General features: G+C 54.6%; 55 protein-coding genes and 2 tRNA genes (1 of these 57 cut by a window edge). 41 read left to right on the top strand and 16 right to left on the bottom strand.

All coding sequences use genetic code 11. The annotated features are described in order from the left end of the window. The first annotated feature begins 226 nt into the window (after positions 1 to 226). The 3 genes from HZU72_RS11760 (at position 227) to HZU72_RS11770 (ending at position 1,989) form a co-directional block, all read left to right on the top strand. Positions 227 to 1,216, top strand: a complete 990-nt coding sequence (locus HZU72_RS11760) for a lipid A deacylase LpxR family protein (RefSeq protein ID WP_180092073.1) — start codon at positions 227 to 229, stop codon at positions 1,214 to 1,216. A 47-nt stretch (positions 1,217 to 1,263) separates the two neighbouring features. Then, entirely contained in the window at positions 1,264 to 1,593 is a 330-nt protein-coding gene (locus HZU72_RS11765; protein WP_180092074.1) for a hypothetical protein, read from the top strand. A gap of 78 nt (positions 1,594 to 1,671) precedes the next feature. Next, complete coding sequence (locus HZU72_RS11770; RefSeq protein ID WP_180092080.1) at positions 1,672 to 1,989, top strand: DUF6693 family protein; 318 nt, start codon at positions 1,672 to 1,674, stop codon at positions 1,987 to 1,989. Between the two features lie 75 nt (positions 1,990 to 2,064). On the opposite strand, the gene yghU is transcribed toward HZU72_RS11770, so the two are convergent. Next, entirely contained in the window at positions 2,065 to 2,937 is an 873-nt protein-coding gene (gene yghU / locus HZU72_RS11775; RefSeq protein WP_180092081.1) for a glutathione-dependent disulfide-bond oxidoreductase, read from the bottom strand. Between the two features lie 104 nt (positions 2,938 to 3,041). On the opposite strand from yghU, the gene HZU72_RS11780 reads away from it, so the two are divergent. Further along, positions 3,042 to 3,737 (top strand): aspartate/glutamate racemase family protein, encoded by a 696-nt coding sequence (locus HZU72_RS11780; protein ID WP_180092082.1) that lies wholly within the window; start codon positions 3,042 to 3,044, stop codon positions 3,735 to 3,737. A gap of 15 nt (positions 3,738 to 3,752) precedes the next feature. On the opposite strand, the gene HZU72_RS11785 is transcribed toward HZU72_RS11780, so the two are convergent. Continuing rightward, positions 3,753 to 4,184: an organic hydroperoxide resistance protein gene (locus HZU72_RS11785; protein WP_180092083.1), complete on the bottom strand. Its 432-nt coding sequence runs from the start codon at positions 4,182 to 4,184 to the stop codon at positions 3,753 to 3,755. A 118-nt stretch (positions 4,185 to 4,302) separates the two neighbouring features. Then, positions 4,303 to 4,746 (bottom strand): MarR family winged helix-turn-helix transcriptional regulator, encoded by a 444-nt coding sequence (locus HZU72_RS11790; RefSeq protein WP_180092084.1) that lies wholly within the window; start codon positions 4,744 to 4,746, stop codon positions 4,303 to 4,305. 250 nt (positions 4,747 to 4,996) lie between these two features. Here HZU72_RS11790 and HZU72_RS11795 point away from each other — a divergent pair, with 250 nt between their 5' ends. From HZU72_RS11795 to HZU72_RS11820, 6 genes are all read left to right on the top strand, one after another. After that, complete coding sequence (locus HZU72_RS11795) at positions 4,997 to 6,070, top strand: TRAP transporter substrate-binding protein (RefSeq protein WP_180092085.1); 1,074 nt, start codon at positions 4,997 to 4,999, stop codon at positions 6,068 to 6,070. Positions 6,071 to 6,140: 70 nt separating this feature from the next. Further along, positions 6,141 to 6,734 carry a TRAP transporter small permease gene (locus HZU72_RS11800; RefSeq protein ID WP_180092086.1) on the top strand — a complete coding sequence of 198 codons (594 nt, stop codon included), beginning with the start codon at positions 6,141 to 6,143 and terminating at the stop codon, positions 6,732 to 6,734. Between the two features lie 2 nt (positions 6,735 to 6,736). Further along, a complete protein-coding gene (locus HZU72_RS11805; protein ID WP_180092088.1) occupies positions 6,737 to 8,017 on the top strand; it encodes a TRAP transporter large permease in 1,281 nt (426 codons plus the stop codon). Between the two features lie 29 nt (positions 8,018 to 8,046). Next, on the top strand, positions 8,047 to 8,574 hold the full coding sequence (locus HZU72_RS11810; protein ID WP_180092090.1) for a gluconokinase: 528 nt from the start codon (positions 8,047 to 8,049) through the stop codon (positions 8,572 to 8,574). Positions 8,575 to 8,660: 86 nt separating this feature from the next. Then, positions 8,661 to 9,656 carry a gluconate operon transcriptional repressor GntR gene (gene gntR, locus HZU72_RS11815; RefSeq protein WP_180092092.1) on the top strand — a complete coding sequence of 332 codons (996 nt, stop codon included), beginning with the start codon at positions 8,661 to 8,663 and terminating at the stop codon, positions 9,654 to 9,656. A gap of 71 nt (positions 9,657 to 9,727) precedes the next feature. Continuing rightward, entirely contained in the window at positions 9,728 to 10,576 is an 849-nt protein-coding gene (locus HZU72_RS11820) for an MOSC domain-containing protein (protein WP_180092286.1), read from the top strand. On the opposite strand, the gene HZU72_RS11825 is transcribed toward HZU72_RS11820, so the two are convergent. Next, positions 10,530 to 11,435 (bottom strand): DMT family transporter, encoded by a 906-nt coding sequence (locus HZU72_RS11825; protein ID WP_180092094.1) that lies wholly within the window; start codon positions 11,433 to 11,435, stop codon positions 10,530 to 10,532. The genes HZU72_RS11820 and HZU72_RS11825 overlap by 47 nt on opposite strands. A 204-nt stretch (positions 11,436 to 11,639) precedes the next feature. Between HZU72_RS11825 and HZU72_RS11830 the strand changes: the two genes are divergently transcribed. Further along, the gene (locus HZU72_RS11830) at positions 11,640 to 12,062 is read left to right on the top strand and encodes an OsmC family protein (RefSeq protein ID WP_278369073.1); all 423 of its coding nucleotides are present in this window, start codon (positions 11,640 to 11,642) and stop codon (positions 12,060 to 12,062) included. A gap of 190 nt (positions 12,063 to 12,252) precedes the next feature. Here HZU72_RS11830 and HZU72_RS11835 read toward each other — a convergent pair whose 3' ends face one another. After that, positions 12,253 to 12,678, bottom strand: coding sequence for a PRC-barrel domain-containing protein (locus HZU72_RS11835; protein WP_180092096.1), 426 nt, complete (start codon positions 12,676 to 12,678; stop codon positions 12,253 to 12,255). A gap of 419 nt (positions 12,679 to 13,097) precedes the next feature. On the opposite strand from HZU72_RS11835, the gene HZU72_RS11840 reads away from it, so the two are divergent. After that, entirely contained in the window at positions 13,098 to 14,054 is a 957-nt protein-coding gene (locus HZU72_RS11840) for a L,D-transpeptidase family protein (RefSeq protein WP_180092098.1), read from the top strand. 14 nt (positions 14,055 to 14,068) lie between these two features. Here HZU72_RS11840 and HZU72_RS11845 read toward each other — a convergent pair whose 3' ends face one another. Together HZU72_RS11845 and HZU72_RS11850 are read right to left on the bottom strand one after the other, a co-directional pair. Continuing rightward, on the bottom strand, positions 14,069 to 14,737 hold the full coding sequence (locus tag HZU72_RS11845) for a 2OG-Fe(II) oxygenase (RefSeq protein ID WP_180092100.1): 669 nt from the start codon (positions 14,735 to 14,737) through the stop codon (positions 14,069 to 14,071). Continuing rightward, positions 14,734 to 15,405 carry a CoA pyrophosphatase gene (locus HZU72_RS11850; protein ID WP_180092102.1) on the bottom strand — a complete coding sequence of 224 codons (672 nt, stop codon included), beginning with the start codon at positions 15,403 to 15,405 and terminating at the stop codon, positions 14,734 to 14,736. Before HZU72_RS11850 ends, HZU72_RS11845 begins: the two co-directional genes overlap by 4 nt. A gap of 94 nt (positions 15,406 to 15,499) precedes the next feature. Between HZU72_RS11850 and HZU72_RS11855 the strand changes: the two genes are divergently transcribed. Beyond that, positions 15,500 to 16,057: an NUDIX hydrolase gene (locus HZU72_RS11855; RefSeq protein ID WP_022520502.1), complete on the top strand. Its 558-nt coding sequence runs from the start codon at positions 15,500 to 15,502 to the stop codon at positions 16,055 to 16,057. 16 nt (positions 16,058 to 16,073) lie between these two features. Here HZU72_RS11855 and HZU72_RS11860 read toward each other — a convergent pair whose 3' ends face one another. Then, complete coding sequence (locus tag HZU72_RS11860) at positions 16,074 to 16,385, bottom strand: YqfO family protein (RefSeq protein WP_180092104.1); 312 nt, start codon at positions 16,383 to 16,385, stop codon at positions 16,074 to 16,076. 133 nt (positions 16,386 to 16,518) lie between these two features. On the opposite strand from HZU72_RS11860, the gene HZU72_RS11865 reads away from it, so the two are divergent. From HZU72_RS11865 to HZU72_RS11920, 12 genes are all read left to right on the top strand, one after another. Then, a complete protein-coding gene (locus HZU72_RS11865) occupies positions 16,519 to 17,469 on the top strand; it encodes a sugar-binding transcriptional regulator (protein ID WP_180092106.1) in 951 nt (316 codons plus the stop codon). Between the two features lie 173 nt (positions 17,470 to 17,642). Continuing rightward, positions 17,643 to 18,962 (top strand): ABC transporter substrate-binding protein, encoded by a 1,320-nt coding sequence (locus HZU72_RS11870; RefSeq protein WP_180092108.1) that lies wholly within the window; start codon positions 17,643 to 17,645, stop codon positions 18,960 to 18,962. Between the two features lie 68 nt (positions 18,963 to 19,030). After that, complete coding sequence (locus tag HZU72_RS11875) at positions 19,031 to 19,921, top strand: carbohydrate ABC transporter permease (RefSeq protein ID WP_009287276.1); 891 nt, start codon at positions 19,031 to 19,033, stop codon at positions 19,919 to 19,921. A gap of 29 nt (positions 19,922 to 19,950) precedes the next feature. Further along, positions 19,951 to 20,817 carry a carbohydrate ABC transporter permease gene (locus tag HZU72_RS11880; RefSeq protein WP_180092110.1) on the top strand — a complete coding sequence of 289 codons (867 nt, stop codon included), beginning with the start codon at positions 19,951 to 19,953 and terminating at the stop codon, positions 20,815 to 20,817. A gap of 12 nt (positions 20,818 to 20,829) precedes the next feature. Further along, positions 20,830 to 21,981, top strand: a complete 1,152-nt coding sequence (locus HZU72_RS11885) for an ABC transporter ATP-binding protein (RefSeq protein ID WP_180092112.1) — start codon at positions 20,830 to 20,832, stop codon at positions 21,979 to 21,981. Further along, complete coding sequence (locus HZU72_RS11890; protein WP_180092113.1) at positions 21,978 to 22,661, top strand: HAD family hydrolase; 684 nt, start codon at positions 21,978 to 21,980, stop codon at positions 22,659 to 22,661. The genes HZU72_RS11885 and HZU72_RS11890 overlap by 4 nt, the downstream gene beginning before the upstream one ends. A gap of 13 nt (positions 22,662 to 22,674) precedes the next feature. After that, entirely contained in the window at positions 22,675 to 23,460 is a 786-nt protein-coding gene (locus tag HZU72_RS11895) for an L-iditol 2-dehydrogenase (protein WP_180092292.1), read from the top strand. A gap of 7 nt (positions 23,461 to 23,467) precedes the next feature. Continuing rightward, positions 23,468 to 24,088: a nucleoside/nucleotide kinase family protein gene (locus tag HZU72_RS11900; RefSeq protein ID WP_180092115.1), complete on the top strand. Its 621-nt coding sequence runs from the start codon at positions 23,468 to 23,470 to the stop codon at positions 24,086 to 24,088. A 102-nt stretch (positions 24,089 to 24,190) separates the two neighbouring features. Beyond that, a complete protein-coding gene (locus tag HZU72_RS11905) occupies positions 24,191 to 25,696 on the top strand; it encodes a mannitol dehydrogenase family protein (protein ID WP_180092117.1) in 1,506 nt (501 codons plus the stop codon). Then, a complete protein-coding gene (gene xylB, locus HZU72_RS11910) occupies positions 25,696 to 27,183 on the top strand; it encodes a xylulokinase (RefSeq protein ID WP_180092119.1) in 1,488 nt (495 codons plus the stop codon). Before HZU72_RS11905 ends, xylB begins: the two co-directional genes overlap by 1 nt. 20 nt (positions 27,184 to 27,203) lie before the next feature. Continuing rightward, positions 27,204 to 28,157: a transaldolase gene (gene tal, locus HZU72_RS11915; RefSeq protein ID WP_180092121.1), complete on the top strand. Its 954-nt coding sequence runs from the start codon at positions 27,204 to 27,206 to the stop codon at positions 28,155 to 28,157. A gap of 92 nt (positions 28,158 to 28,249) precedes the next feature. After that, entirely contained in the window at positions 28,250 to 29,092 is an 843-nt protein-coding gene (locus tag HZU72_RS11920) for a fructosamine kinase family protein (protein WP_180092123.1), read from the top strand. A 52-nt stretch (positions 29,093 to 29,144) separates the two neighbouring features. Here the strand turns inward: HZU72_RS11920 and cynS are convergent, their stop codons facing one another. Beyond that, positions 29,145 to 29,585 carry a cyanase gene (gene cynS / locus HZU72_RS11925; protein ID WP_180092124.1) on the bottom strand — a complete coding sequence of 147 codons (441 nt, stop codon included), beginning with the start codon at positions 29,583 to 29,585 and terminating at the stop codon, positions 29,145 to 29,147. A gap of 53 nt (positions 29,586 to 29,638) precedes the next feature. Continuing rightward, entirely contained in the window at positions 29,639 to 30,451 is an 813-nt protein-coding gene (locus tag HZU72_RS11930; protein ID WP_180092126.1) for a formate/nitrite transporter family protein, read from the bottom strand. Positions 30,452 to 30,816: 365 nt separating this feature from the next. On the opposite strand from HZU72_RS11930, the gene HZU72_RS11935 reads away from it, so the two are divergent. From HZU72_RS11935 to HZU72_RS11955, 5 genes are all read left to right on the top strand, one after another. Then, the gene (locus HZU72_RS11935) at positions 30,817 to 32,748 is read left to right on the top strand and encodes a sigma 54-interacting transcriptional regulator (RefSeq protein ID WP_180092128.1); all 1,932 of its coding nucleotides are present in this window, start codon (positions 30,817 to 30,819) and stop codon (positions 32,746 to 32,748) included. A 225-nt stretch (positions 32,749 to 32,973) separates the two neighbouring features. Beyond that, the gene (locus tag HZU72_RS11940; RefSeq protein WP_180092130.1) at positions 32,974 to 34,437 is read left to right on the top strand and encodes a TolC family outer membrane protein; all 1,464 of its coding nucleotides are present in this window, start codon (positions 32,974 to 32,976) and stop codon (positions 34,435 to 34,437) included. Between the two features lie 75 nt (positions 34,438 to 34,512). Next, the gene (locus HZU72_RS11945) at positions 34,513 to 35,784 is read left to right on the top strand and encodes an efflux RND transporter periplasmic adaptor subunit (RefSeq protein WP_180092132.1); all 1,272 of its coding nucleotides are present in this window, start codon (positions 34,513 to 34,515) and stop codon (positions 35,782 to 35,784) included. Then, positions 35,784 to 38,972: an efflux RND transporter permease subunit gene (locus HZU72_RS11950; RefSeq protein WP_180092133.1), complete on the top strand. Its 3,189-nt coding sequence runs from the start codon at positions 35,784 to 35,786 to the stop codon at positions 38,970 to 38,972. Before HZU72_RS11945 ends, HZU72_RS11950 begins: the two co-directional genes overlap by 1 nt. 186 nt (positions 38,973 to 39,158) lie before the next feature. Further along, entirely contained in the window at positions 39,159 to 39,845 is a 687-nt protein-coding gene (locus HZU72_RS11955; RefSeq protein WP_180092135.1) for a hypothetical protein, read from the top strand. Positions 39,846 to 39,900: 55 nt separating this feature from the next. Here HZU72_RS11955 and HZU72_RS11960 read toward each other — a convergent pair whose 3' ends face one another. Together HZU72_RS11960 and HZU72_RS11965 are read right to left on the bottom strand one after the other, a co-directional pair. Further along, on the bottom strand, positions 39,901 to 40,830 hold the full coding sequence (locus HZU72_RS11960; RefSeq protein ID WP_180092137.1) for an alpha/beta fold hydrolase: 930 nt from the start codon (positions 40,828 to 40,830) through the stop codon (positions 39,901 to 39,903). A 77-nt stretch (positions 40,831 to 40,907) separates the two neighbouring features. Beyond that, on the bottom strand, positions 40,908 to 41,519 hold the full coding sequence (locus HZU72_RS11965) for a TetR family transcriptional regulator (protein WP_039859306.1): 612 nt from the start codon (positions 41,517 to 41,519) through the stop codon (positions 40,908 to 40,910). Between the two features lie 215 nt (positions 41,520 to 41,734). Between HZU72_RS11965 and HZU72_RS11970 the strand changes: the two genes are divergently transcribed. Further along, the gene (locus HZU72_RS11970; protein ID WP_180092139.1) at positions 41,735 to 42,766 is read left to right on the top strand and encodes a succinylglutamate desuccinylase/aspartoacylase family protein; all 1,032 of its coding nucleotides are present in this window, start codon (positions 41,735 to 41,737) and stop codon (positions 42,764 to 42,766) included. 351 nt (positions 42,767 to 43,117) lie between these two features. Continuing rightward, positions 43,118 to 44,590 (top strand): catalase, encoded by a 1,473-nt coding sequence (locus HZU72_RS11975; protein WP_180092142.1) that lies wholly within the window; start codon positions 43,118 to 43,120, stop codon positions 44,588 to 44,590. 49 nt (positions 44,591 to 44,639) lie between these two features. On the opposite strand, the gene dusA is transcribed toward HZU72_RS11975, so the two are convergent. Both dusA and HZU72_RS11985 read right to left on the bottom strand, forming a co-directional pair. Continuing rightward, a complete protein-coding gene (gene dusA, locus HZU72_RS11980) occupies positions 44,640 to 45,677 on the bottom strand; it encodes a tRNA dihydrouridine(20/20a) synthase DusA (RefSeq protein ID WP_235976088.1) in 1,038 nt (345 codons plus the stop codon). Positions 45,678 to 45,874: 197 nt separating this feature from the next. Next, on the bottom strand, positions 45,875 to 46,681 hold the full coding sequence (locus HZU72_RS11985) for a sulfite exporter TauE/SafE family protein (protein ID WP_180092146.1): 807 nt from the start codon (positions 46,679 to 46,681) through the stop codon (positions 45,875 to 45,877). Between the two features lie 221 nt (positions 46,682 to 46,902). On the opposite strand from HZU72_RS11985, the gene HZU72_RS11990 reads away from it, so the two are divergent. Beyond that, on the top strand, positions 46,903 to 47,499 hold the full coding sequence (locus HZU72_RS11990; RefSeq protein WP_180092149.1) for a hypothetical protein: 597 nt from the start codon (positions 46,903 to 46,905) through the stop codon (positions 47,497 to 47,499). A 5-nt stretch (positions 47,500 to 47,504) separates the two neighbouring features. On the opposite strand, the gene HZU72_RS11995 is transcribed toward HZU72_RS11990, so the two are convergent. Next, positions 47,505 to 48,029, bottom strand: a complete 525-nt coding sequence (locus HZU72_RS11995) for a helix-turn-helix domain-containing protein (RefSeq protein ID WP_180092152.1) — start codon at positions 48,027 to 48,029, stop codon at positions 47,505 to 47,507. Between the two features lie 300 nt (positions 48,030 to 48,329). On the opposite strand from HZU72_RS11995, the gene gltX reads away from it, so the two are divergent. The 3 genes from gltX to HZU72_RS12010 all read left to right on the top strand — a co-directional run bounded on the left by gltX (position 48,330) and on the right by HZU72_RS12010 (position 50,161). Then, positions 48,330 to 49,814 (top strand): glutamate--tRNA ligase, encoded by a 1,485-nt coding sequence (gene gltX, locus HZU72_RS12000; protein WP_180092155.1) that lies wholly within the window; start codon positions 48,330 to 48,332, stop codon positions 49,812 to 49,814. 147 nt (positions 49,815 to 49,961) lie between these two features. Further along, a tRNA-Ala gene (locus tag HZU72_RS12005) sits at positions 49,962 to 50,037 on the top strand. A 48-nt stretch (positions 50,038 to 50,085) separates the two neighbouring features. Next, positions 50,086 to 50,161: transfer RNA gene (locus HZU72_RS12010), tRNA-Glu, on the top strand. A 696-nt stretch (positions 50,162 to 50,857) separates the two neighbouring features. Here HZU72_RS12010 and gltA read toward each other — a convergent pair. Continuing rightward, positions 50,858 to 52,144, bottom strand: a complete 1,287-nt coding sequence (gltA, locus tag HZU72_RS12015) for a citrate synthase (protein WP_180092158.1) — start codon at positions 52,142 to 52,144, stop codon at positions 50,858 to 50,860. Between the two features lie 501 nt (positions 52,145 to 52,645). Here gltA and sdhC point away from each other — a divergent pair. From sdhC to HZU72_RS12040, 5 genes are all read left to right on the top strand, one after another. After that, complete coding sequence (gene sdhC / locus HZU72_RS12020; RefSeq protein WP_196518187.1) at positions 52,646 to 53,023, top strand: succinate dehydrogenase, cytochrome b556 subunit; 378 nt, start codon at positions 52,646 to 52,648, stop codon at positions 53,021 to 53,023. Next, entirely contained in the window at positions 53,017 to 53,364 is a 348-nt protein-coding gene (gene sdhD, locus HZU72_RS12025) for a succinate dehydrogenase, hydrophobic membrane anchor protein (RefSeq protein WP_022520469.1), read from the top strand. The genes sdhC and sdhD overlap by 7 nt, the downstream gene beginning before the upstream one ends. Positions 53,365 to 53,368: 4 nt before the next feature. Further along, the gene (gene sdhA, locus HZU72_RS12030; protein WP_180092161.1) at positions 53,369 to 55,141 is read left to right on the top strand and encodes a succinate dehydrogenase flavoprotein subunit; all 1,773 of its coding nucleotides are present in this window, start codon (positions 53,369 to 53,371) and stop codon (positions 55,139 to 55,141) included. Positions 55,142 to 55,168: 27 nt separating this feature from the next. Next, a complete protein-coding gene (locus HZU72_RS12035) occupies positions 55,169 to 55,879 on the top strand; it encodes a succinate dehydrogenase iron-sulfur subunit (RefSeq protein ID WP_088701076.1) in 711 nt (236 codons plus the stop codon). A gap of 388 nt (positions 55,880 to 56,267) precedes the next feature. Continuing rightward, positions 56,268 to 56,842 carry the 5' end (the start) of a 2-oxoglutarate dehydrogenase E1 component gene (locus HZU72_RS12040; protein ID WP_180092297.1) on the top strand. 2,260 nt of this gene lie beyond the right edge of the window, so 575 of the gene's 2,835 nt are visible here — the first part of the coding sequence; the start codon lies at positions 56,268 to 56,270; its stop codon lies off the right edge, out of view.

Genomic DNA, 56,842 nt, shown 5'->3' on the forward strand with positions numbered 1-56,842 from the left:
GTCGACTACGCTATAAATCTAAGCAAATGACAGCAGAAGGGGTGGCCTACGAGCCACCCTTTGATTTTAGTGACTTAGCTTTTTTCTGTAGAAGACGGTAAAAGTATGCTTGCTATCTTTTTGCACAATTACATACAATCAACAATGTTTGTTGATGTTCTTCAAAAGCGGTCTCAAAAAACAGTCCCAAAAAAACACTTCCTAGGACAATCTCAAGGAACGAGCAATGAAAGGTACCTCCCCTCTACGATGGCAGTTGCTCCCGCTAGTGGCCGTAGTAACCCTGCTGTCAACGCTGGCACAAGCCGACGATAGTGTCCTGTCGATTAAGCATGAAAATGATGGCATGGCCAGCAGTGATGATGGCCACTTTACCAGTGGCTTTGAACTTAATTGGGCGTTTCAGCCTGAAGCACAAAGCTGGACGCAACGCTTGGCCACCGCTTTGCCCGATAGCCTTATTGGCAGCGCTGATATGGCAGCTTTTCGTTTGGTGCATCAGATTTATACGCCAAACAATATTGAGCAGCGTGGACTGATTGAAAATGATCGCCCCTACGCAGGGATTGTTTACGGCGGTATCTCACTTTACGAAGATGTACCCATGGGCAGCTGGCGCCAAGCGACTGACCTGCACCTGGATATTGGTTTAGTAGGGCCTTCGTCGCTTGCCGATAGTATTCAACGTGAAGTGCACCGCATCACCGACAGCGATCGCCCCAGCGGTTGGAATAACCAACTGGGCGATGAAGCCATCGTTAACGTCGCCATGCGTCGCCAGTGGTGGCATAGCTCCCCATTAATCGGTAAGCAGTTTGCCCATGGCCCCAGCGTCAGCGCCGCTTTGGGTAACCTCTATACCTATGCAAGCGCCGGGTATAGCGTGCGTTGGGGTGATGAGGCCCCTGGTATTCCTACGCTAACGCCTAACTCCGGTAGCCGCCAGCATATGACCGGTAAAGGGGGGTGGCAGTGGTACCTGTTTGCAAGCGTAGACGGTTACTATATGGCGCAAAACCTGACGCTTGACGGCAATACGTTTAGAAATAGCCACTCGGTTGATCGCAAAGAGTGGGTGGGCGACGTCTCAGCGGGGCTGGCGCTGGCCTGGGATGATTGGCAGGTCACTTACGCGGCAGTTCAGCGCTCACGTGAATTCGACGGCCAAGAAGAGCAGGATAAATTTGGCTCAATCACGCTATCTAAGCGCTTCTAAAACGGTTCGGTTAGTGAGTAGCGCCCATCGGGACAGGAGTATTGCTTATGGCTAACAAGTACCCCCGCACCCCAGATGGGCGCTACTTTGTCGCCAAAAATCGGCTTTGGCGCTGCACTGACCCGAGCTTAGATGAAGACGAAAAGCGAACCCATATCAAAGCATTGATGAAAGCCCGCCGGGCGGTCAGAACAGCCCAAGAGCAAGACGATGAAGATGCGATTCGCCAAGCCCGCAACGCGGTGCAAAGCGCTAAAGAAGCGCTAGGTGAGCGTGGCCCGGTATGGTGGGATGATGATGCCCCCGATGAAGGCGGTCTTGCGCCCCATAACAGTTCCTATGCCGAGTGGTGGGAGAGTGAACGGCAGTTTCCCTAATTTATATTAATTTCTAATTCACGGTTGGGGCTTGCGGTGTTACTCTCTGCCATTTTCCACGCATACTAAGGGCAAACTGTGAAGATCAAAGCAGACCTCTCCATTCTAGATATCATTGGCCATCTACTTGTTTGGGTGGTGCTGAGTATTATCACGTTTGGCATAGCATTATTTTTCTTTCCCTATTCGTTTGCGCGGTTTGTCATCAATCGCACATCGCTAGTTGATGCCAGCACTGGCGTCGAGCGGAAAATGGAGTGCGATATCAACCTGTTCAGCAATATTGGCCACATCATCCTATGGATGCTGATTTCGCTGGTCACCTTTGGGCTGGGGTATATTTTCTACTTCTACCGGGTATGGAATTACGCTTTGAATAACTCACGGGTTGAATAAACTTAGCCTTTGAGTTGAAAGCTACCAAGAGCCTACGCTGAGAGATCAAGCGTAGGCTCTTTTTTTAGCGGCTAGTTACTCGCTATCAGCCAGTTTATCTTGTGTGCGAAGGGCAAAGTCGCTGGCATCATGACGTTCATGCAACTGCTCGTGCGGCTCGCCAAAGGAGCGGTTGACCATACGGCCACGTTTAACGGCGGGACGTTCATCAATCTCTTCAGTCCAGCGCAGAACGTTCTTGTAGGTATGTGCTTCCAAGAATTCAGCCGCTTCGTAAACGCGATTTTTCACTAGTGCGCCATACCAAGGGTGAATCGCCATATCGGCAATGGTGTACTCATCACCCACCATAAAGCGGTTTTCCGCCAAGTGGCGGTCAAGCACATCAAGCTGGCGCTTTACTTCCATGGTGTAGCGGTCAATCGGGTACTGATACTTTTCCGGTGCGTAAGCGTAAAAGTGGCCAAAGCCGCCGCCTAACATCGGTGCGCTGCCCATTTGCCAGAACAGCCAGGAGAGGCACTCGGTGCGTTTCGCTGGGTCACTAGGTAAGAACTCGTCAAATTTTTCAGCCAAATAGAGCAGGATTGCGCCAGACTCAAACACCCGCTGGGGGGGATTGGTTGAGTGATCCATCAGTGCGGGAATTTTGGAGTTGGGGTTCACCTCGACAAAGCCGCTGCTGAACTGATCGCCTTCGCCAATTTGAATCAGGTAAGCGTCGTACTCGGCACTTGCGACACCTTTCTCCAGCAGCTCTTCCAGCATCACGGTGACTTTGACACCGTTGGGCGTGGCCAGGGAATAGAGCTGAAGAGGGTGTTTGCCTACCGGTAGCACCTTGTCATGGGTAGGGCCTGCGATTGGGCGATTGATATTGGCAAATTTACCGCCGTTGCCAGATTCCCATTTCCAAACGCTCGGGGGAGTATAAGTGTTGTCGCTCATTAGTTTCCTCACTATAAGTATTCTATCGGTGGCAAAGCGGCTACAAGGGTTAGCTAGTACTTAGCCTGATAATAAAGTAGTTCATTTTCCCAAAGAGGTGGCGGATGCGTGTTATTGGTGTGCTAGGCGGTATGAGCTGGGAATCTACCCAAGGCTACTACCGAGCCTTAAATGAGGGCGTAAAAGCAGCACTAGGTGGCTTCCATTCGGCTAAGATCGTGATGGTTAGCGTCGATTTTGCAGAAATTGAATCGCTCCAGCAGCAGGGCGATTGGCACGCTGCTGGTGAACTGCTGGCCAGCGCTGCCCAAAGCGTTGAACGCGCGGGTGCCGACTGCCTGCTGATTGCCACCAACACCATGCATAAAGTGGCGCCCGCTATTGAGCAGGCAGTGACTATTCCGCTGCTGCATATTGCTGATGCCACGGCTGAACAGCTCACCGCCGATGGAGTCACTCGCGTCGGCCTATTGGGTACGCGCTTTACCATGGAGCAGGACTTTTATATTGGCCGCTTAGAAAAGCAGTTCGGTATTGAAGTCGTGGTGCCTGATCAGTCTGAGCGCGACACTATTCATCGGGTGATCTTTGATGAACTCTGCCAGGGCCGTATAGAAGATGTATCGCGGCAGCGCTACTTGGCAATCATTGACTCCCTGCATGCTCATGGCGCCCAGGCGGTGATTTTAGGCTGTACCGAAATCGCCATGCTGGTGGGCCAGCGTGATACCACGGTACCCCTTTACGACACCACCGCTCTGCATGCCCAGCGAGCGGTGACGTGGGCACTAAATGATTAATCTAGGTAACGACGCTTAGACCAGTGTCAGGGTGACATTAATATTGCCACGGGTGGCGTTGGAGTAGGGGCAGACAACATGGGCTTTCTCGACCAACTGTTGGGCAGCGTCTTGCTCAAGGCCGGGCAGACTGATTTTTAGCTCGACTTCGATGCCAAAGCCGGTAGGAATGGCGCCGATACCTACGTGACCATCAATTTTCGTATCCTGAGAAAGCTTTACTTTCTCCTGGCCAGCGACATGCTTAAGCGCACCTAAAAAGCAGGCCGAGTAGCCAGCGGCAAATAGCTGCTCAGGATTGATTCCATCACCGCCTGCGCCGCCCAGTTCTTTGGGCGTGCTGAGTTTAACATCCAGCGCGCCATCGGACGATTTAGCCTGGCCTTCACGGCCGCCGGTAGCGGTGGCGTGGGCACGATAAACAACGTTTTCAATAGTGGTCGTCATTCTGTATCTCCTGTCAGTGTTTTCATTGTGAGCCTGCGCCATTAACTTAGCGCGGCTTTATTTTGCGCGCAACATAAATGGTAAATAAATCTCACCGCCCTGCGCCAGAAAGCGAAGGTTATTGGTTCTTTTGCAGGCTATCACGCAGCCGCACTAAGTCCTCTTTCAGCGTGGTCAGTGCCTCGATCGATTGCTCGCTGGCATGCACCACACAGCTGGGAACATGGCACGCCTGTTCGCGCAACGCTTTACCTTTTTCAGTGAGATAAAGCTGGACCACGCGCTCGTCTTCGTGGCTGCGTTTGCGATTCAACAACTGATCGGCCTCAAGGCGCTTGAGCAGCGGTGTCAGTGAGCCAGGATCGGTTAGTAGGCGCTTACTCATTGTGCCTACCGTGATGCCATCGTTTTGCCACAGCACTAGCATGGCTAGGTATTGCGGGTAAGTAAGCCCCAGTTTTTTGAGCAAGGGTTTATAAACTTTGGTCATCATCAACGAAGTTGAGTAGAGCGCAAAGCAAAGTTGGTGATCGAGCTCTAATTCGCTACAAGATGGTTGCACAAGTATGGGTTCCGATCCGAAATATGTAGGGTAATGTAGCGCGCGAAGCAGTAAGTGGCTATCCCTAGACGTTGGTCGTAAGTTGGCAGTTTTGTTTTGACACGCACAAGGCAGGTAGCTAGCCTTCGCATACTCAATGTTACCGGTAACAAATTGCCGTTCATTGAATCGGCCATTAACAACATCACTTTAACGACTCAGCTATTAACAACCCAGTCATTAACAACAATGAGTATTTGGAGACAACGCTATGACCCCTATTTGGCGCAACACGCTGACCTTCGTCGGCGCGACCACCCTGACATTTGGTATGGCCCATGCCCAAAGCCCGGAACTCTCTGATCCGCCTGAAATAGAAGGCGAGGTAGTCGGCGACCACGGCTCGCATACTTTGCGCATGGGTATCGGCCTGGCGGAAAGCTCTCCGCAGTACCTATCCAGCCAATACTTTGGTGAGATTCTGGAGCAGCGCACTGACGGCCGCATCACGGTTAACGTTTTCCCTAACAGTCAGTTAGGCGATGACGTTCAAATGATGGAAATGCTGCAAACCGGTACGCTGGATATGACCTATCCGTCGAGCTCAGCCACCACGGGTTACGTTGAAGAGCTGGCCGCTTTTGATCTGCCGTTCCTGTTGCCTAGTCGCGAAGCCGCTGTAGCGGTCATGCAGAGCGATGTGGCCCAAGACATGCTGGACGCCTTTGAAGGCACTGGTCTGAAAGCACTCGCGTTCTCTGAGAATGGCTATCGCCAGCTCTCTAACAGTGCTCGCCCGGTGGCAAGTCCTGACGACGTAGCAGGTCTAGATGTGCGCGGTTTAAGCGTTCGTACCATGGAAAACCCGGTGCATCTGGCGATTTGGGAAGCCTTAGGTGCTAACCCAACGCCGATGGCTTTTGGTGAGCTTTTCTCTGCAATGGAGCAGGGCGTTGTAGATGGCCAGGAAAACCCCTGGAGCACCATCCTGACCTCTAACTTCAACGAAGTGCAGGACTATGGCACTGAAACACGCCACGTCTATACTCCCTTTATCATGATGCTTTCCGAGCGTACTTGGGATCGCATGGCGCCTGAGTATCAAGAGTTGGTGTTGGAAGCCGCTCGCCAGTCCGCTGAATATGAAATTCAGCTGTCTGCTGAGTATGATGACTGGTCACGGGATCAGCTAGCAGAGCGCGGAATGGAAATTACCCGCCTGGACGACGAGCAGTTAGCCGCGTTCCAAGATGCTGTTCAACCGGTTTATGAAGAGTGGGCGCCGCGCATTGGCGAAGACCTGATCGCCGACATTCAAAAGATCGTTGAAGAGAGCAGCAACTAAACCTTACGTTTAGCGCACCGTTGGGCAGGCTATCGAGCCTGCCCAACGTGTCAGTGCCCCTGGAGCTCCTATGTCACTCTCCTCTACACCCCCTAATACCCCTACGCCGATTGAAGACCCCTCGGTGTATCTGGACGACCCCAACCGCAAGCTTCTGGAAATCGATACCGATGCCCGCCAAGGCCCGGCGCTGTTCCGCTGGCTTACCCTAGGTATGGAGTATCTTATCGGCGCTATTTTAGTGGCGTTGATTGTGTCCGTTTCTTGCAATGTGGTAGGGCGCGCGCTGTTTAATTACTCACTGCCCTGGGCAGATGAGCTGGCGCGCATGCTGTTTATATGGCTGGTGTTTATCGGGGCCGCCGCGGCGTTTTCCCGTTACGAGCACATTGCCGTTGATGCCTTAGTACGGCGCTTGCCGCTGCGCTTGGCACACATGCTCTATTTACTGCAGCACCTGATTATTACCGGCCTAATGGTGGTAATGATTTGGGGTGGCTACCAAGTGCTGTCGCGTTCAAGCGGGCGCTCAGCGATTATGGATGTACCATTGAGTTTTATCAGCCTTTCTCTGGTGCTGTGCGTCATCTTTATTGCGGTGGTAGCGGTGTGGCGGATGTGGGTCAGCCTTAACGTTATTCGCCACTCTGAGCGGGAGCGCTAATCATGCTATGGATTTTCCTGGCCATTTTATTGGTCTCTATCGTTATTGGGCTGCCCATTGCCTTTGGTTTAGGCGTGGCGGCGCTGGTGATGGCGGTACTCTCAGATATTCCACTGTCGATTATGATCGAGCAGTCGATTCGTGGGGTGAATAGCTTTCCGCTGCTCGCCATCCCGTTCTTTATTTTAGTCGGTGAGGTGATGAGTAATGGCGGTATTGCTCGTCGCTTGATGGAACTGGCTGGCGCGATGGTCGGCTTTATGCGCGGCGGGCTAGGGCAGGTTGCCATTACCGGTTCGATGTTCTTTGGCGGCATCAGTGGGTCAGCGGTGGCCGATACGGCCGCTACTGGGGCGATGATGATTCCCTCCATGAAAGAGCAGGGCTACACCGCGGCTAATGCTACCGCAATCAATACCGTGTCGTCGGTGATCGGAATTATTATTCCGCCCTCCATCCCGCTGATTCTGTACGGCATCGTCACTGAGACCTCGATTAGCCGCCTGTTTATAGCCGGTATCATTCCGGGGCTGTTGATTGGCTTTGCGCTGATGGTGACCACCTATATTCTTGCCAAAAAGGATGGCGGCGGCGTGCAGCAGTTCCGCTGGGATCGCCTCTGGAAAGCCTTCAAAGATGCCTGGCTTGCGCTTGTTCTGCCGGTCATCGTGATTGGCGGTATTATTGGCGGCGTATTTACCGCCACCGAAGCGGCCGTGGCGGCACTGCTTTATGCGCTGGCTATTTCGCTGGTGGTTTACCGTGAGTTCAAGATCAAAGAGCTCGGCGGTATGCTGATTCGGACTGCCCGTTTGACCGGCATGGTGATGATGCTGCTAGCATTTGCGACGGTTATTGCTTGGTTCCTTACTATCAATATGGTGCCACAAACCCTGGTCAGTCAGGTGCAGGCGATCACTCAAGATCCGTTTATGCTGCTGCTGATTGTGGCGACTTTGTTGCTGTTGGTGGGTTTCGTAATGGACTTGACGCCGGCCATGGTCATCATGGCGCCCATGCTGGCACCAATCGTGACTTCGGTAGGTGTTGATGCTGCTTACTTTGGCGTACTGATGGCGTTTGTATTGGGCATTGGGCTGCTAACCCCGCCGGTAGGTACCTGCCTTTATGTAGGTTGTGGTGTGGGTAAAGTCTCCATGGAGTCGTTGGTCAAAGCCATGCTGCCTTACTATGCGGCGCTCCTAGTCGTACTGGTAATTCTGATTGCCTTCCCGGGCATTGTAACCTGGCTGCCTGATCTTACCGCCGTGCGCGGCAATTAAGGTTCTTGGTAATGAATAGGAGAGCCGCAGTGAAGACCCACTCGCATCGTATTTTGGTGATGGGCGTGTCCGGCTCCGGAAAGTCGCACATTGGTCACCAGTTGGCGCTGATTCTGGGCGCCACGTTTATCGATGGCGATGACTATCACTCACCCGCCAACGTGGCCAAAATGGCCAGTGGCACGCCGCTCAACGACGATGATCGGAGTGAGTGGCTGGGCACCTTGGCGGCGCTGTTGGCCGAGTATCGGGCAAGAGGGGAGTCACTGGTGATTGCCTGCTCCGGATTAAAAAAGCGCTACCGCGATCGGCTGCGGCAAGGTGACCCAGCGCTGCAGATTCTCTATTTAGAGGGCAGCCGGGAGTTACTGCTTGAACGGCTCGAAACCCGGGCAGGGCACTTCTTTAAAGGCGATACCATGTTGGCCAGCCAACTGGCCGACTTGGAACCGCCCAGTGAAGAGGAGGCCTTCAATGCCTCGATCGCTTTATCGCCCCAAGCGATCGTAACGCAATTTGCTGCCACGCTGCCGACGCCCAGCCGCTCGCCCATTTAAAGGAATTAAGCTAAAGGAAAAATAAGCATTGGGGTCAGCTTTAGGGAAGACCTCAATGCTTACACCTTGAATAAGGCAGTTATTTTTTGAAGAAAAAACGCCCCACCCTGCAGGATATTGCCGACCACGTCGGGGCTACCAAAATGACGGTAAGCCGCTGCCTGCGTGACCCTGAAACGGTCTCGGAAGGCCTGCGCGAACGCATTTTCTCGATTGCTGAACAGATTGGTTATATTCCCAACCGTGCGCCGGATCTGCTTTCCAGATCGACCAGCCACTCCATCGGAGTGCTGGTACCATCGCTTACCAACCAAGTATTCGCCGATGTTATCCTCGGTATCGAAACGCTGACGGAGCCGGCGGGGTATCACCTGATGCTTTCTCACTATGGCTATAGCCCCGAGCTTGAAGAGCGCAGCCTGGCCTCGTTGCTCTCCTATAATGTCGACGGCATCATTCTGTCAGATCGTGACCATACTTCGCGCAGCCTGCGAATGCTGGAAACCGCCGGTATTCCAATTGTGGAAATCATGGACACCCACCGCCCTCCGCTACAGCAGGCGGTGGGCTACGACAACGTTCAAGCTGCCTACGACATGGTCAGCGAGATGATCTTACGGGGTCGTCGCCAGGTGATATATCTGGCGGTACGCTTGGATGAGCGTACTCGCCAGCGCGAACAGGGCTACCGCCGCGCCATGGAAGAGCACGGCTTGACGCCCGTCACCCTGCAGAGCACCCAGCGCTCCTCTTACAGTGTGGGGGCGGCTTTGCTGCAACAGGTGATCGTTGACTACCCCACGGCGGATGGTCTGTTCTGCACCAACGATGACGTCGCGGTAGGGGCCTATTTCGAGTGCCAGCGGCGGGGCATTGACGTGCCAGGGCAGGTGGCGCTGGCGGGCTTCCACGGCCACGATGTAGGCCATGTAATGACACCACGCCTAGCGAGTGTGGTCACCCCTCGTCAGGCCATCGGTGAAGCAGCTGCGGGGGAGCTATTAGCGCGGCTTCGCGGTGAGAAGCAGACCCAAAAAGTGGTTGATTTGGGCTATCGTATTGAAGTGGGGATGACCTTATAGAGCGCGTTATCGAGTAGCCGTTAGCGGCGTAAATGACTAAAGTAGCCTTTTACTTTTGTCGCGAGGCCGTCGTGCAGATTACTCAACTCAATATTTACCCCGTCAAATCGCTAAAAGGCATCAGCGTGACTCAAAGCGAGCTGCAAGAGCACGGGCTAGCCTGGGATCGTCGCTGGATGCTGGTGGATGCGCAGCAGCGTTTTGTGACCCAACGCCAACTCCCGGCGCTTGCCACCGTTGAGGTCGCGCTGACCGATGAGTATTTGGTGCTGTCGCATCCTAACGTCGAGCCGTTGAGCGTACCGCTGGCCGAGCCCGAGGGGAATTTGCGCCTGGTTAGCGTGTGGAATGACCACTGCAAAGCTCTGCCGGAGAGTGATGAAGTATCGCGCTGGCTGGTCGCCGCTCTAGGCGAGCAGGTTCAGGGGTTTAGCATGGTGCGCTTTGCTACCGAGTTTACCCGTGCCGTTGAAGAGGATTTTCTGGATGGCGGCGCTGCGCACACCTACTTTTCCGACGGTTACCCTTTTTTGGTTGCCACTACGGGGTCGTTAGACGCTCTAAACCAAGCGCTAGTGGCAGGCGGGCATGCTCCTGTGCCCATGAACCGCTTTCGGCCCAATATCGTCGTAGAGAGTGACGAGGCGTGGGCGGAAGATCGCTGGGCTACGTTGACTGAGCAAAACGGCGCCTTTCAGCTAGCGTTACGTAAACCCTGTAAGCGCTGCAAAATCACCACCATCGATCAGCATACGGCGGCAGTGCCTGCCCCTGCTGAACCGCTAAAAACCTTGATTGAACTCAATACGCAACCCAGCCTTAAAGGCGCGCATTTTGGCCAAAATGCCACGCTGCTCGAAGGCGCAGGCAGCGTTATTCGTGTGGGGGATAGACTGGCGGTGGCGACTCGCGACGCTTAATGCGAAGCAGTTTAGTGGCAATCGCCGTGCCGATCAGAGTTATCACCATACCGGCGATAATCTGAAGATTGAGCGTTTCGCCAAGCAGCAGATAGCCCCATATCAGCGCGCTCACCGGCACCAGAAAAGTGACCGTTGAGGTGGCAGTAGCGCCCGCGCTGGCGAGTAAGCCAAAGTAGAGCAGAAAAGCCAGCGTGGTGCTAAGCGCAGCCAAGGCCAAGGCATTGCCCCATGCCAGTGGGCTAATGGGTTCGCTCGGCCACAGCAATATGCCGGGAATCATCAGCACCAGCGCCGACATGGCGCTGCTGCCTGCGGCCAGCACCCGGGTTGGTAGATGGCCAAGGCGCATTTTTGAGTAGTTACCCGCAATACCGTAGCAAAACGTGGCGCCTAAAACGGCCAAAATGAACCAGCCGTCGCCGCCCAGGGCAAAATCGAGCCGATCAGCAGAGAGCACGTAAACACCCAGGAGTGCCAAGGCGAGCCCCACGTACTGCTGGCGCTGTATCGCGGTAGCGAAGAATAGCGCGCCAATTAGTGCAGTAAAAATCGGCGTGGTAGCATTAATCAGTGAGGTAAAGCCCGCTTCAAGGCGCGTGGTAGCAAGTGCCAGTAGTGAAAAAGGCAGTACGTGATTGACCACCCCTAAAAACAGCAGCGGCCCCTTGTGCTGCCATATGAGTCTCAGGTAGTGCAGGCTGATCAGCAGCGGCATCAATAGCAGCGCGCCAATGCCCATGCGCACCAGCACTAACGGCACTGCACCGAACTCGGGGGCGGCCACGCGCATAAAGATAAACGACAGGCCCCATAGCGAAGAGAGCAGTATCAAGCGCAGCGCATCAGCCGACGACATGGCGAGTCCTTAACGTTCAAGAGGTGATCCAGTTAGGTAGCTAACTAGCTTAAGGCCGAATAGAAGGGGATGGAAGCGATTGAAGCACGGGGTCGGCAGAACAGGAGAAAATCAGCTACGCTGGTTAGGTGGTCTAGCGGCAACTGCCGTTAGGCCTTGTCTGACAACATGTCTATGCATAATCGCACACACAAGGAGTTGTTCATGGATCGTAAAGCTAGCGCACGTTGGGAAGGTGGTCTCAAGGATGGTAAAGGCACCGTTTCAACCGAAAGTGGCGTTTTAGATGCCAAGTACTCCTTCAGCAAGCGCTTTGAAGATGAAAAAGGCACCAACCCCGAAGAGCTGATCGGCGCAGCGCACGCCAGCTGTTTCTCAATGGCGCTCTCGATGATTTTGGGCGAGAAGGGTTATACCGCTGATGCTATCGAAACCAGCGCCAAAGTGACCCTTTCCCAAAGCGATGCTGGGTTCGATATCTCGAAAATTCACCTGGACGTGGTGGCTGAGATCAGTGGCGCTGACGACGCCGCATTCCAGGAAGCAGCGGAAACGGCTAAAGCGAATTGCCCAGTTTCCAAAGTGCTTAATGCGGATATTAGCATGACGGCTAAACTGAAGGCCTAAATTTTGTTTAGGCTGTGATTTGCTTATAAGCAGATAGTTCTTTTAATATAGATGGCTCGCGTATAAACAGTGTGCGCGAGCCATTTTGTTGACTAAACTAATTTTAGCCTCTTAGGTGTTTTTGTTTTTTAAATAATAGGCATTAAAAAAGCCTTGGTAATTGCCAAGGCTTTTATTTACTGGCTGGTGCTTATTTGTCTTTGTCTTCGTTGCGATTGTACTCTTCAGCTGCTTCTAGAGCATCTTCTGAAGCATTAACGGTAATGACATAATCATCGCCATCTTCGTTTTTGGTCAGCTCAAGCGAGTCCCATTCGATAGCGACGTTTTTCTCGCCCATACCTAAGAAGCCTCCAACGCCAACAACAACAGCATTGATTTGGCCGTCTTCACCGATTACCAGATCAGTGATGGTGCCGATATCTTCGTCATCTTCGACACTGCTTTTGACTTGGTTGCCGGTTAAAGCGTCAGCATGGAAAGTGTTTTCTGGCGTTTCTGTCAGGTAAGTTGCTTCCATGGTGGTGGTACTCTCTTCAGCATTTACACTGCCAGCGGCAAACATAAAGGCCGGAACCATAAGGGTACCTAGAATAGCGGGTTTGATCGTTTTCATTTTGCTTGCTCCTTGCGATTTTATTGGGCTTAACGACTCCGCGTAACAACCCGAATAAATCAATAGTAGCGGTATTGGCTTCGTTTAAAACAAGCGATAGCAACGCCGATACTATTATTCCTAGGTGTGTCAATTACCCTAGCTATTTAATGCTTTGGGATAATTGACGCTATCTTGCGCTTCACTGCGCCAAGACAACTATCAGGTTAGTCGCTGTGTTCAAAAATACAACCATTCCATTGAAACTTTTAACTAAAACGATCGCTGCTGTGCCGCCCTCATGGGCCTACCCGCGCCGTCATGCGACAGTCTGTCGAGTTGACCTGCCTTCGCTCAGTGTTCATATTCGTCTCTAAATGGCTCGCTTTTTATCCTTGGTTTGATAAAAGTGAGGTCGCGTAAAAAGGAGAACCCTGACCATGACTTCCCACCCTTTGCAGATTATTAAACAGCTCTGCGTCAGCAGCGTTGCGCTAGGCGCTTGGCTATTAGCCTCAAGCGCTGTGGCCGATAGCAGCGAGCTGCCTAAAGGGCATTTTCTGCTGCCTAAAGAGGGCAATATGGTGGGCCAGGTGTATACCGTCACGGCGACCGAAGAGGATACGCTGCTGGATATTGCCCGGGCACACAACGTGGGCTATGAAGAAATTCGTATGGCCAACCCGGATACCAGCCTATGGGTACCGGGAGAAGGCACCGAGGTGACGATCCCCGGACAGTATATTCTTCCCGATGAAACGCGTAGTGGCATTGTGATTAACGTGGCAGAGCTACGCCTTTACTACTACCCCGAGGTAGGAGAGGGTGAGACGCCGCGGGTCGAAACATACCCTATTGGTATCGGGCGGGATGCTTATAACACCCCGCTGGGAATTACCGAAACCACCATGCGGCTTGAAAACCCGGCCTGGTATCCACCCGAGTCGATTCGTCGTGAAGCCGCCGAGCGGGGCGACCCTGCCCCTGCGGTGGTTCCCCCAGGCGCTGATAATCCCTTGGGTGAATACGCTATTTTGCTGGATATTCCCGGTTACCTGATCCATGGCACTAACCAGCCAGATGGCATTGGTATGCGTGCCAGCCGTGGCTGTATACGGATGCATCCGGAAGATATTGAGTCGGTCTTCTGGCGGGTACCGGTAGGCACTCAGGTCAATATTATCGATTCGCCAATCAAAGTAGGCTGGGGTGAAGGGGGAAAGCGTTACATACAAGCCTTCACAGCGACGGATGAGCAAGTATTTGGTATGGAAACGCTGTTAAACGTAGTTGGATTGATTGAGCAGCATGACGGTAGTGGTGCTTCCGGCGTCAACTACGAACAGGTAAGTGAAATATTAGAGCAAGCGAATGGCCAGATCGTGCCGATTAGCTAAACGATGGTGCAGCGCTAGCGTGCTGGATCCAACACCCCACCCAGCGATGCATTGCGCCGAAACCAGCCCGCGATGCTGGTACGCGGGCAGCGAGTAGGCAGCACTTCGTGGGGAATGGTCTCAGATAAGAAGCAGGCGAAGGTGCCCGCTTCGGGTACCACCCGGGCGACCTCTTGGTTGGGGGCGTCCGGGTGGTAGATCACCATCTCACCGCCACCGTCGCTGGGCCAGTCCGGCGTCAAATAGCTGACCGTGGATATCACGCGGTTGGCACGACCGCGAAAGCTATCCAGGTGACGTTGATAAAAAGCGCCAGGTGGATAGTGGGCAAAGTGGGCTTCGTACTCAAATAAGCCCAAAAACAGCGCGTGGTTAAGCGCCTGCTGTAGCTCGCTCATGGCGTCTAAGTAACGCCGTTGGGCAGCGCTTTCTCGATCAAGCCAGTGAATAGCGTCACCGCGGATATCTTTACGCAGCAGGTGCTGTTGACCGCGGCCAATGCCCGCTTCATCCAGTCCGTTATAGGCCGCCCGGTGTAGAAGCTCATTATTCAGCGCGTCGCATAGCCCCAGGTCAATAACCCCGCGGCCCACATACCAGCCCTGTTCAACCAGCGCATCCACAAGAGCGACCTGCGTCGCGGGCTGAAGCGCAGGTGAAGATGTAGCAACGCTGGGAGTCATTGGTTGGATCTCGATGGCGCCGAACTGGAAACGTTCGTAGAGGATGTAGATAGACGGTTTTTGCGCTCAGGGTGGTGGCGCAGCGGCCCCTGGGGGCGCTGATATAAATCAATCGGCATACCGAAGCCTTCGGCCAGTAACTCGACCAGCATCATGGCAGATAATCCCCAGATCACATGGCCGTCCACATGATAGCTGGGCACGTAGTGGGCAACGCCATCCACGGTAATCACGTCGGTATGGGTGCGGTGATCGTCTAAAAAGTGACTTAGCGGCACTTCAAAAATAGCGTCTAGCTCACCGGGGTCGGCAATCAGCGGTAAATCCGGCGGAATAATGACCACCCAGGGGGTAACGCGAATACCGTGCAGCGAAATAACGTCCGACAGGCGTCCCAGGGGTTGCACCAGAGCGGGGTCGAGGGCAATCTCCTCTTCTGCCTCGCGCAGTGCCGTGGCGTAAAGGTCGCTATCAAAGGGCTCGCGTTTGCCGCCTGGGAACGCCACTTGGCCGCTATGGGTGCTCAAATGGCTGGCCCGGCGGGTAAACAGCAAGGTAGGCGCTGGGCGCTCGACAATCGGCAACAGCACGGCGGCCTCGGGCATCACGATGTGATCCAAGCGTTGAGGAGTCAGCTGTTGCAGCTGTTTACGCAGTTTTTCTAACATAGGGTATCCCGTTACTTTGTTCTCTTTTACCCAGCAGCGGTCATTGACGTCAAGCGCGTCAAGGCTTCTATTCACTAGCCGTTGAGAATACGCGATGAACTTTTGCAGCCAGTGTGGTGATAAAGTACGTTTTGCCGTCCCGGAAGGCGATGACCGGCCTCGCTACCTGTGCGATGCCTGCGGCACGATTCACTATCAGAACCCACGCATCGTGGCCGGCACGCTTCCCGTCAGCGGTAGTAAAGTACTGCTCTGTAAGCGGGCGATTTCACCGCGCAAAGGTTACTGGACACTGCCCGCCGGTTACATGGAAAATGCCGAATCAACCCAGCAGGCAGCTTCCAGAGAGACCCGTGAAGAGGCCTGTGCCGAGGTCGAACTGGCCAACCTCTACACCCTGATTGACCTGCCGCATATCAATCAGGTGTATATGATTTTTCGTGCCGAGCTAGTCGGCGGCTTTAGCGCCGGGCCGGAAAGCCTGGAAGTCGCGCTGTTCGAAGAGCATGAAATCCCTTGGGATGAGCTTGCCTTCATGACCATTGAACGTACCCTCAAGCATTTTTACGCTGACCGCCCCCGCAATGAATTTCCGCTGCATATCAGCATGGTAACGCCAGAAGATCGCGAGCGTTACTTTGGCAGTGCGTAATACTTTAAAAGTCTGGTTATAGGTCGGCGAGTTGCCACACATCATAAGCGACTTCTTCGTAGGGGTGGGCAAGCTTCAAGGCCGCAATGGTGCCGTGAATATGCGCCTCATCGCAGAGCAGTTCGACTTTGAACTCTTCGACCTTTTCCAAGCTGCCCACCGAGCCGATGTGCGGGTGGGCGCCTTCCGTTGGGCGAAACTGCCCCGTGCCTCGGGTTTGAAAACAGACGTTTTCATACGCCCCTATACGCCCAGCTCCGGCTTCGAATACCGCCTGCTTAACACTTTCGGCATCTTCTATAGGGACAAAAAATGCGAGCTTATACATATTGACCTCCAAGGGGGCGATCCAGTGTGAAACGCTAACTATGTTAGCGGATAGGCGACTACTGGTCGCGAGCTTGGCTTTGTATGATGATGCTTTTATGACGTTTACCCACGACTGTTAGATGAGCCATCCTATGGATAAATTTGAGGTAAAGCTGGATCAGGCGGCCAGAGCCGCGTGGATGTCCTATGTAGGTGGAATGACTCAGGATGAGATCGCCAGCCAACTGGGTGTCTCACGACCCGGTGTGCAGCGTTTATTGGCGTTGGCTCGCCAGGAGGGGTTAGTCAAAGTACATATTGATCATCCTATCTCTAACTGTATGGCGCTAGGCAGCACGCTGCGCGATCACTTTGGCTTGACCTACTGTGAAGTGGTACCTGCCGATAGCCACGCAGCTGATGGCGCCGCCTCCTACTTGGCAGTCGCCGCTGCCGAGCGCATTGCGCAGCTGGTTGAGCGCAGTGAGCCGTTGACCCTGTCGCTAGGCACCGGGCGTTCGGTGCGGGCAGCGGTGGAAGCACTTAGTCGCGTTGAGCGGCCCCAGCATCGCTTTGTGTCGCTGGTGGGTAATGTCGCCCGAGATGGTTCGGCTAACCGCTACGATGCAGTAATGGTGATGGCGGATAAAACCGGTGGTGAGCGCTTTTTACTGCCCGCGCCGGTGGTGGCAGAGTCGCTGGCTGAAAAAGAGGCAATGCTGGCCCAGCGTCTCTTTACGGCGATTGCCGATGTGGCACGGCAGTCAGAAGCTGCCTTTATCGGCGTTGGGCGCATCGACCGCCAGGCTACGCTGTTTCAAGACCACTTTATTAGCGAAAGCGAGTTGGATGAGTTGCTGGGACTGAAAGCGGTAGGGGAGTTGCTAGGCTGGCCGCTGAACCGTGACGGCGAGGTAATCGACTGTTCGATTACGCGGCGAGTTACCAGCCTTCCCCTGGAGCGCTTTGGTAAGCATCATATGGTGGCGATTGCCGGTGGCCGTGAAAAAGCCCCGGCGATTCACGCCGCGCTGCGTGGTGGTTGGCTGAAGGGCTTGGTGACTGACGAAGTGGCTGCTCGGCAGATCGTTGAAGCACTTTAGGGCTTTCAGGCCCAGTTGCGTGCACTGCAATATGCGTTAGGAATAATGAATTAGCGTAAAGTCTAAGCTAATCGGCTTTGCTTTTTTTTGGCTTACGTACGATCATTTGTTCGATAGATGATCAATAAGATCAAGGCGACAACAATGCCAATACAAGCCCATAGGAGTGCTTTATGCGACTCGCACGTCACTTGCCCGTTACCACGCTAGCGGCCGCCATTGCCATGTCGGGCCATGCCCAGGCGCAAACCGAAATTACCGTGGCTACGGTCAATAACAACGATATGGTGATCATGCAGAGCCTCACCGAGGCTTTCGAAGAAGCTCACCCTGATATCACCCTGGACTGGGTGGTGCTCGAGGAGAACGTGCTACGTCAGCGGATGACCACCGATATTGCCACCGATGGCGGCCAGTTCGACGTGATGACCATAGGCACTTACGAAGTACCTATCTGGGCAGAGCGCGGCTGGCTGTCCCCCCTGGATAACCTGCCCGACGACTACAATGAAGACGATCTTCTGACCTCGGTGCGCGATGGTTTGAGCTTGGACGGCACATTGCATGCGCTCCCTTTCTACGCCGAAAGCTCAATGATGTACTACCGTCAGGATCTGTTTGAGAAGGCGGGTATTGAAATGAGCGATCAGCCCACCTGGGACGAAGTGCGTGAGTGGGCGGGTGAACTGCATGGCAGTGAAGAGGGGGTAGCAGGGATCTGCCTGCGTGGTAAACCAGGTTGGGGCGAAAACATGGCCTTTGTTTCCACTCTGGTGAATACCTACGGCGGTCGTTGGTTTGACGAAGAGTGGAACCCTGAGCTCAACTCTGAAGCCTGGGTTAACGCTATCCAGTTTTATGTCGATTTGCTCAACGACTACGGCCCGCCAGGCGCTAGCTCCAACGGCTTTAACGAAAACCTGGCGCTGTTCTCCCGCGGCAATTGCGCGATGTGGGTAGATGCCACCTCGGCAGCGGGCAAGCTGTATGACGGCAATGAGTCCGATGTGGCGGACAGCTTAGGCTTTGCCTCAGCACCCGTGGCAGAAACACCTAAAGGCTCACACTGGTTGTGGTCCTGGGCGCTAGCTATCCCAGCCTCTTCAGAGAACCAGGAAGCGGCGCTTGAGTTTATTACCTGGGCGACCTCGCAAGAGTACATTGAGCTGGTCGGTGAAACTGAAGGCTGGACCAGTGTCCCCCCAGGCACCCGTGAGTCGACCTACGCCAATGAGCAGTACACCGAAGCAGCCCCTTTTGCTGACTTCGTGCTAAAGGCTATTCAGGACGCCGACCCCACCGACTCTACCCTGGAACCTAACCCCTACGTGGGTGTGCAGTTCGTCGGCATCCCAGAGTTTCAGTCGATCGGTACCCAGGTAGGCCAAACCATTGCCGCGGCGCTGACCGGTGACACCACGGTGGAGCAGGCGCTAGACAGTGCTCAGCGTGCCACCGAACGCACCATGCAGCGTGCCGGTTATCTAGACTGATGACCCGCAATGCCTGCCTTGGCTAACTCGGCAGGCATTGCCCCCACACTGGTTCTGCAGGTATTTACATGAATAAAACACGTGCTTCTGGCCGGACGGTCGGCGGGCTACGGACGCTTTCGCTTCAAGCGCCTGCTGTAACGCTGCTATTGCTTTGGATGATTGTGCCACTGGGTATGACGCTATGGTTCTCCTTCCAGCGTTATAACCTGCTAATGCCCGGTATGACTGGCTTTGCCGGGTTGGAAAACTATGAATACCTTCTCACCGACCCTGCTCTATGGGCCGCTATGGGCAACACGCTGCTGCTGGTGGGATGGGTGCTGGCGATTACCGTGGTGGGCGGCACCCTTCTGGCGGTGCTGTTTCAGCAGGAGTTTGCGGGGCGCGGGATCGCTCGTGTGCTGGCGATCTCACCGTTTTTTGTAATGCCCACCGTGAGTGCCCTGGTGTGGAAAAACATGATGATGCATCCCTCTAACGGGGTGCTGGCGTGGCTGTCTGAGTCCATCGGCCTGCCCGCTGTCGATTGGTTCTCCTCGCTGCCGCTGACGTCGATTGTGATCATCGTTGCATGGCAGTGGCTGCCGTTTGCACTGCTGATTCTGCTCACCGCTATGCAGTCGCTGGATGAGGATCAGGTGGAAGCGGCGCGGATGGACGGCGCAGGGCCGGTGGCGATTTTCTTCTTTATCACTCTGCCGCATCTAAAGCGTGCCATCAGCGTGGTGATCATGATTGAGATGATTTTCCTGCTGACCATCTTTGCTGAGATTTTTGTCACCACCTCCGGTGGGCCTGGCTTGGCGACGACCAATCTGGCTTACCTGATTTACATTCGTGCGTTGCTGGATTTTGACGTAGGCACTGCCTCCGCCGGGGGGGTGATTGCGATCATTCTCGCCAATATCGTGGCGATCTTCCTGGTTCGTATGGTAGCCAAGAACCTGGAAGATTAGACCGGCACTTGTGTCTTGGGAGTACTTCGATGACAACATTAAGTTCCAAAACCGCAGCGCCACGCTCGGTGTCAGGGTGGCGGTCGGCGCAAAGCAAGCGCATCTTGCTGACGCTTTTGGGGTGGTCGGTGGCGCTGGTGATCTTCTTTCCGATTTTCTGGATGATCCTGACTGGCTTTAAAACGGAAACAGCGGCGATTGCCGACCCCTCGCTGATTTTTTCGCCCACCTTAGAGAGCTACCAGGATGTGCACGCGCGTTCCGGCTATGCACGCTTTGCGCTCAACAGCGTTGCGGTGGCATTTGGCTCAACGTTCTTCGCGCTGCTGATTGCGATTCCTTCAGCCTACGCCATGGCCTTTTTGCCCACTAAACGCACCAAAGGCACGCTGCTGTGGATGCTCTCCACCAAGATGCTGCCCTCGGTGGGCGTGCTGGTGCCGATTTATCTGATCTTCCGAGACACCGGGCTGCTCGACACTCGCACCGGGCTAATCATCATCTATACCTTGATGAATCTGCCGATTGTGGTGTGGATGCTCTACACCTTCTTTAAAGATATGCCCAAAGACATTCTTGAAGCAGGGCGTATGGACGGTGCCTCAACCCTCCAGGAAGTGTTCTTTCTGCTGCTGCCGCTCACGCTGCCGGGTATCGCCTCAACGGGCCTTCTATCGGTCATTTTGAGTTGGAACGAGGCGTTTTGGAGTCTCAACCTAACGACCTCAAATGCCGCGCCGTTAACCGCCTATATCGCCTCATTCTCAAGCCCTGAGGGGCTGTTCTGGGCCAAATTGTCCGCCGCTTCCACCATGGCGATTGCGCCGATTTTGATACTTGGTTGGATGACCCAAAAACAAATGGTACGTGGCCTGACCTTTGGTGCCGTCAAGTAAAGGATATTCCTCATGGCAACACTACAACTGAACAATATTACCAAGCGTTTCGGCGACACCGAGGTGATCAAAGGCATCGACCTTGAGGTCAATGACCGAGAATTTGTGGTCTTCGTTGGCCCCTCCGGCTGCGGTAAATCGACCCTGATGCGGATGATCGCCGGGCTGGAAAGCGCTACCGACGGTGATATTTTGATCGACGGACAGCGCATCAATGACGTCGGCCCCGCCGACCGCGGCCTCGCCATGGTATTTCAGAGCTACGCGCTTTACCCACATATGACGGTTGAGGGCAACATGGGCTTCAGTATGCGCCTGGCCGGAGTGCCCAAGGAGGAACGTCGCGCCAAGGTGCTGGAGGCGGCCAAAATTCTGCAGCTGGAGCCGCTGTTAGATCGCAAGCCCAAAGCGCTCTCCGGCGGTCAGCGCCAGCGTGTGGCGATTGGTCGTGCGATTGTACGTAACCCCAGCATCTTCCTTTTTGACGAGCCGCTCTCCAACCTGGATGCCGCGCTGCGGGTGCAGATGCGTATCGAGCTGGCGCGTCTGCACGATGAGCTGGACGCCACCATGATCTACGTCACCCACGACCAGATCGAAGCCATGACCATGGCAGATAAAATCGTCGTGCTCCACGACGGCGTGGTCGAGCAGGTGGGCTCGCCAATGGCGCTCTATCACCACCCGCGCAATCGCTTTGTAGCGGGCTTTATTGGCTCACCGAAAATGAATTTTCTACCGGTGACGTTGACCGGGGTAACGGCTGAAGGCGTAGCGATTCGTCTACCCGGTGGCGGAGAGCGCAGCGTGCCGGTCGACGGTGCGCACTTGGATGCTAACGCCACCCTTGAGCTGGGTGTTCGCCCAGAACACTTGGTACTTGATGAACAAGGGCCGCTGAGTGGGCAGATCAAAGTGCTTGAGCGCCTCGGCGGTCAAACCTCGCTCTACGTTCAAATGGACGATGAGCTGATCACTATTATGGCTGATGGCGACGTGGCCTACCGGGTCAACGATACCGTGCGTTTCGGCTTTGCCCCCGAGCGCGCTCACCTGTTTGACGCAGGCGGGCTAGCCCTGCCTAGCTTGCAGCAGCATCCGCTAGCGGGGCTGACCCGCCATGACAACCGCGCCCCTGGCTCGTCTTCTGAGGAGCCTGCATGAGGACGTTAATCTTTGACTGCGATGGCGTGCTGGTCGACAGCGAGGCTCTTGCGGAAGGCACACTGGTGGAGTACCTCTCCCGCTGGCTGCCCGATTTGAATATTGACCAGGAATTAGGCCAAGCGCTGGGGATGACCACGGCGGCTATTCTTGCTCATCTCGAAGCATTAAGCGCCCACATACTGCCATTAGACGCCACCGAGCAGGTGGATACCGCTATCGAGGCCCGCTTGGCGCAGGAGCTTAAAGCTATCGACGGTGCCGATAAGGCGGTTCGTGGCATTACCTTGGAAAAGGCGGTGGTTTCCAACAGTCGGCGCAGTCGCGTATTGGCATCACTGGCAAGCACTGGGTTGGCCGATGCGTTTGGCGAGGTGCCCATTTTTACCGCTGAGCAGGTAGCACACCCCAAGCCCGACCCCGCACTCTATCGATTGGCGGCATCTCACTTAGGCCAAATGCCGCGGGACTGCCTAGTGGTAGAAGATAGCGTGGCCGGGGTGACGGCCGCCCGTGCCGCGGGAATGTGCGTGATTGGGTTTGTCGGCGCCAGCCATGTGGATGTTGATCAAGCGGCGCGCCTTACTCAAGTCGGTGCCTGGCGTATTTTAGAGCATATGCATGGCCTGGAAGCCTTGGTGGACGAGTGGCAAGCCAAGGCTTCCAGCTTTTCGCCTTAACGAGAGCATGATGATGAAACTAAACAATAAAATCGCGGTGATTACCGGCGGCGCGCGGGGTATCGGCTTGGCTATTGCCCAGCGTTATTTAAGCGAAGGCGCCAGCGTGGTAGTGGCAGATATTGATCGGGCCGCTATCGATGATGCTTTAGCGACGCTGCAGCAGCAGGCGCCTGCCGAAAAAGTGATGGGGGTCGAGCTGAATGTCTGCGATCAGACATCGATTGATGCCATGGTCAAAACGGTAATAGAGCGCTTCAGTGGTATCGATATTTTGGTCAACAACGCCGCTATCTTCGATATGGCGCCGGTACTTGAGGTGACCGAGGAAAGCTTCGATAAGCAGTTTGCGGTCAATACCAAAGGCATGTTTTTTACCTTGCAGGCGGTAGCCCGTTCGATGGTGGCCCGTGGTCAGGGGGGTAAAATTATCAATATGGCCTCCCAGGCAGGTCGACGAGGTGAAGCCCTGGTAAGTGTTTACTGCGCCAGCAAAGCGGCCGTCATCAGCCTTACCCAGTCCAGCGGTTTGGATCTAATCAAACACTGTATCAACGTTAACGGCATCTCCCCAGGCGTGGTGGATACGCCGATGTGGGAACAGGTCGACGCGCTGTTTGCCCGTTTTGAAAACCGCCCGCTCGGTGAGAAGAAGCGCTTGGTGGGCGAGGCGGTGCCGTTTGGGCGTATGGGGCTTCCCGAAGACCACACCGGTGCGGCGCTGTTTTTGGCCAGCCAAGACAGTGATTACGTGGTCGCCCAGACGCTCAATGTCGATGGCGGCAACTGGATGAGCTGAGGTGGCCATGACCCCTGATCTTGATGCCTTAGCACAACAGATTATTTATGCCGCCGAAGGCGCCACGCGCTATCTGGTCGCACTGGCAGGGCCGCCGGGGGCGGGGAAATCCTATCGCAGTGCTCAGCTCTGCGATGCGATTAATCAGCGCCTGCCAGGGCAAGCGGAGCTAGTGCCCATGGATGGCTATCACTTCGATAACGCTGTGCTGGGCGAGCAGCAGGTGCCGGTAAAAGGCGCGCCCCATACCTTCGATGTAGAGGGGCTGCGCTGCGACCTCGAACGCATCCGCCAAGGGGCTCATCCGGTAGCGGTACCGGTTTTTGACCGCCCGTTGGATCTAGCCCGTGCCGGTGGACGACTGATCACCCTTGAGCAGCGCATCGTCATTGTCGAGGGCAACTACCTGCTGCTTGACCGCTCCCCCTGGCGCGAACTGCGACCGCTGTTTGATTGGACACTATTTCTAGACGTCGATGACGTCGTGCTGATTGATCGACTGATCAATCGCTGGCTTGAGATGGGCCAGGATCGCACCGGTGCGCTGGAGCGCACCCACCACAAAGACATGCTTAACGCTCAATTAGTGAAGAGTTGCTGTTTAACGCCTGACCAGCGCTGGCGCTAGTACTTTGTGTTAGCCCCTTTGTGTTTGCCCATTGATAGCGCCACTTGTTACCTGTCTTTATTCACCCCCATCGCGCCAAGAAGGCCTTGGCTGGAGAGTCCCATGACCCGACTTAACAATCACAACCTGGGCACGCTAACCGATGATGTTGCTAATCCTAATTACGTTGCCAAACCTCAATATGACCGCAAGACGCTCACCCCCGGCATCGTACATATTGGGGTGGGCGGCTTTCACCGCGCCCACCAAGCGATGTATCTGGATGCATTAATGAACCAGGGCGAGGCGCTGGATTGGGGGATTGTTGGCGTAGGCGTGATGCCTGGCGACAAACGTATGCGGCAGGCGCTGGCAGCGCAGGACTATCTGTATACCCTGGTGGTCAAACACCCCGATGGCCAGTATGAGCCGCGGGTTATTGGTAGTATGGTGAATTACCTGTTTGCACCGGAAGACACCGAGGCAGTTATCGAGCAGATGGCCGATCCGGCGATTCGCATTGTGTCATTGACGGTGACCGAAGGCGGCTACAATTTTCACCCGGTGAGCGGCGAATTCAACCTCGATAATCCCCAGGTGCGCGCCGACCTTGCTAATCCCACCCAGCCCACCACCAGCTTCGGGCTGGTGGTGGAAGCGCTTGCCCGCCGCCGTGCGCGAGGCATTGCGCCCTTTACCGTTATGTCCTGCGATAATATTCAAGGTAACGGCGATGTCGCTAAACGCATGTTTGGCGCCTACGCCCAAGCACGGGACGCCGAGTTAGGCGCCTGGCTTGCCCGTGAGGTGGCGTTTCCCAACGCTATGGTGGATCGCATTACCCCGGTGACGTCGCCCACGGATATTGATGAACTGAGTCAGCGCTTTGGGGTAGAGGACGCCTGGCCGGTGGTATGCGAACCCTTTACCCAGTGGGTGTTGGAAGATCACTTCCCCCTTGGGCGTCCGGCGTTTGATAAAGTGGGTGTCCAAGTCGTGGAGGATGTGGAACCCTACGAACTGATGAAGCTGCGCCTGCTCAACGCCAGTCACCAGGCATTGACCTATTTTGGCTATTTAGCCGGATATCGCTACGCCCATGAGGTGTGCCAAGATCCGCTATTCGTTGATTTTTTACTGGGCTATATGCGCGAAGAGGGCACGCCGACTTTGGCGCCGGTACCGGGGGTTGATTTGGAAACCTACCGATTAACGCTGATTGAGCGCTTCGCCAACCCGCAAATCAAAGATACCCTGGCACGGCTCTGCGCCGAGAGTTCTGACCGCATTCCTAAATGGCTAGTGCCGGTGATTCGCCAACAGTTGGCCCAGGGTGGTGAAATAGAGCGCAGCGCCGCCGTGGTGGCCAGCTGGGCGCGCTACGCTGAAGGGGTCGACGAGCAGGGCCAGACCATTGAGATCGTCGATCGCTTGAAAGCGTCGTTAATGGCGATTGCTGCGGAGAACCGCCAACGGCCGACGGCCTTTATCGAAAACCGCGAGTTGTTTGGTGACTTAATCGACAGCACTCGCTTTGTTGAAGCCTATTTAGCGGCCCTTAGTTCACTGCACGAACGTGGCGCACGCGCTACGCTAGAGGGTCTGGCGTCGTCCAAAGGAACAGTGTGATGTATATCGGGGTAGATTGCGGAACCCAAAGTACCAAGGTGGTGGTGGTCGACGTTGAACGAGGCATGATCCTGTCGGAAGCAAGCCGGCCCCATCGCTTGGAAGAAAGCGAAAATGGCCGCCGTGAGCAAGCTCCGGCCGAGTGGTTGGCGGCCCTGAAAGGCGCATTTTTTGCCGCCCTTGATAAAGCCGGGGTCTCGGCGAGTGAGGTGCGTGGTATCGGCGTTTCCGGCCAGCAGCACGGTATGGTGGCGCTGGATGCGGATGGTGCACCGGTCTACCCCGCCAAGCTGTGGTGCGATACCGAAACCAGCGCGCAGAATGCTGAATTGGTTGCCCGTCTGGGCGGTGAAGCGGGCTGCCTGGAAAAATTGGGGTTAGTGCTGCAAACCGGCTATACCGCCTCCAAGGTTGCTTGGCTGCGTGAGCATCACCCAGATGCGTACTACCGTATTGAGAGCTTGTTATTACCCCACGACTATCTCAATTTTTGGCTCACCGGTGAGCGGGTCACCGAAGCGGGCGATGCCTCGGGTACTGGCTACTTCGATACCCGCAAACGCTGCTGGCAGTTGCAAGTATTTGAGGAAATAGCTCCCGAGCTAGACCCAGCACGGGTGCTGCCCCGTTTGCTGGAAGCCCATGAGCCGGTTGGCATGGTGCGCCAAGTAGTCGCACGTGAGCTGGGCCTTGGCGATCAGGTTGTTGTCTCTTCGGGTGGCGGTGACAATATGCTGGGCGCCATTGGCACCGGCAATATTACCCCAGGGTTGATCACGCTGAGCTTGGGCACCTCCGGCACCGTTTGCGCTTATTCTGCTACGCCGGTCGAGTGCGATAACGCCATGGTCGCCAACTTCTGCTCCAGCACCGGTGGCTGGTTGCCGCTGATCTGTACGATGAATGTTACTTCGGCCACCACGCGGGTGCGCGAGCTGTTTGGCTTGGATCTGGCAGCCTTTGGCGAGCAAGTGGCCAGCGCGCCGATAGGCGCCGAGGGCGTTACCGTATTGCCGTTTTTCAACGGCGAGCGAGTGCCGATGCTGCCCGACGCCTCCGCGGACTTTCTTGGCCTGACCAGTTTGAATACCACCCAGGCTAATTTGTGCCGGGCCGTAGTGGAAGGGGCCACTTTCGGGCTACGCTATGGGCTGGAATTATTGGGCGATTTAACCGCCGGCGCCAGCCAGATTCGTTTGATCGGTGGCGGCGCTAACAGCCCCGTTTGGCGCCAGATGGTCGCGGACATTACCGGTACCCAGGTGATTTGTCCTGAGATTACCGATGCGGCCGCGCTTGGTGCCGCAGTACAGGTGGCCTGGTGCGACCAGCGTTCAGAGGGCGTAACCCTGGAAGCGCTGTGTGAAAGATTAGTCCACTTGGATGCGCAGTCACTTGCGGATCCCCATCCTGAGCGAGTGGCCGAGTACCAACCGATTTATATGCGCTACTGCGCAGCACTTGAACAACGCCATGGCGGCGCTTAAAAGCATATCAAGGAGATTTTATGACCAGCCAACTGCAACAGCTAAAGCAACATTCGCTTGTCGTCGCCGACACCGGTGATCTTGAGGCTATTCGCCGCTACCAGCCGCAGGATGCCACCACTAACCCATCACTACTGCTCAAGGCGTTTAGTCTGTCCGGTTATCAAGCGCTGATCGACGAAGAGCTGAGCAATGTAAAAGCCTCTGTTGGCAGCCGTGAAGAGCAGGTCAAACATGCCGTTGACCGCTTGGCGGTGGCCATGGGCAGTGAAATTTCCGCCGTTGTACCGGGGCGTGTTTCCACCGAAGTGGCGGCCCGTTTGTCGTTTGATACCCAGGCCAGCATTGCCAAAGCTCACGAGTTAATCGAGCTGTACGATGCCCGCGGCGTGTCACGTGACCGCGTGCTAATCAAGCTTGCGTCTACCTGGGAAGGCATTCGCGCCGCTGAGGTGCTCGAACGCGAAGGTATTCAGTGCAACCTGACGCTGCTGTTCAGCGCTGCCCAGGCCCAGGCATGTTTTGATGCCGGGGTGTTTCTGATCTCACCCTTCGTGGGCCGCGTGACCGATTGGTACAAAAAAGAGACCGGTAACGACTACACGTCGGAAAACGACCCGGGTGTTAAGTTTGTTCAAGGCGTTTGTCAGCGTGCCAACCAGGGCGGCTACGACACCGTGGTAATGGGCGCAAGCTTCCGTAATACCGGGCAGGTACTTGCACTGGCAGGCTGCCCCAGGCTGACCATTTCGCCTGCCTTATTAGAAGAGCTGGATGCCGCCGAAGGCAGCGTTGCTGCGCAAATCCAAGCGGGTGAAGGCAGTGGCAAGCCTACCGAGCCATTGAACGAAGCCGCTTTCCGCTGGGGCCACAATCAAGATGCCATGGCCAACGATAAGCTGGCCGAGGGCATCCGCCGCTTCCACGACGATCAGCTTGAGTTAGAGAGCCTGATCGATAAGCGGTTAGGCTGAAATATAAGCTAGCGCATAGCTTAAGCGCGTCGGGGTTAGGGGGCGCCCTAACCCCGACGCCGTTATACATTCGGGTACAGGGAGAAAACCTTATGGATGCCACCCTGAGCCAACTGTTGGAATCTATCGAATTAACCCCCGTTGGCGGTTTGCAGTCGCTCAGTGGGGGTGACATTGCTGCTGTATACCGCCTGGAGACCCGCCAGGGGCAGGTGGTGATTAAACACGACGATATGGCGCGGCTGCGTGGCGAAGCCGAAGGGCTGCGTGCGTTGCGTGGCGCCTGTTCATCGCTGGTAGTGCCAGAGGTGTTAGGTTTGGCAGAAGGCTGGCTGGTCATTGAGTCGTTGGACACCTTGCCCGCTGGGCCGAAGAGCGAAGCGGCGCTTGGCGAAGGGCTGCGCGGTTTGCACAGCGTGATTGGCGATGCCCACGGCTGGCATCAGGATAACGCCTGCGGGCGCACACCCCAGCCGAATGCCCCGCTCAGCGACGGCCGGGCCTTTCAACGCGAGCGCCGCTTACTCCCTTTGTGTGAGGCGGGCCACCAGCGTGGGTTATTGGATAGCGAGCTGCGTGGCCGTATCGAACGCTTGGCCTACGATTTGGAGCGTTGGCTGCCCGATGCACCGCCTAGCTTGCTGCACGGTGATTTGTGGTCGGGGAATGTGCTCTTCGCTACAAAGGGGCCAGCGATCATTGATCCGGCAGTTTATCGCCACTACCCAGAAGTGGATGTGGCGATGTTAACGCTATTTGGCTCTCCAGGGGAGGCGTTTTTTGACGCCTACTGGGATGGCGACGCCCCGACCGACTGGCCGAGGCGTGAAGCCCTGTTTCAGCTTTACCCGCTGCTGAATCACCTGCTGCTGTTCGGTGCCGGTTATCGTTCTGCGGTTGAACGCTGCGTAGCGAGGCTTGAGTCCTTCGCTTGAACTACCAGTGCTTATGTTTTATCAGGACTTATGTTTTATCAGGGCATAGATTTTACCAAGATTTATAGGGCAAAAACTTACCATTCAAAGTTAATAGTACCCGGTCGCCTTTAGGGTCTTCGATTTTGTCGACCTCCATGGTGAAATCAATGGCGCTCATAATGCCGTCGCCAAATTTCTCCTGCACCACGTCTTTTAGGGTCTCACCGTACACACCAACGACTTCATAGAGTCGGTAGATAAATGGATCCTGGGGGATCGCTTCATCCCAGGCTTTAGTGGGAAAGGCCACTAAAGCCTCTACTGCATCGCTCTCCACGCCAAGGGTGTCACACAGCTTAGTGGCAATCTCTTGACTGGCGCTGTTCATACCGTAGCAGGCGGAAGCCACCCAAACCGGCGACATGCCGACTGCTTTGCCAATATCTTCCCAGCTCATTTTTTTACGTGCTTTGGCGGCGAGCAGGGTGTGACGCATTTCGAGCTTATCCATTAGGGTTTCTCCTATAAGGGGGGGGGCGTTTTCTTTGGCCTATTAGGCTGTGATCAAGACAACACTTTTTTGGGCTGAGTACGGACGTGGGTGGTATATAGAACCAAGCCAACGAGGGTTAGGCCGCCGACCAGATTACCCAGTACCGTGGGGATTTCGTTCCACATAATGTATTGATACAGGGTGAAGTCGGCGCCCATCATCAGGCCGATCGGAAACAAGAACATGTTGACCACGGAGTGCTCAAAACCGAGATAGAAAAAGACAATAATCGGCATCCACATGGCCATGATTTTGCCGGAAACCGTTGTGGAGATGGCGGCACCTACCACGCCCATAGAGACCATCCAGTTGCAGAACATGCCCCGCAGGAAGAGCACAATCCAACCGGCAAGCCCCGCCTCCTGATAGCCTACCGTGCGGCTTTCACCAACGGCCATCATCGTTTGGCCGACAGCGTTGATCTCCTCGGTGCCGCCCATGGAGAAATTCAGGTAGCCGAAAGTGGCGATAAATAGAGCGCCCCCAAGGTTGCCAAGCCCTACCAGTGCCCAGCACTTCAACATGCGCGGCAGTGTCACGCCGGGTCTTTTGTCGAGCCATGCAATTGGCACCAGCATAAAAACCCCGGTGAGCAGGTCATAGCCCATCAGGTAGAGCATCACAAAGCCCACGGGGAAGAGCAGTGCCCCAATCAAAAAGTGGCCGGTTTGCGTCGCGATGGTGATGGCAAAAATAACCGCCAACGCCAGGGTCGCCCCCGCCATAAAGGCGCGGATAAGCGTATCCCGGGTGCCCATATAGACTTTTGATTCACCCTGATCCACCAACTTGGTGACAAATTCACTGGGCATTAGATAAGACATAAATATGTCTCCTGTGTCATTTCGGTTAATTAACGCTTAACCCAAGAGTTTTAGTGTTTCCTGATAGGAGCAATAAATAGGAGCAACAAAACCGATGGCTGCGCCGTCCTGGTGCAAAAGAGATTAAGCGTGTGGCGCTATCGCACTATCCACCCATCCAGTGCTATTTGTGTGCCAACTCGCGCATATGATTTCTAACATTTTGTTTTTAATGTATTAATCTGTTTCTTAGAGGATGTTTTTGGAGCGCTTAAAGTGTTACGAAATATCGTAAGCTACGATATTCCGTTGTTTTAGTGACGAAATGTCGTAACTGGCGCGGGACTTGAATGGTGATGGGATAACTTAATTTGAGGCCAACATTAATGGATGAGCCTGAAAGTCATCACGTTTTTGCTGTAATGGGTGGCTTTTCGCCTCTGGCGATGATCTTGGTCGACCCGTTTGCTGACCAGCTGATCGCTGCGAATTATGCCGCTTGCGCGATGCTCAATATTGATGAAGCAATGCCTTTGGAGACACCGTTTAGCCATCGCTTGGGTGCTTCGCTGCCACTATGGGTGAGCTTCACCGATGAAGCGCTAACACAAAAAGCGGCCTGGTCGGATGACCTGGTGATGTTAGATATGCTGCGCCAGCCGTATCGCGTTGAGGTTTATGCTCAGCGTATCGACGACTCTTCACAGCTGTTACTGACGCTGATAGACCGCAATAAAGCTGAGCAGCGGCGAGCAAAAGCGGAATTAGGTCGCCAGCACCGCCAGGGTGAAGTGGGTTGGCAGCGGGTCGAGCAGGTGTTCGAGCGGATTGAAAAGCAGAACCAACTGATTCTTGGCGCAGCGGGCGAGGGGATCTACGGGCTGGATGCCGAAGGCAAAACAACCTTCGTTAATCCTGCCGCCGAGCGAATTCTGGGCTGGAGTACCGAGGATATGGTGGGCCACGACGCTCACCTGATGTTCCACCACACCCACGCCGATGGCAGCCATTTCCCGGTGCAGCAGTGCCCTATTCACGCCTCGTTTAGCGATGGCCAGGTGCATCACGTCGATAACGAGGTGTTCTGGCACAAAAATGGTGAGGCAATTCCTGTTGAGTACACGAGTACACCGATTTTTGAAATGGGGCGTTTGGTCGGGGCGGTGGTGCTGTTTCGTGATATTCGTGAGCGCAAGCGCGCTGAGCAGCAGTTGCGCGATGCCCTTGCTGAGGTGGAGTCACTCAAGCAGCGCCTCGAACTTGAAAATGAGTACCTCCAGGAAGAGATAAAAGCGGAGTTAAACCATCGTGATATTGTCGGCAATAGTCCGGCAGTGGCAAAGCTGATTCAACAGATTGAGCTGGTTGCGCCCACCAGCGCCAACGTGTTGATAAGCGGCGAGTCGGGCACCGGTAAAGAGCTGATTGCCCGCGCCATCCATGCGGGGAGCACGCGCAATGATCGACCGCTGATCCGCGTGAACTGTGCGGCTATTCCCCGTGATCTGTTTGAGAGCGAGTTTTTTGGCCATGTAAAAGGGGCCTTTACCGGCGCGGTGCAGGATCGCCCAGGGCGTTTTGAGCTTGCCCACGGCGGCACGTTATTTTTGGATGAAGTCGGTGAAATCCCCCTGGAACTGCAGAGTAAGCTGTTGCGGGTGCTGCAGGATCAGCAGTTTGAGCGCGTAGGCGATAACCGTACCCGCGAAGTGGATGTGCGGGTGATTGCCGCCACCAATCGCGAACTGCGCGACATGATTGAGGCAGGCCACTTTCGTGAAGATCTCTATTTTCGACTCAATGTGTTTCCTATTGACTCGGTACCGCTGCGCAAGCGGATTGAGGATGTGCCGCTGCTGGCGCGGCACTTTTTACAGCGTGCTTGCCTGAAATTTAATAAGCCGGGTGTGCGCATTCCCCCCGCACAGTTAGATATTCTGCAGCGCTATCCATGGCCAGGCAATATTCGTGAACTGGAAAACATCATTGAGCGCCAAGTCATCGTGACCCAGGATCGACGCTTAATGTTTGATGACCTACTGTCGGGAGAACCGTCGCGCTCGATGGGGCATACTAAACCAATGCCGACGTTACTCCACTCCAGCGGAGAGAATAATCAAGCAACGCTGCTGACTGAGCAGGCGCTGAGCCAACGTCGGCGGGCGAGCACGATTGCCGCTCTGGAACAGGCGAGAGGTAAAATCTCTGGGGTGGGGGGCGCGGCAGAACTGCTTGGTATTAAACCCACTACGCTGGCCTCGCGGCTAACTAAATGGGGAATCGATACGCGAGAATTTCGTAAAAGAGCGCCACATTAATCGCCAAGCCATCATGCTTTGGACTAAGGTAAGCTGGATGCGACTTGACAACAGGCTGTACACATATTTTTAGATTGTTCAAGGCTAGCATACATACATGAATGTAACTATAATGCTCATCTTTCTGAATGGCTTAACGTGCGAGTGGCTTAATGTTCTGCAGAATAAGCAGGTTGAGAGACTAAGCGCGTTTACCATCTGACGCTGATACCTAGAGGCAATCCCATGCGACTGGCACACTGGGCAGTCAATGCCCCTTTACGACCCCTACTGTTAGCGGTATTTACCGCTTCTTTTGTATTGCCTGCTCAAGCTGCCGATCTCATCACGATTACCCGTGATGCGTTAGACAACAACGCTGCACTTGCTTCGGCGCGTTCGGAGTATTTGGGTGTTGAAGCAGGCAGAGACGTTGCACGTGGTGGGCTACTACCCCAAATTAACGCCTCGGGCACCGTTGCGCACAATGAACAGTATGAAAGCCAGAGCTCATCCCGAGCGGGTACAGGATCTGGAACGGGCAATGTGAGTGCTGGCGATGACCGTTACAACACCGTAGCGCTCACCCTTGAAGCCACCCAGGCGCTTTATGATGAAGTGACGCGCAGACAAGTCACTCAGGCAGAGCGCCAGATTGACCAGCAGGTATACCTGCTTGCCGCCACCGAACAGCAGCTACTGATTGACGTGGCCAGCGCCTATTTTGATATTTTGCGGGCTTACGAAGTACTCGAAGCGCGTTTTGCCCAAGAGCGAGCCATTGGCCGTCAACTTGAGCAGGCCGGTGAGCAGTTCGAGGTCGGTTTGATTGCGATTACCGAAGTTGAAGAGGCCCGGGCTACCTTTGACCAGTCCCGAGCTGATCGCATTGCCGCGGAGAGCAATCTGCAGGTGGCATTTGAGGCTCTGGAGCAGTTGACCGGCCAGCGCTACGCCAGTATTGAAGCGTTGGGCGACAGTATGCCAATCGCCCTCCCGGAACCCAGCAGCCGCGACTACTGGGTAGAGCAAGCCATTGAGCGTAATCCTCAGGTATTGGCGCAACAGGCAGGGATAGAGGTATCACGCAGCGGTGTGGAAATTGCCCGCGCGGGACGATTGCCCACCCTTTCAGCCTTTGGCAACTATCAGTATGGCGACAGTGATATTGATAACACCACCGGGAATGACTCCTCTAGCCAGGTAGGCATACGCGCTAATTTACCTATCTATACCGGCGGCAGTACCAGTGCCAGCATCCGCCAAGGGACTTATCAACTGGAAAGCAGCCAGTATGATTTCGAGTCCCAGCGTCGTTCGTCAATTCAGCAGGTTCGCTCTCTGTACACTCAAGTCAGCAACGATGTGGAAACTGTCGAGGCTCGCGAGCAGGCCATTGTCTCCAACCAAAGTGCGCTGGAAGCGACGCGTGCCGGTTACGAAGTCGGCACCCGTAACATCGTGGACGTTTTGAACGCTGAGCAGAATTTGTATAACGCCATCGCCAACTACGCCGAGGCTCGCTACGACTACGTAGTGAATTTGCTCTCGCTTCGTCAGCAGGCCGGGCGCCTGGATGTAGACGCCATCGAAGAAGTCAATGCGTGGTTAACTGGCGATGAGGTGAACTTCACCTTACCAGAGAGCGGCGACAACGACCGCTACGAGCCTGCGCTTAACATCGGTGCACCGCCCCAACCGGGCACGTAATGGCTTGTCGGTTGGAAGTGATCCAGGTGCGCACGTGCTATCGGTCACCTTAAAAAAGATATGGGAATGCAACGTATGAAGAATATGATTCACTCACGCCGAGCGAGTCTGGTGACGCTGGTAGCTGCGCTGGCACTTTCAGCCTGCGGTCAAGAACAAGCCGAGGCACCTCAACAGGGTGCCCAGCAAGAAGCTCCGCCCCACGAGGTCGAAGTGGCGGAAATGGCGCGTCAGGATATACCGCTGGACAAGTCGTACCCTTCGCTGCTGCGCAGTGACGATGAAGTTACCTTGGTGGCCCGTGTCAATGGGTTTCTGGAGGAGCGTCACTTTGAACCCGGTCAGTTGGTGGAGGAGGGCGATCGTCTTTATACCATCGAGCCCGATCTTTACCAGGCCACGGTCAATCAGCGTGAAGCCGATTTACAGAGCGCTCGTGCCGAGCTTGCCCGCGCCCAGCGTGATGCCCAACGTTTCGAGCAGTTATTAAGCCAAAACTCAGTGAGTCGCCAGCAGTATGATCAGGCGTTGGCCGACCAACGAGTAGCCCAGGCGAGCGTCGCCCAAGCAGAAGCCGCCTTGACCAGCGCCAACCTGGATTTAGGCTATTCCCAGGTGACGGCTCCTGTCTCAGGCATGATCGGTTTGAGCCAAGTTAATGTAGGCAATTTGGTGACCTCGGGTACGGAGCTAGCGACGATCACTCCGCTGGACCCACTGGAAGTTCGTTTCCAACTGCCTCAGCGGGATGCCTTTGAGCTGCGTCGACAGTTGAGTGACGGCGGTGATACGTCGGATATTCGTGCGCGGTTGAGCATTCCTGGCGTGAGTGGCGGCAGCGATTCCGAACTAGAAGGGCATTTGGACTTCCTGGGCTCACGAGTTGATAGCGGCACTAGTACCGTGCAAGCGTCCGCAACCTTCGAAAACCCCATGGCGACCGTACTGCCCGGCCAATTTGTACGTGTACGCATTGAGGGCCTGAAGCGTTTTGATGTGATGGCAGTCCCTGAAATTGCCGTTACCCAAGGATTGATGGGCCCGCAGGTGTTTGTCCTGGATGACGACAACAAGGCTCGGGAAAGAACTGTTTCATTGGGCGAAGTGGCTGGCCCATGGCAGTTGATTCGTGAGGGGCTTGAGCCGGGGGATCGTATAGTGGTCGGCGACCCCGCTGGTTTAGAGCCGGGTATGGTGATTGATCCTCAGCCGTTTGCTGGCAACGCTGAGGACATCGTTGAAGATGTGGAGCAAGAAGAGGCCCAGGAGCAGGCTGAAGCGTCAGAGGCAATGGAAGAGGGGGCAGCTGATGGCCAACCCGCTGAAGGGGAAGAGGGTGCACAATAATGAACTTCTCTAACTTCTTCATCAGCCGCCCGATATTTGCCACGGTACTGGCGATTATCGTGACGCTGGTGGGCGTGATGTCCATGCGCATTCTGCCTATTGAACAATACCCCAGCGTGGTGCCGCCGACGGTATCGGTGCAAGCGCAGTTCCCTGGGGCAGATGCAGAAACCGTTGCGCAAACGGTGGCGGCCCCCATTGCCGAAGCCATTAACGGCGTTGAGGACATGCTTTATATGACCTCAAACAGCGCCGATAACGGCCTCATGAGCTTGAGCGTGGCGTTTGACATCGGCACCGACGGCGACATTAACACCATCAACGTCAACAACCGGGTTCAGGGGGCGCTCTCGCAGTTACCTGAGGCCGTACAGTCACAAGGTGTCACGGTTGAGCTGCGCTCTGACTCGATTTTGATGTTTATCGCGTTGACCTCACCTGATGGCGACTACGACAACATCTATATGCAGAACTACGCCACCCTTAACGTGCTTGATGAACTGCGTCAGGTGCCGGGTGTGGGTAATGCCGAGGTGTTGGGCGGCGGGGAATTTGCCATGCGTATCTGGATGGATCCGGATAAGTTGGCTCAGTACGACCTGACGCCCAGTGAAGTGGCCAGCGCGATTAGGGCACAAAATACTGAAGTTCCTGCGGGCAATTTGGCATCGACGCCGCAAAGTGAGCCGCGTGCGTACACCTATACGATTACCGCTGGCGGCCGCCTTAATAATGTCGACGACTTCCGTAATATTTACCTGCGCACCAATAGCGACGGCTCTTCGCTAAACTTGGAAGACGTCGCTCGCATTGAGCTTGGGGCATCTTTTTACGGGGTTGATGCGCGTTTGAACGGCTCAACCATGACGCCGATTATTATTAACCAGCAGCCCGGTGCTAACGCGCTGGCAACTGCGCAGGGTGTGCGGGATACGATGGAGGAGCTGGCTGGACGCTTCCCACCTGGGCTTGAATATGTTGCCCCTTATGATACGACCCTGTTTATTGATGCCTCCGTGGAAACGGTACTCCACACCTTTATTGAAGCCTTTCTGATCGTTATCGTCATTCTGTTTATTTTCCTGCAGAACTGGCGTTTCACTGTGATTGCCATGTCGGTGGTGCCGGTTGCGGTCGTGGGCACCTTTGCAGGCTTCTACATGTTTGGTTTTTCGATCAACTTGTTGACACTATTTGCCTTGGTGCTATCGATAGGGATAGTGGTCGACGATGCCATTCTTGTCGTGGAAAACGTCGAACGCGTGCTAAGCGAAGAGGACGATATCAGCGTGCGCGATGCCACTGTTCGGGCGATGAAAGAAGTCGGCGGGCCGGTTATTGCGACTTCGTTGATCATGGCAGCCGTGTTTGTACCCGTGGCTTTCCTTGGCGGCTTTACCGGACAGATTTACCAGCAGTTTGCGATTACCGTAGCGATCTCGGTAGCTATCTCGGCGTTAATGGCGCTGACCTTTACCCCTGCTCTGTCAGCGATTTTTATCAAGCACAAAATCGCCGGTGCCGGGCAGTCCAAATTCAAGCGCGCACTAAATACACCGCTACGCCTGTTTGACAGACTGTTTGCGGGGATCACCGCTGCCTATATGTGGGTCGTAAAAGGCTTGGTGCGGTTTTGGGTGTTGGCATTAGCGCTCACGGTAGCGACAGGGGTTGGTTCCTACTGGCTCTACGCCAATACGCCTTCAACGCTGGTGCCGGAAACCGACCAAGGGGTTGTGCTGGTCAGCGTGTCGCTTCCTGACGCCGCGTCGCTGGATCGCACCCAACGCTATATGTCGAAACTCAGTGCAGCGATTGAAGATATTCCCGGTGTGGAATACTCCTCAGCGGTGGCGGGCTATGACATTTTGTCGAGTGCCGTGAATACCGCTCGGGGGGTAATGTTTATCAATCTAAGCCCTTGGTCTGAGCGTGATTTGACTGCCACCGAACTTGTAGGTCGCATTATGGGGTTAGGCGCCAGTATTGATGGTGGCTCGGCGATGGCCTTTAACTTACCGCCGATCATGGGGCTTTCGACCACTGGTGGCTTTACCGGCTATTTGCAGTCCTTTGATGGGGCAACGCCTCGTGAGCTCTATCAAGCGTCACTGCAAATCATGCAGAAGGCTAATCAGCACCCGGCCTTGAACCGTGTCTTTACTACGTTCAATGTGAATGTGCCGTCCTATCGGGCGAACATTGATCAGCAGAAGGCATTAAGCTACGGCGTGGCGCTGGAAAATATTAACTCAGCCCTTTCCAATACCTTTGGTAACGGTTTTGTGAACTACTTCAGTTATCAGAACCGTAATTTTCAGGTGTATCTGCAAAACGAAGATGAATTCCGCAAAACGCCGGAAGACGTTAGCAGCGTTTACGTACGTGGCGGAAATGGCGAACGTATTCCGCTTTCTGAGTTTGTCGAGCTTGAGCGACAAACGGGCCCATCGGTAGTGTCGCGCTTCGGCGTATATGCCGGAGCTCAGTTCCAGGGGGAACCTGCGGCTGGCTATAGCTCTGCTCAGGCGATCGAAGCGATGGACGAAGTCGTGCAAGAGACGCTGGGAACCAACTGGGGCATGGGCTGGACGGGTACCGCATACCAAGAGTCCAATATGGGCAGTGCCGCGACCCTGGCGATTGTCTTCGGTCTATTGATGGTCTTCCTGATTCTGGCGGCTCAGTATGAGAGCTGGTCGTTACCGCTAGCGGTACTCACCGCAACACCCTTTGCTTTCCTAGGCGGTATTGGCGGGATCGTGCTGCGCGGGCTGGACACCAGTGTGTATGTGCAGATCGGTATGTTGGTGGTGGTCGGGCTTGCGGCGAAGAATGCCATCCTGATTGTCGAGTTCGCCGAACTGCAACGTAAGGAGCAGGGAAAATCAATCCGTGAAGCGGCGATTACAGCAGCAGAGCTACGCTTTCGCCCCATCGTGATGACCTCCTTGGCATTCATCTTTGGTACCTTGCCGCTCGCATTGGCGACCGGTGCCAGCGACGTAAGCAGCCATCACATTGGTACCACTGTCGCCATGGGTATGTTCTCAGTTGCCACCTTGGGCAGCCTGTTTATCCCCAGCTTCTACGCCATGATTGCAACCGTTTCTGATTGGCTAGGTCGCAAGATGAAGGGGAATAGGCATGATGGCTCACAACCGGCACTTGAGCATGACAAGCACTAGCCCTTAGCGATTAATCACCCGTAAGAACAGGCGGGTGCTCTCTTCGGATGGCACCCGCTTTTTATTGCGGTAACGTTAATCAAGCTAGCTGACTAAGATCAAGGTAGAGGTGGCGCCCAAAAGCTAATCTGGACTAAGCTGGAAGTAACAATACATCACCGGCTAAGTACCGGGGGAGGCGCCATCATGAACGATCTACTGCACGCTGCTACGCAGTTTCCGACCATCGTCTTTACGTTGCTACTCGGGCTGTTAGCCCTTTACTGGCTGTTAGTGATTATCCGTTTAGCCCCTCTGGAGCTGTTTGAACGCGATAGCCTCAAAGAAGACCATCTCGCCAGCACGCTGGTTTCTCTAGGCTTCGCTGGGGTTCCCGCGACGCTGGCCTTGACGGTGATTCTGACCATTGCTGCAGTGCTTACATTAGCGATCGAGCTACTGGTATTGCGGTGGCTACCGCTTGGCTTGATACGTATACCGGTAGGGGTGCTGGTGCTATGGGCTACGCTGGTGGTTGCTTCGCCTTTGGCGGCGATGCTCTGCCAGGCCTTACACCGTGAGCTGCACCGTTATCGCCCCTTCACGCGTCGCTGTTTACTAGGTCAAACGGTAGTGGTGACTGAGCGCGAAGGTACCGGTGAGCAGGCATTTGCAGCCATTGATAATGAGCCCAATAGCAGGGTCAAACTGCTTAGCAAGCACGATGCTCTGCCTGTACAGGGGGAACGCCGAGTGCTGGTGAAATACTTACCTGAAGAGGGCGCCTACCGCAGCGTCTCCGAGCAGGTGTATCTCGAAACGCGAGTTCGTTTGAACCGACTGCGGCTAAACCAGAAAAATCGCCAATCAACTCATTACTCCACCTCCCACTAATACGACGTTCTATTTGAGGAGCGTCACCGGGAAGCCTAAATGCTAGGCTTCCCGGCTATTTCCACCGCCGCCACTGCTGCGCCAGCCACTGCACTGCACGCTGCCAGGCTGAGGCGTTTTGCGTCTTGTCAACGGAGGTAGGGCGAGGTGCGGGGCGGTTTAAAAAGTCGTGAATGGGGTCTACCTGTGCCGGTTTATCCAACATGGGCGCGTGGCCACAGTCAGGCACTGTAAGCGTCACAAGCTGGGGGTGCGCTTCGGCCATCCGCGGCAGTGTTTCCGGGTCTAAAAGCGTGGACTCTTCACCGCGTATCACCATCACTGGGCAGCGAATATTCGCCCAGTCTGCCCACATGTCGCGCGGCGTATCGTGTACAAACTGTTCGCCAATGCGCGGATCAAAGTGATACGTCCAACTGCCATCCGGTAACCGACGGGCACTGTTGAGCGCTAGTTCGCGTCGTGCGGATTCACCGGTAATACCGAAACTAGCGTAGTGCTGGTTGAGCTCTTGTTGGAGTTCACTGAAGGTAGAGAAGCGGTGGGTAACACCGAAATAGCTGGAGAGACCAATAAGACCCTGCGTGTTCAGCTCGGGGCCCACATCGTTAAGAATCAGCCGGGAAATACGCCCACTGTGCTGTGGGTCAGCTGCGATCAACATGCCTAGCAGGCCACCCATCGAGGTGCCCAGCCAATCGATGTAATCGAGTTCAAAGTGGTCAAGCAGTGCTATCGCTACTGTCACGTAATGGCTATAAAGGTAGTCGTGAGCAGGGAAAAGCGACCAACTTGATAAGCCGCGGCCAGGGGTGTCTGGGGCGATAATCCGCCATTCACTGCCGAGTTCCCGCGCCAGCGCGCTAAAGTCGCCACCGTGGCGAGCAAAGCCATGCCAGACGATCAAAGTGCGAGGGGCATTAGGGTTCCAAATGCGTACGGCGACTTCTAATTCGCGTATGCGAACAAACTCCAAGGCATCCATAGAGTACTCACACGGCTAAAACAGTAGGGCCAGTATAAGCATACTTGCTGCATTGCAGCGAGAGTGGGGTTCGATGTTTAACGCTGCATCATGCGAATAGAGGTATCAATCAGCTCGCCACCGCGTTCACGGATCGAAAAAGCTCCAGGGTTACGTAGCCAGTCGTGGAACAGGCCTCCCAGCATGGACTGCATCAAACGCGTTGCAATTTCGGGGCTAAGGTCTTCGCGCAACAATTGTTGCTGCTCAGCGAGCACAAAGACATTCAGCATCTCTTCAAAACATTCGTTGCCGATCTGCTCCTGCATGTCAAGCGGGTTAATATCGCTGAAGAACTCGCAGCGATGCAGCAGGATGGAGAGTATTCGCTGATAAGAAGGTTGCTCAAGGCGCACTAAACCTGCATGGCAGGCCAGTCGTATAGACTCCAGCGGTGATAGCTCGGCGTCAGCTTTGTCGACCTCATCCATTAGCGACTGGAAGGGCATGCGCACCTGTTCAACCAGCGCCATGAAAAGGTCACCTTTGTTTTTAAAGTGCCAATAAACGGCGCCGCGAGTAAGGCCTGCATGGCGAGCAATTTGCTCTAAAGAGGTGCGCGCCACGCCTTTGGCAAAAAATACCTCTTCAGCAGCTTCAAGCAGTGCTTCTCGTGTAGCAGCCGCTTCTGCTTTGGTCTTTCTTGCCATGGAAATGCAACCTCATTATCGACACAGTATGGTCATATTTTAACCTAAGAGGGAGAACATTTACATTCAAAACTGTATGGTTAAATGAGCCATCTCATAACGTGAGTTAACAAATTCGTCATTTCACGACTGAAAGCGTATAAACAGGCAATGAAACTGGCCCACATCGTACTATCGTCGTGAGCAAAACGAATTAAAAAAACAGGACAGAAAGCATGGCGCGAGCTCCTTTTCAGCTGGGCGAGCATACCATTATGCCCGGCCAACGCTTACAAGTTGATGTGCCGGTGGCGCGCTTATATACCCATACGCCCCTGCATATTCCTGTCGAAGTCGTGCATGGCCGCAAGGATGGGCCAGTGCTATTGGTATGTGGTGGCATTCACGGCGATGAAATCAACGGTGTGGAGATTGTCCGCCGGGTACTGCGCGCGAAAGCAATCAATAGTATCCGCGGTACCCTGATCGCGGTACCGGTAGTCAATGTGTTTGGCTTTTTACAGCAAACCCGCTACTTGCCCGATCGGCGTGATCTCAATCGCTGCTTTCCGGGCAGTGAGTCGGGCTCGTTAGGTGGGCGCATCGCGGCCCTGTTCCGTGAAAAAATTGTCGATCACGCTACCCATATTATTGATCTGCACACCGGGGCTATTCACCGCACCAACTTGCCGCAAATTCGTGCCCAGCTGCAAATCGGCAGCGAAACCGAGCGTATGGCCGATGCTTTCGGCGCACCCGTGGTACTGAATGCGGAACTGCGTGAAGGTAGCTTGCGGCACTACGCCCAGACGCGCGGTATTCCAGTGCTGACCTATGAAGCCGGCGAGGCGCTGCGTTTTGACGAGTGGGCGATTGCCCCAGGGGTTCGCGGTGTGCTGCGAGTCATGCGCCGACTAGGCATGCTGACCGGCGAACAGCGCCGCCGTACGCCAGCACCCGCAGAGCTTGCCAAAGGGTCAAGCTGGGCCCGGGCACCTACTGATGGCATTTTGCGCCCCAAGGTGCGCTTAGGCGCTCGCGTTGCGAAAGGCGAGGTGCTGGGCAAGGTCGCCGACCCCTTTGGCAATGATGAGGGTGAAGTGCGCGCTGTCGCCGATGGTATTGTGATTGGCATGAGTCGCTTGCCGTTGGCCAATGAAGGCGAGGCGCTGTTCCATATTGCCCGTTTTGATGAAATTGATGAGGCAGAAACGGCTATTGAGAGCTTTAACTCAAGCTTGGTACCGCCACCTGATTCGTTTTATTAATCGTTGTTCATAATTAAAAGCTATCGCTTCAATAGTTAAGGATTAGCTACTATAAATGGCAAGTCAGCAGCCATTTGACTATACCTAAGGATGGGCTTTGTTAGCGGCTGCTAAAAATGATAACAACCCGGGTTTGTACGAAAAGTCGGCGAGCGAAGACTAGACAAGGCAAAAATCAACGAAAAAGCGAAGTTTACGGGGTGTAAATGAGCATTTTGAGGCGATTTTTAACGCCGTATTGTCGAGCGCAGGCAGTTTTCGTACAAAGCCTAAAACAAATAGCTAGGCTTTCATCGAACTCGAACGAGTGGCGATCAAACGCCACGTCTACCGTGACATGGAGGAACAGCGATGACGAGCGATAAACCTAAGCACACCACGACAGATGCGGGCATACCGGTTAGCAGTGATGAACACTCACTCTCAGTAGGCCCAGATGGGCCGATTGTTCTGCATGATCACTACTTGATGGAGCAGATGGCTGCCTTTAACCGGGAAATGATTCCGGATCGTCAGCCCCACGCAAAAGGGAGTGGCGCCTTTGGTCACTTCCAAGTAACTCACGACGTTAGCCAATACACCAAGGCTGACTTTCTCCAGCCGGGTAAGAAAACCGAGATGTTGGCTCGTTTCTCGACGGTGGCCGGTGAGTCGGGTAGCCCGGACACCTGGCGCGATCCCCGTGGCTTCTCGCTGAAGTTCTACACCGAAGAGGGCAACTTCGACATGGTGGGTAATAATACCCCTGTGTTCTTCGTTCGCGATCCGCTCAAATTCCAGCACTTTATCCACTCACAAAAGCGTCGAGCGGATAACGGCTTGCGTGATCACGATATGCAGTGGGACTTCTGGACGCTTTCTCCGCAATCTGCACACCAGGTAACTTGGCTAATGGGCGATCGTGGTATCCCCGCCACTTGGCGCCACATGAACGGCTATTCCAGCCATACCTATATGTGGGTGAACGCTGAAGGCGAGCGCTTCTGGGTGAAGTACCACTTCAAGACTGACCAGGGCATTAAGTGCATGACCCAGGAACAGGCCGATAAGATGGCGGGTGCGGATGCCGACTACCATCGCCGCGACCTGTTCGACGCCATCAAACGCGGCGATCATCCCACCTGGACGCTGCAAGTTCAGATTATGCCGTTTGAAGATGCCAAGACCTACCACATCAACCCCTTCGATTTGACCAAGGTGTGGCCACACGCCGACTACCCGCTGAAAGAAGTCGGTAAGATGACGTTGGATCGCAACCCCGTCGATTTCCACAGCCAAATCGAACAGGCCGCGTTTCAGCCCAGCAACGCCGTGCCGGGCACCGGTTTCTCGCCGGATAAAATGCTGTTGGCGCGGGTAATATCCTACGCTGATGCGCACCGCGCGCGTTTAGGGGTCAACTACCAAGATATCCCCGTTAACTCGCCCAAGACCCCGGTTAACAGCTACAGCCAGGGTGGTCAGATGCGTATTTCCCACTCCACCGACCCGGTGTACGCACCTAATAGCAAAGGGGGCGCGCACGCCAATCCGGAAAGGTACCCGGAAGATGCGGTATGGGAGACTGACGGCGAGTTGGTTCGCGCCGCCTACACGCTGCGCTCGGGCGATGGCGACTTCAACCAAGCCAATGACCTGGTAAATAAGGTAATGGATGATGCTGCCCGCGACCGATTGGTAAACAATATTGTGGGCCACGTTTCCGATGGTGTTGAAGAGCCGGTGCTATCACGGGTATTTGAGTACTGGAAAAACGTCGACCAAACTATCGGCGAGCGTGTCGAGCAGGGCGTAATGGCGAACCGCCGGGAAAACGGTCAGTAAGCTTACGCTACTGGGAACACGAACCCGCTACGCTTGCGTAGCGGGTTTTTTATACAACGCACTCGGGTTCGTTCACTAAGCTAAGCGCGTCATCAAATAGGCGCAATCCTGCGCCTTCTTTATGGGCGTGTTCTGACAAATGACGCCGGAAGCGCCTTCCGCCAGGGCAACCCTGAAACAAGCCCAGCAGGTGGCGGGTGATGTGATTTAGCTTTGCACCTTCATCCAGGCGCTGCTGAATATACGGCCGGAAAGCTATTGCGGCATCCAAGCGGCTCGCCGCCGGGCCTTTTTTACCAAACAGCTGCTCATCGACGCCCGCCAGCATCCAAGGGTTTTGATATGCCTCACGCCCCACCATTACACTATCCACATGGGTGAGCTGCGCTTGGCACTCTGCCAGCGTTTTAATCCCACCGTTAATGCCGATATGCAATTCAGGACGGCTCTGCTTTAAACGGTGAACGCGGGGGTAGTTAAGCGGCGGCACATCGCGGTTCTGCTTAGGCGACAAACCCTGCAGCCACGCCTTGCGGGCGTGAACCGTGAACACCTCGCAGCCTGCGTCAGCAACGATAGCTATAAACCGCTCAAGGTCGGCATCTTCATCCTGGTCATCAATGCCAATACGGCACTTCACCGTGACCGGAATAGACACTGCTGCCTGCATCGCCCGCACGGCATCGGCCACCTTTTCGGGGTAGCCCATCAAGCACGCGCCAATCAGGTTGTTCTGCACGCGGTCACTCGGGCAACCCACGTTCAGGTTCACCTCGTCATAGCCCCACGCCTCGGCGATCGCCGCACACTCCGCCAGCTCACCAGCATCGCTGCCGCCTAACTGAAGCGCAAGCGGATGCTCCATCTCGCTATAGCCCAAAAAGCGCTTACGGGGAGTTCCGCGCAAAATCGCACCGGTAGTGACCATCTCGGTATACAGCAGCGCCCGCTTAGTTAACGTGCGTGCAAACGCTCTGTAGTCGCGGGTTGTCCAATCCATCATGGGCGCGACGGAGAAAGTTCTATCCAGCTCCGGGCGGGCAATGCCTGACTTCATGCGGGTTTGCGCGGTTGTGTTATCATTCATAACTGTTCATATTTACAGTAGTTGAGCCACGTTTTTAGCTAATTGGTGTCACAAATTTGGCACTTCGTGGCACTTTCATTTGTCACTTTTCGAGGCAGTGATGGCGACGATCGTGAAGCGTCTAAAAAGGGACGGTAGTTTCTCATATACTGCCCATTTTAGCATTCCGAGAAAGGGCCATACGCTAAAGCTTGGGTTTAAGCAGCAAACACCGCATACACCATCTGCAATGCCAATCCCATCAGCATAAAAGCGAATACCTGTTTGAGAAGTTTGACGGGTAGCCTATGCGCTAATTTTGCTCCGATGGGAGCCGTTAGAATACTGAAGGGCGCCATGAGCAGTAGCGCGGGCAGGTAAACGTAGCCGAGCGCTGCACTGGGCAGCCCTTGGGTAGACCATCCGTTGATTATGTAGCCAAGTGCACCAGCAACCGCGATCGGTAGCCCTACGGCTGCCGAGGTGCCTATTGCGCGGGGTAGCTTGACGTTACACCAGGTGAGAAAGGGCACTGTTAGTGAGCCACCGCCAATGGCAACGAGCGCGGAAATGCCACCAATGCCCAACCCCACACCGCTTACGCCAAGAGGGCCGGGTAAGCCGCGGCTCGGTTTGGGCTTGATGTTTGCCAGCATCTGGAGCGACATTAGCACCATAAAACAGGCGAAAAAGATGGCAAGGCCGTGGGTGGGTAGCAGCGCAGCGATAAATGTCGCCAAAAAGGTGCCCACTAATATGCCTGGAGTAATAAAGCGCACGATGTCCCAGCGAACGGCCCCGTGCCGATGGTGGGAAAGCAGGCTAGCGGTAGAGGCGGGAATGATGGCCGCCATGGCGGTGCCCAAAGCCAAGTGGGCAAGGTGCTCGTGGGGCACGCCTTGGAGTACAAAAAGCGACGTCAGAATTGGCACCATAATGCCGCCACCACCAATCCCCAATAAGCCCGCCATCAAGCCCACAAAACCGCCCAGTGCTACATAGGCCAACCACCAAATGATGTCCAAAGCCGCTGCTCCTAAAAGTGTCTTGTTAGCATGATAAGCATATTATACCTGAAGCGGTGCCTGTAGCGGGGCCAATACAAGTATTCCACTGTGGTAGCGGCTATGCAGTGGTAAGCTGCTAGGAGCCTGTCAGACTGAATGCTGATCTACTGCAAATTCGTGTGTTTTTCGCGACGATCGGTCAAGCTTGACAGGCTCCGGGGCAATATTTTGGAGTGCGTATGCGCAATGTATTAAGCAGTGTTGGTGTGTTGATGATATCCGTTGCGCTACTGGTAGGCTGTAGCGAAACAGACAAGCCGAGTGATTCGGCATCAACTGCAGAACAAACATCAGCTCCTGAGCCCACAGCTGCTGAGATAGAAGTGGCTGAGGCAGAAGAGATCGCGCCTCTTGTCGTCGAGATAATGGCGCATGTATCGCTGCGCAGTGATCGGCGTTTAATGGTGGAAGGCGAGAGCAACTTGCCCGATGAAACGCTGGTGCAGATTATTGTCGAACGCGAGATCAGCAGCGTGCGTTGGCGTGAGCGAACGCGTATAGAGGGTGGCGTGTTCGCAGCGGGCCCATTTGGCCCTGGCAGTGGCTTACCCGATGGTGGCTATATAGTACAGGTTGAGGTTTCCGAAGGCAGTGTGCAGCCGGAAGTCGTTCAAGCGCGTATCGGCCACGAGGGCCAGCACCTGGCGGGAGAGCTGGTAAATCAATCCCGCCATGGGCTGGGCCAAGTGGCCACCTACTCACGTCGCTTCTTGGTGGGGAGTGAGCCAAGGCAAACGCGTGACCAGGTGGAGGTGCTAGAGAGTCCGGGGAGGTAGACGCTTTAGGCAGGATGCCAATGGGCTAACAGTACTGCATGAATCGATGTGTCGCTTGGGGCTTTGGCGAAGTGCTCAATGACGAAACGATCGTCGCGTTGCACTACATAGTGGCCCGCTTTGTGAAACACATGGGTTGGCCCGAGTAGCAGAAGGTCACCAGCATTAACGGGTGAAAAATCTGTACCTGGGCCGGGTGTTGCCATCACGCACGGTGCTTTCCACTCGATGCTCAGCGGGAGGTGACTGGGCATTTTAATGGTCGTTGCCTGTACCTGTTCCCAGGGGAGGGGGCCAGTATGGGTCAACGTTAATAGCTCGGGGGCGCTATCACCTTCCAATAGAGTTGCCAGGGAGCAGTCGAGTGCATCAGCGAGCGCCACAAGGCGTTCGTGACCGATCTGCTTGATCGCCCCAGATTCCCAATAAGAAATGGTGACATCTGACACGCCAACTTTGCGTGCGAGGGCAGCTTTGTTGAGCTTGGCCCTAAGCCGCAGTTGCTTGATACGTGAGCCTAGCGATTCCATTTCGTCTTCCTGATGATGAGCTAACAAGCTCGTTGAATGTCTTCCACTATAAACTTCTCTAATATAGATAGTGGCGCTATGAACATACGTTATTGGTCTGTCTCAAGCTTGGGGTATGCGCCCAAAATGTTACTGCAGAGCCATACTAAGCGATTGTGCTTTAGCGCGCATTAGTGGACAAATAACGTTGAGTTAATTTCTCTGACGCTTTCTTGCACTAGTCGTTCCCTACGTGACGCTGTTGGTTGCGCCTAAGGTGCGTATAATATCGCCATGCATTTTTGCCAATAGGACGTTTTCATGACCGTACGTACTCGCATCGCACCTTCTCCCACAGGAGACCCCCACGTTGGTACGGCTTACATCGCGCTTTTTAACCTCTGTTTTGCGCGTCAGCACGGTGGCCAATTCATTCTGCGTATTGAAGACACTGATCAAGTGCGCTCTACGCCTGAGTCGGAGCAGATGATTCTCGATTCGCTGCGCTGGCTGGGTCTTGAGTGGGATGAAGGCCCCGATGTTGGCGGCCCCCACGGTCCTTATCGGCAAAGCGAGCGTGGCGATATTTATGCTCAATACGCCCAGCAGTTGTTGGATGCCGGGCATGCATTTAAGTGTTATCGCACCAGTGAAGAGCTTGATGAGCTGCGTGAAACCCGCAAGGCTGCGGGCTTGCACTTGGCATTGAAGCCTGCTGACTTAGCATTGGATAGCCAAGAGCAAGCACGCCGTGAACAGGAAGGCTGGCCTTATGTAGTGCGCATGAATGTGCCCGCTGAAGGCGTTTGTGTGGTCAACGATATGCTGCGCGGTTCGATTGAAGTGGAGTGGGCGCAGGTGGACGCGCAAATTCTGCTTAAATCAGACGGCATGCCCACTTATCACCTCGCCAATGTGGTCGACGATCATCTAATGGCGATTACTCATGTGCTGCGTGGGGAAGAGTGGATTAACTCAGCACCAAAGCACCAACTGCTGTATGAGTATTTTGGTTGGCAAATGCCGCAACTTTGTCACATGCCGCTGCTGCGCAACCCCGATAAATCCAAACTCTCTAAACGCAAAAACCCGACCTCTATCAATTATTATCGTCGGATGGGCTTTTTAGCCCAGGCTGTTACCAACTACTTGGGGCGGATGGGGTGGTCGATGCCCGATGAGCGCGAGAAGTTCAGTCTACAAGAGATGATGGCGGAGTTTGACGTTCAGCGTGTCTCGTTAGGTGGCCCTGTATTTGACTTGGAGAAACTGACCTGGCTAAACGGTGTGTATATCCGTGAAGACCTGGATGATGATGCACTGTTGAGCGCACTGCGTGACTGGGCTTTCAATGAAGCCTACGTTAAGCAGATACTGCCGCAGGTGCGACCTCGGGTAGAGACGCTCTCCCAGGTAATGCCGTTGGCAGGGCACTTTTTCTCTGGCCTTCCGGCGCTAACAAAAGCGTCGTTTGATAGCGTGAAGCTTGAAGAAGAGGAACTGGTCAAATTACTTCAGTTCCTTGTCTGGCGGTTCGAGGGCGTTTCGGCTTGGCATAAAGAGGCGCTTTTGAACGAGGTCAAAGCGCTGGCTGAGCACTTTGACTTGAAAATGAAAGCCTTTCTGGCGCCCGTGTTTATTGCTATTACCGGCAGCACGTCCAGTACTTCAGTGATGGATGCCATGGCGATTCTTGGCTCCGACGTTACACGGGCACGCCTGCGCAGTGCGATAGAGGTATTGGGCGGCGTCTCGAAAAAACAGGCGAAGCGCTTTGAGAAAGAGTTTCGTGAAATAGCTTTGTGAAATAGCTTCGTGAAACAGTTTAGTAAAATCAGCTAACCGCGCTTGAGATAGCGTTAGCGCCAATTTCTCGTCCTTAGGAAATTGGCGTTTTTTCTGTTGACGAAGACCTGCGGAATCAGTATTATACGCTCCGTCTTCGCGACATGTGGGGCCTTAGCTCAGCTGGGAGAGCGCAACACTGGCAGTGTTGAGGTCAGCGGTTCGATCCCGCTAGGCTCCACCAATTCGTAGTACTTGTCATCAGTGCCTTTCGCGAAGCGGCTCGATATACGTCCCATTCGTCTAGTGGTCTAGGACACCGCCCTTTCACGGCGGTAACAGGGGTTCGAACCCCCTATGGGACGCCACTAATTCAGTATCCCTCCTAATCGTTTATTTCTCTGGCAATGAGTCTTCTCATTTGCTGGTTTTTTGTATTCCTGCCGTTCACAAAAGAGCTACAAATCGACAATTTTTGGACGATTTTGTGCTTGACTTGTCCACTTTTTCGATTCTTGTTTTAAGGTTGTGCACAACCCCTTGTTGTTGACGTAAAAAATCTTTAACAGAACTTAAACCCTTGAAAAACAATAGCTTATGTTAGGTTAAAAAATAACCAATTTAAGGCTGGCCCACTGCCCATGGCGATTTCGGGACGTTTTGAAGTGGTTGTGAACAGGGTTATCCACAGATAGTGTGGAAAACCCTGAGCCAGGCCAGGATGTCAAAAAGTCAAGCGATATTAGGGCTTCTCGGGGGGGGGTAGTGGTGGCGATTTCGCCCAATGAATGCATCAAACGAGGCGAAACAGAACGCTATCAAATGGCTCCCATCAACGGTGCACTTAATAATTGCAACGGCTGATCAACAGGGCAGGCTATGCTCAGCAGGACAAGGGGCGGTCTCTAGGTGCGAGCTAATTCAAGGCTCGATAAGTCAGTCGATTGATGGTGGGTGCCTGTGGTGGTGCGTTGAAGGCCTATGAGGCATCGCGCCAATTAGTTCATGCATAAGCAAAAGGCCACCCTAAGGTGGCCTTTGGTCGTACCGTCATGTGGAAGGGGTTATTTTTTTGGATAGTCACGCTGGTCGTGGCCAATATAGAGCTGGCGCGGACGACCGATTTTGTAGCTTTCGCTGAGCATCTCGTGCCAATGCGAGATCCAGCCAATGGTGCGCGATACAGCGAAAATCACGGTGAACATATTGGTTGGGATGCCCATCGCTTTCAGAATGATGCCTGAGTAGAAATCAACGTTCGGGTACAGCTTCCGCTCAATGAAGTACTCGTCTTCTAGGGCAATCTGCTCAAGACGCTTAGCGATTTTAAGCTGCGGGTCGTCGGCCATGCCGAGCTCTGCAAGTACTTCGTCGCAGGTCTCTTTCATTACCTTGGCGCGCGGGTCAAAGTTGCGATACACGCGGTGACCAAAGCCCATTAGCTTGAACGGGTCGTCCTTATTCTTGGCTTTATCAACAAAGCGCTGGATGTTCTCTTCGGAGTCTTCACCGATTTCGTCAAGCATGGCCAGCACGGCTTCGTTGGCGCCGCCATGAGCGGGGCCCCAAAGTGCCGCGATACCTGCGCTAATACAAGCGAACGGGTTGGCACCTGTGGAGCCTGCCAAGCGTACAGTCGAGGTAGAGGCATTCTGCTCGTGATCCGCGTGCAGCATGAAGATGCGATCCATGGCTTTCGCGTATACCGGGTTGATTTTGTACTCTTCGCAAGGGTTGCTGAACATCATGTAGAGGAAGTTCTCTGCATAGGTCAGGTCGTTGCGCGGGTAGTTAAAGGGCTGACCCACATTATACTTATGGGACATTGCCGCTAGTGTAGGCATCTTGGCGATCAGACGGATCGCGCTGATCACACGATCTTCCTCTTGAGTGATGTCCATGTGGTCGTGGTAGAAGGCCGCTAAGCCACCCACTACACCGCACAAAATAGACATCGGGTGCGCATCACGGCGGAACCCTTTAAAGAAGTTGTTGATCTGATCGTGAACCATGGTGTGGTTGCGAATGCGCGATTCAAAATCCGCGTATTGCTCGTCGTTGGGTAACTCACCAAACAGCAGGGTGTAGCACACTTCTACGAAATTGGACTCTTTGGCCAGTTGATCAATCGGGTAGCCGCGGTGTAGCAGCACGCCCTTGCCGCCATCAATATAAGTGATGGCAGACTGGCAGGAAGAGGTGGCCATAAAGCCGGGGTCGTAGGTGAACAGGCCTTCAGCGCCTAAACCGCGTACGTCGATGACGTCGGGGCCAAGTGTGCCGGAATACATGGGTAGCTCGATCGGTTTATCCAGACCGTCTACCGTCAATGTCGCTTTCCTGTCAGCCATGCTGGCCTCCTTTCGAATTCGGGTTGGGACGTAAAGTCATTGCTGCGCATACCGCGCCGGCGAAAAGGCTTGCCCACTATAGAAGTGTGCGACATTTTGTCAATTAGCCTAAGCGCTAGCTTCAGGTTGTACAAATATTGTTGCTTTGAATAGTTTTTGTATACGATGAAAAAGCCTACATTATGGCGAAACGTCAGAAGATTGACGATAGGCTAACATGATATGTTAACAGGCTTATCAAATTGCTAATCTACTGTCACTATAACCATGCTGCAGCGCAAAATCGACTCAGGATGCGGACAATTTTCTTGCACCATAGTCGAGTTAGGGCTGAGTTCGGTTTGTAAGCGAGGGCGAAGGTTCTTATAATCCACGGCGCGCGACCGGCAGGTAGGTGGTCGTGCCCGACTTGGCAACGGCCGAGCCCCTTCCAGCAACCACCGCCCGCTCGGGCCATGCCCGACCTGTCGCAGAGCGGGCCAAGAGAGTGTGTACAAAGCCGTGAATAGCAAACGACCCGTAAACCTAGACCTTACTACGATACATTTCCCACTGCCGGCGCTGACGTCGATCACACACCGCATCACGGGTGTCATCCTGTTCGTTGGCCTGATTTTCGCTTTTTGGGCGCTGGGCAAGTCCTTGTCATCTCCTGCGGGTTTCGACGCCGTTAGCGATGCACTGGCCAATAATTTTTTGGCTAAGTTGATTGCTTGGGGGTTGTTATCCGCACTGGCATTCCACTTTGTAGCAGGTATCAAGCACCTGCTGATGGATGCCGATATTGGGGTAACCCTTGAGGGTGGCGTTAAAAAAGCGCAGATCACCGTCGTGGTCAGCGCTGTTCTGATTATTCTGGCAGGAGTTTGGGTATGGTAACTAACATTACAAGTTTTGGCCGTAGTGGGCTTTCTGACTGGCTGATGCAGCGCGTTTCTGCTGTTATTTTGGCCCTCTACACGGTCTTTATCGTTGCCTTTCTGCTGTTTAATCCGAACCTCGATTACTACACGTGGAGCGGTCTGTTCAGCCAGACGTGGATGCGGATTTTCTCGCTACTGGCGTTCGTCGCCTTAGCCGCACACGCCTGGATCGGCCTGTGGACCGTCACCACCGACTATCTCAAGTCCACTCGCCTGCGCGTGGGTGTCCAAGCTGTCATCATCTTGGGCATTTTCGTGTACTTGGTGTGGGGCATTCAAATTTTGTGGGGAGCTTGATTACATGTCTAATCTGCGTAGCCTGACGTTTGACGCCATTATCATTGGTGGCGGTGGCTCTGGCCTGCGAGCCGCTCTGGAGCTGGCGAAGTCCGGTAAAAAGACGGCCGTGTTATCGAAAGTTTTCCCGACCCGCTCTCACACCGTTTCTGCCCAGGGTGGTATTACCTGCGCGATTGCGTCCGATGACCCGAATGATGACTGGCGCTGGCACATGTACGACACCGTTAAAGGCGGCGATTATATCGCTGACCAGGACGCGGCGGAGTATATGTGCTCTGAAGGCCCGAAAGCGGTATTCGAGCTCGAGCATATGGGCCTGCCGTTCTCGCGTTTGGATAACGGTCGCATTTATCAGCGCCCGTTTGGCGGTCAGTCGAAGAACTTCGGTGAAGGTGGCCAGGCAGCTCGTACCTGTGCCGCTGCTGACCGTACCGGCCACGCGCTGTTGCACACCCTTTACCAGAATAACTTGAAGAACAATACCGTGTTCCTCAATGAGTGGTACGCGGTGGATTTAGTCAAAAATGCCAGCGGTGACGTGGTCGGTTGTATTGCCATGTGCATCGAGACAGGTGAAGTGGTGCACGTTAAATCCAAGGCCACGGTGCTCGCTACCGGTGGTGCAGGCCGCATTTATGCCTCCACAACCAATGCGTTGATCAACACCGGTGACGGCATTGGCATGGCGCTGCGTGCGGGCTTCCCGATGCAGGACATGGAAATGTGGCAGTTCCACCCGACCGGTATTTACGGTGCGGGCACGCTGGTCACAGAAGGCTGTCGCGGTGAGGGTGGCTATCTGATCAATAAAGACGGCGAGCGCTTTATGGAGCGTTATGCGCCGAACGCCAAAGATTTGGCGGGCCGCGACGTTGTTGCTCGTTCGATGGTCATGGAAATTCTGGAAGGTCGTGGCTGTGGCGAGAAGGGCGATCACGTCTTCTTGAAGCTCGATCACCTGGGTGAAGAAGTACTTGGTAAGCGCCTACCCGGTATCGTTGAGCTTTCTAAGACGTTTGCTCACGTCGATCCGGCAAAAGACCCGATCCCGGTCGTACCGACCTGCCACTACATGATGGGCGGTATACCGACCAACATTCATGGTCAGGCGATTACCATGGACGAAAGCGGTAACGATCATATCGTTAACGGCCTGTTTGCCTGTGGTGAAGCAGCATGCGTATCTGTTCACGGTGCTAACCGCTTGGGCGGTAACTCGCTGCTGGATCTCGTGGTCTTCGGGCGTGCCGCAGGCATGTTTATTGAAGGCGCCCTGAACGAAGGCATTGAGTACCTGGACGCTTCCGAGTCTGATATTGAGTCGGCCATGAAGCGGATCACGCGCTGGAATGAGTCTGAAGGTGGTGAAAGTATTCCTGAGCTGAAAGCTGAGCTTCAGGAAATCATGCAGACCTCCTTCGGCGTATTCCGCGAAGAGAAAAACATGCTGGAAGGCGTCGACAAGCTAGCGCTACTGCGTGAGCGCATCGCCAATGCCCACTTGCCTGACAAGTCCAATGCCTTCAACACTGCCCGTGTAGAAGCACTGGAACTTGATAACTTGATGGAAGTGGCAGAAGCGACGGCGATCGCTGCCCTTGAGCGTAAAGAGAGCCGCGGCGCCCACTCGCGCTACGACTATCCAGACCGTGATGACGTCAACTGGCTGAAGCATTCGCTCTTCTTCCCGGCGACGAAAGAGCTGAAAAAACGCGACGTTAACTTCAAGCCGAAAACCGTTGATACGTTCGAGCCTAAGGTTCGTACCTACTAAACGCCGCATAGACGAGAGGGAGTCACTATGTCCAATCTTCAGGTATCCGTATACCGTTACAATCCGGAAACCGACTCCGCACCTTACATGCAAGAGTTTCAGGTCGATACTAAAGGCCGCGATGTGATGGTGCTGGATGTTCTTCATATGATGAAGGAACAAGACAGCGGTTTGGCGTTTCGTCGCAGCTGCCGTGAAGGCGTCTGCGGTTCAGACGGCATGAACATGAACGGCAAAAACGGCTTGGCGTGTATCACGCCGCTGTCAGATGTTGTCAAAAACAACAAGCTGACCCTGCGCCCGCTGCCGGGCTTGCCGGTTATTCGCGATATGGTCGTCGATATGGGCTTGTTCTATAAGCAGTACGAGCGTATTCAGCCGTACCTGCAAAACGACACGCCACCGCCTGCCATTGAGCGCCTACAGTCGCCAGAAGAGCGCGACAAGCTAGATGGCTTGTATGAGTGTATTCTGTGCGCATGCTGCTCAACGTCTTGCCCGTCGTTCTGGTGGAACCCCGAGAAGTTTGTCGGCCCTGCTGGTTTGCTGCAATCTTACCGCTTCCTGGCCGATTCCCGTGACACGGCTACCAGCGAGCGGTTGAGCAACTTGGAAGATCCGTTCTCGGTGTTCCGTTGCCGTGGCATCATGAACTGTGTTGCGGTGTGCCCAAAAGGGCTCAACCCTACCCGGGCAATTGGTAAAATTCGCGAAATGTTACTTGCTGATGCTACCTAAGCCTATGACATCTTAGTAAAAATGCGCCTGCCACTTAAGTTGGGTGATAATGCCACTTAAATCATGGCGCTTCGCTTGTTATCATAGGGTTTGTCACGCGGTGCGGCGTCACGCCGCACCGTTGATCAGACAAGTTTGAAAGCCGGTGCCTGGGGTACCGGCTTTCGAGCATGAACTGAAGACGAAACATCGTATGACCGCTAGAAACACACTATGAACGCTAGATGCGACATAAAGTGTTAGATGAAGAATAGCTAGACGAACAGGGTTTCCGGCCGTTGGCCGGCGCCGCCGGCAAATGTCCCGCCCCGCCGGCAGGGCAATAGCGATGTCGCCGCATGTTTGCGACGATACCGATACCACCCCATCAGTGCAGGGTGACCGAGAGATGCAACAAGGCATAATGGAGTTGATGTGGCGTTCCTCTCACGTTAGTGGCGGCAATGTTCACTACGTGGAAGCGCTTTACGAGCAGTACCTCGCCGATCCTGAGTCTGTCCCTGACGAATGGCGCAGCTATTTTGATGAGTTGCCGCGCCCCGAGGGCAGTGCCTCCCACGATGTTCCACTTAGCCCCGTGCGTGATCAGTTCTACCAGTTGGGGCGCGAAAGTCGCCCGGGCCGGGTAGTCGCCGCTGCCGATAGCGGTGAAAACAAAAAGCAGGTAAAAGTCCTGCAGCTGATTAACGCTTACCGCTTCCGTGGCCATCAAAAGGCCAATATCGACCCGCTAGGGCTGCGTAATCCCACCCCCGTACCCGATCTCGATCTGTCCTTTCATCAGCTTTCAAAAGCTGATCTGGATACCGAGTTCCAAACCGGTTCTTTCTTTTTAGGTATCGACAAAGCGCCACTGCGTGACATCGTAGATGCGTTGGAGCGTACTTACTGCCGCTCGATCGGCTGCGAGATCATGCATATCGTCGATACGGAAGAGAAACGCTGGCTACAACGGCGTTTTGA

Origin of the sequence: Vreelandella sedimenti (assembly GCF_013416325.1) — a bacterium.
GTDB lineage: Bacteria > Pseudomonadota > Gammaproteobacteria > Pseudomonadales > Halomonadaceae > Vreelandella > Vreelandella sedimenti.

Bases quoted from the DNA above. Each gene is read 5' to 3' on its own strand.
- tal (WP_180092121.1), top strand. From the start codon at position 27,204: ATGACCAGCCAACTGCAACAGCTAAAGCAACATTCGCTTGTCGTCGCC.
- HZU72_RS11975 (WP_180092142.1), top strand. From the start codon at position 43,118: ATGACGAGCGATAAACCTAAGCACACCACGACAGATGCGGGCATACCG.
- HZU72_RS11970 (WP_180092139.1), top strand. From the start codon at position 41,735: ATGGCGCGAGCTCCTTTTCAGCTGGGCGAGCATACCATTATGCCCGGC.
- HZU72_RS11935 (WP_180092128.1), top strand. From the start codon at position 30,817: ATGGATGAGCCTGAAAGTCATCACGTTTTTGCTGTAATGGGTGGCTTT.
- HZU72_RS11995 (WP_180092152.1), bottom strand. From the start codon at position 48,029: ATGGAATCGCTAGGCTCACGTATCAAGCAACTGCGGCTTAGGGCCAAG.
- HZU72_RS11780 (WP_180092082.1), top strand. From the start codon at position 3,042: ATGCGTGTTATTGGTGTGCTAGGCGGTATGAGCTGGGAATCTACCCAA.
- HZU72_RS11825 (WP_180092094.1), bottom strand. From the start codon at position 11,435: ATGTCGTCGGCTGATGCGCTGCGCTTGATACTGCTCTCTTCGCTATGG.
- HZU72_RS11860 (WP_180092104.1), bottom strand. From the start codon at position 16,385: ATGTATAAGCTCGCATTTTTTGTCCCTATAGAAGATGCCGAAAGTGTT.
- gltA (WP_180092158.1), bottom strand. From the start codon at position 52,144: ATGGCTGACAGGAAAGCGACATTGACGGTAGACGGTCTGGATAAACCG.
- yghU (WP_180092081.1), bottom strand. From the start codon at position 2,937: ATGAGCGACAACACTTATACTCCCCCGAGCGTTTGGAAATGGGAATCT.
- HZU72_RS11945 (WP_180092132.1), top strand. From the start codon at position 34,513: ATGAAGAATATGATTCACTCACGCCGAGCGAGTCTGGTGACGCTGGTA.
- HZU72_RS11760 (WP_180092073.1), top strand. From the start codon at position 227: ATGAAAGGTACCTCCCCTCTACGATGGCAGTTGCTCCCGCTAGTGGCC.
- HZU72_RS11940 (WP_180092130.1), top strand. From the start codon at position 32,974: ATGCGACTGGCACACTGGGCAGTCAATGCCCCTTTACGACCCCTACTG.
- gltX (WP_180092155.1), top strand. From the start codon at position 48,330: ATGACCGTACGTACTCGCATCGCACCTTCTCCCACAGGAGACCCCCAC.
- HZU72_RS11950 (WP_180092133.1), top strand. From the start codon at position 35,784: ATGAACTTCTCTAACTTCTTCATCAGCCGCCCGATATTTGCCACGGTA.
- HZU72_RS11960 (WP_180092137.1), bottom strand. From the start codon at position 40,830: ATGGATGCCTTGGAGTTTGTTCGCATACGCGAATTAGAAGTCGCCGTA.
- HZU72_RS12035 (WP_088701076.1), top strand. From the start codon at position 55,169: ATGTCCAATCTTCAGGTATCCGTATACCGTTACAATCCGGAAACCGAC.
- HZU72_RS11855 (WP_022520502.1), top strand. From the start codon at position 15,500: ATGAACTTTTGCAGCCAGTGTGGTGATAAAGTACGTTTTGCCGTCCCG.
- HZU72_RS11830 (WP_278369073.1), top strand. From the start codon at position 11,640: ATGGATCGTAAAGCTAGCGCACGTTGGGAAGGTGGTCTCAAGGATGGT.
- HZU72_RS11840 (WP_180092098.1), top strand. From the start codon at position 13,098: ATGACTTCCCACCCTTTGCAGATTATTAAACAGCTCTGCGTCAGCAGC.
- HZU72_RS11895 (WP_180092292.1), top strand. From the start codon at position 22,675: ATGAAACTAAACAATAAAATCGCGGTGATTACCGGCGGCGCGCGGGGT.
- HZU72_RS11800 (WP_180092086.1), top strand. From the start codon at position 6,141: ATGTCACTCTCCTCTACACCCCCTAATACCCCTACGCCGATTGAAGAC.
- HZU72_RS11930 (WP_180092126.1), bottom strand. From the start codon at position 30,451: ATGTCTTATCTAATGCCCAGTGAATTTGTCACCAAGTTGGTGGATCAG.
- HZU72_RS11785 (WP_180092083.1), bottom strand. From the start codon at position 4,184: ATGACGACCACTATTGAAAACGTTGTTTATCGTGCCCACGCCACCGCT.
- HZU72_RS11850 (WP_180092102.1), bottom strand. From the start codon at position 15,405: ATGTTAGAAAAACTGCGTAAACAGCTGCAACAGCTGACTCCTCAACGC.
- HZU72_RS11990 (WP_180092149.1), top strand. From the start codon at position 46,903: ATGCGCAATGTATTAAGCAGTGTTGGTGTGTTGATGATATCCGTTGCG.
- HZU72_RS11835 (WP_180092096.1), bottom strand. From the start codon at position 12,678: ATGAAAACGATCAAACCCGCTATTCTAGGTACCCTTATGGTTCCGGCC.
- HZU72_RS11845 (WP_180092100.1), bottom strand. From the start codon at position 14,737: ATGACTCCCAGCGTTGCTACATCTTCACCTGCGCTTCAGCCCGCGACG.
- HZU72_RS11765 (WP_180092074.1), top strand. From the start codon at position 1,264: ATGGCTAACAAGTACCCCCGCACCCCAGATGGGCGCTACTTTGTCGCC.
- HZU72_RS11900 (WP_180092115.1), top strand. From the start codon at position 23,468: ATGACCCCTGATCTTGATGCCTTAGCACAACAGATTATTTATGCCGCC.
- HZU72_RS11920 (WP_180092123.1), top strand. From the start codon at position 28,250: ATGGATGCCACCCTGAGCCAACTGTTGGAATCTATCGAATTAACCCCC.
- xylB (WP_180092119.1), top strand. From the start codon at position 25,696: ATGTATATCGGGGTAGATTGCGGAACCCAAAGTACCAAGGTGGTGGTG.
- cynS (WP_180092124.1), bottom strand. From the start codon at position 29,585: ATGGATAAGCTCGAAATGCGTCACACCCTGCTCGCCGCCAAAGCACGT.
- dusA (WP_235976088.1), bottom strand. From the start codon at position 45,677: ATGAATGATAACACAACCGCGCAAACCCGCATGAAGTCAGGCATTGCC.
- HZU72_RS11805 (WP_180092088.1), top strand. From the start codon at position 6,737: ATGCTATGGATTTTCCTGGCCATTTTATTGGTCTCTATCGTTATTGGG.
- sdhA (WP_180092161.1), top strand. From the start codon at position 53,369: ATGTCTAATCTGCGTAGCCTGACGTTTGACGCCATTATCATTGGTGGC.
- HZU72_RS11905 (WP_180092117.1), top strand. From the start codon at position 24,191: ATGACCCGACTTAACAATCACAACCTGGGCACGCTAACCGATGATGTT.
- HZU72_RS11885 (WP_180092112.1), top strand. From the start codon at position 20,830: ATGGCAACACTACAACTGAACAATATTACCAAGCGTTTCGGCGACACC.
- sdhD (WP_022520469.1), top strand. From the start codon at position 53,017: ATGGTAACTAACATTACAAGTTTTGGCCGTAGTGGGCTTTCTGACTGG.
- HZU72_RS11795 (WP_180092085.1), top strand. From the start codon at position 4,997: ATGACCCCTATTTGGCGCAACACGCTGACCTTCGTCGGCGCGACCACC.
- HZU72_RS11875 (WP_009287276.1), top strand. From the start codon at position 19,031: ATGAATAAAACACGTGCTTCTGGCCGGACGGTCGGCGGGCTACGGACG.
- HZU72_RS11955 (WP_180092135.1), top strand. From the start codon at position 39,159: ATGAACGATCTACTGCACGCTGCTACGCAGTTTCCGACCATCGTCTTT.
- HZU72_RS11865 (WP_180092106.1), top strand. From the start codon at position 16,519: ATGGATAAATTTGAGGTAAAGCTGGATCAGGCGGCCAGAGCCGCGTGG.
- HZU72_RS11965 (WP_039859306.1), bottom strand. From the start codon at position 41,519: ATGGCAAGAAAGACCAAAGCAGAAGCGGCTGCTACACGAGAAGCACTG.
- HZU72_RS11880 (WP_180092110.1), top strand. From the start codon at position 19,951: ATGACAACATTAAGTTCCAAAACCGCAGCGCCACGCTCGGTGTCAGGG.
- HZU72_RS11870 (WP_180092108.1), top strand. From the start codon at position 17,643: ATGCGACTCGCACGTCACTTGCCCGTTACCACGCTAGCGGCCGCCATT.
- HZU72_RS11890 (WP_180092113.1), top strand. From the start codon at position 21,978: ATGAGGACGTTAATCTTTGACTGCGATGGCGTGCTGGTCGACAGCGAG.